The organism is Bacillus sp. SA1-12, assembly GCF_000981385.1.
Classification (GTDB): Bacteria; Bacillota; Bacilli; order Bacillales; family Bacillaceae; genus Metabacillus.
On the sequence record NZ_LATZ01000007.1, the window covers coordinates 57,158 to 113,999 of the forward strand.

General features: G+C 38.2%; 63 protein-coding genes and 2 pseudogenes (2 of these 65 cut by a window edge). 45 read left to right on the top strand and 20 right to left on the bottom strand.

Annotation, left to right across the window (positions count from 1 at the left end; all coding sequences use genetic code 11):
* The 7 genes from WQ54_RS06715 to WQ54_RS06750 form a co-directional block, all read left to right on the top strand.
* Positions 1 to 10 carry the final stretch of an NUDIX domain-containing protein gene (locus tag WQ54_RS06715; RefSeq protein WP_046513899.1) on the top strand. 620 nt of this gene lie to the left of the window's left edge, so 10 of the gene's 630 nt are visible here — the last part of the coding sequence; the start codon falls outside the window, past its left edge; the stop codon is at positions 8 to 10.
* Positions 11 to 367: 357 nt separating this feature from the next.
* Positions 368 to 1,399: a S66 peptidase family protein gene (locus tag WQ54_RS06725; RefSeq protein WP_046513904.1), complete on the top strand. Its 1,032-nt coding sequence runs from the start codon at positions 368 to 370 to the stop codon at positions 1,397 to 1,399.
* A gap of 25 nt (positions 1,400 to 1,424) precedes the next feature.
* A complete protein-coding gene (locus WQ54_RS06730; protein ID WP_046513906.1) occupies positions 1,425 to 2,249 on the top strand; it encodes a DUF4037 domain-containing protein in 825 nt (274 codons plus the stop codon).
* 162 nt (positions 2,250 to 2,411) lie between these two features.
* Entirely contained in the window at positions 2,412 to 2,834 is a 423-nt protein-coding gene (gene fosM, locus WQ54_RS06735) for a FosM family fosfomycin resistance protein (RefSeq protein ID WP_046513911.1), read from the top strand.
* Positions 2,835 to 2,869: 35 nt separating this feature from the next.
* Positions 2,870 to 3,535: a Type 1 glutamine amidotransferase-like domain-containing protein gene (locus tag WQ54_RS06740; RefSeq protein WP_046513914.1), complete on the top strand. Its 666-nt coding sequence runs from the start codon at positions 2,870 to 2,872 to the stop codon at positions 3,533 to 3,535.
* Positions 3,536 to 3,697: 162 nt separating this feature from the next.
* The gene (locus WQ54_RS06745) at positions 3,698 to 4,462 is read left to right on the top strand and encodes a class I SAM-dependent methyltransferase (protein WP_046513916.1); all 765 of its coding nucleotides are present in this window, start codon (positions 3,698 to 3,700) and stop codon (positions 4,460 to 4,462) included.
* 102 nt (positions 4,463 to 4,564) lie between these two features.
* Entirely contained in the window at positions 4,565 to 4,771 is a 207-nt protein-coding gene (locus WQ54_RS06750) for a zinc ribbon domain-containing protein (RefSeq protein ID WP_046513919.1), read from the top strand.
* Positions 4,772 to 4,893: 122 nt separating this feature from the next.
* On the opposite strand, the gene WQ54_RS06755 is transcribed toward WQ54_RS06750, so the two are convergent.
* Complete coding sequence (locus WQ54_RS06755; protein WP_231597461.1) at positions 4,894 to 5,532, bottom strand: TetR/AcrR family transcriptional regulator; 639 nt, start codon at positions 5,530 to 5,532, stop codon at positions 4,894 to 4,896.
* Positions 5,533 to 5,740: 208 nt separating this feature from the next.
* Here WQ54_RS06755 and WQ54_RS06760 point away from each other — a divergent pair, with 208 nt between their 5' ends.
* Positions 5,741 to 7,000: a cytochrome P450 gene (locus WQ54_RS06760; RefSeq protein ID WP_046513921.1), complete on the top strand. Its 1,260-nt coding sequence runs from the start codon at positions 5,741 to 5,743 to the stop codon at positions 6,998 to 7,000.
* A 689-nt stretch (positions 7,001 to 7,689) separates the two neighbouring features.
* On the opposite strand, the gene WQ54_RS06770 is transcribed toward WQ54_RS06760, so the two are convergent.
* Positions 7,690 to 8,142 carry a CBO0543 family protein gene (locus tag WQ54_RS06770; protein ID WP_046513926.1) on the bottom strand — a complete coding sequence of 151 codons (453 nt, stop codon included), beginning with the start codon at positions 8,140 to 8,142 and terminating at the stop codon, positions 7,690 to 7,692.
* A 195-nt stretch (positions 8,143 to 8,337) separates the two neighbouring features.
* On the opposite strand from WQ54_RS06770, the gene WQ54_RS06775 reads away from it, so the two are divergent.
* On the top strand, positions 8,338 to 8,898 hold the full coding sequence (locus WQ54_RS06775; protein ID WP_046513930.1) for a protein distantly related to SAM-dependent methyltransferase: 561 nt from the start codon (positions 8,338 to 8,340) through the stop codon (positions 8,896 to 8,898).
* 205 nt (positions 8,899 to 9,103) lie between these two features.
* Here the strand turns inward: WQ54_RS06775 and WQ54_RS06780 are convergent, their stop codons facing one another.
* Both WQ54_RS06780 and WQ54_RS06785 read right to left on the bottom strand, forming a co-directional pair.
* Positions 9,104 to 9,283 carry a hypothetical protein gene (locus WQ54_RS06780; protein ID WP_046513933.1) on the bottom strand — a complete coding sequence of 60 codons (180 nt, stop codon included), beginning with the start codon at positions 9,281 to 9,283 and terminating at the stop codon, positions 9,104 to 9,106.
* 126 nt (positions 9,284 to 9,409) lie between these two features.
* On the bottom strand, positions 9,410 to 9,889 hold the full coding sequence (locus WQ54_RS06785) for a hypothetical protein (RefSeq protein WP_046513935.1): 480 nt from the start codon (positions 9,887 to 9,889) through the stop codon (positions 9,410 to 9,412).
* A 348-nt stretch (positions 9,890 to 10,237) separates the two neighbouring features.
* On the opposite strand from WQ54_RS06785, the gene WQ54_RS06790 reads away from it, so the two are divergent.
* Positions 10,238 to 10,801, top strand: a complete 564-nt coding sequence (locus WQ54_RS06790; protein ID WP_046513938.1) for a cupin domain-containing protein — start codon at positions 10,238 to 10,240, stop codon at positions 10,799 to 10,801.
* Between the two features lie 146 nt (positions 10,802 to 10,947).
* Here the strand turns inward: WQ54_RS06790 and WQ54_RS06795 are convergent, their stop codons facing one another.
* Both WQ54_RS06795 and WQ54_RS06800 read right to left on the bottom strand, forming a co-directional pair.
* Positions 10,948 to 11,433, bottom strand: coding sequence for a YjfA family protein (locus WQ54_RS06795; RefSeq protein WP_046514154.1), 486 nt, complete (start codon positions 11,431 to 11,433; stop codon positions 10,948 to 10,950).
* 199 nt (positions 11,434 to 11,632) lie between these two features.
* Positions 11,633 to 12,106: a YjfA family protein gene (locus WQ54_RS06800; RefSeq protein ID WP_046513941.1), complete on the bottom strand. Its 474-nt coding sequence runs from the start codon at positions 12,104 to 12,106 to the stop codon at positions 11,633 to 11,635.
* A gap of 213 nt (positions 12,107 to 12,319) precedes the next feature.
* Between WQ54_RS06800 and WQ54_RS06805 the strand changes: the two genes are divergently transcribed.
* Positions 12,320 to 12,880, top strand: a complete 561-nt coding sequence (locus WQ54_RS06805; RefSeq protein ID WP_046513944.1) for an AAA family ATPase — start codon at positions 12,320 to 12,322, stop codon at positions 12,878 to 12,880.
* A gap of 50 nt (positions 12,881 to 12,930) precedes the next feature.
* Here the strand turns inward: WQ54_RS06805 and WQ54_RS34590 are convergent, their stop codons facing one another.
* The 3 genes from WQ54_RS34590 to WQ54_RS06815 are packed head-to-tail and all read right to left on the bottom strand — an operon-like array spanning position 12,931 to position 14,045.
* Positions 12,931 to 13,077, bottom strand: a complete 147-nt coding sequence (locus WQ54_RS34590; RefSeq protein WP_231597462.1) for a hypothetical protein — start codon at positions 13,075 to 13,077, stop codon at positions 12,931 to 12,933.
* Entirely contained in the window at positions 13,058 to 13,378 is a 321-nt protein-coding gene (locus tag WQ54_RS06810) for an NUDIX domain-containing protein (RefSeq protein WP_231597463.1), read from the bottom strand. The genes WQ54_RS34590 and WQ54_RS06810 overlap by 20 nt, the downstream gene beginning before the upstream one ends.
* Before the next feature lie 58 nt (positions 13,379 to 13,436).
* Positions 13,437 to 14,045: a TetR/AcrR family transcriptional regulator gene (locus WQ54_RS06815; protein WP_046513946.1), complete on the bottom strand. Its 609-nt coding sequence runs from the start codon at positions 14,043 to 14,045 to the stop codon at positions 13,437 to 13,439.
* Between the two features lie 192 nt (positions 14,046 to 14,237).
* On the opposite strand from WQ54_RS06815, the gene WQ54_RS06820 reads away from it, so the two are divergent.
* Both WQ54_RS06820 and WQ54_RS06825 read left to right on the top strand, forming a co-directional pair.
* Entirely contained in the window at positions 14,238 to 14,975 is a 738-nt protein-coding gene (locus tag WQ54_RS06820) for an SDR family NAD(P)-dependent oxidoreductase (RefSeq protein ID WP_046513949.1), read from the top strand.
* A gap of 116 nt (positions 14,976 to 15,091) precedes the next feature.
* Positions 15,092 to 15,877 (top strand): glucose 1-dehydrogenase, encoded by a 786-nt coding sequence (locus WQ54_RS06825; RefSeq protein WP_046513951.1) that lies wholly within the window; start codon positions 15,092 to 15,094, stop codon positions 15,875 to 15,877.
* Between the two features lie 397 nt (positions 15,878 to 16,274).
* Here the strand turns inward: WQ54_RS06825 and WQ54_RS06830 are convergent, their stop codons facing one another.
* A complete protein-coding gene (locus tag WQ54_RS06830) occupies positions 16,275 to 16,730 on the bottom strand; it encodes a MarR family winged helix-turn-helix transcriptional regulator (protein WP_231597464.1) in 456 nt (151 codons plus the stop codon).
* 141 nt (positions 16,731 to 16,871) lie between these two features.
* Here WQ54_RS06830 and WQ54_RS06835 point away from each other — a divergent pair, with 141 nt between their 5' ends.
* The 7 genes and pseudogenes from WQ54_RS06835 to WQ54_RS06865 all read left to right on the top strand — a co-directional run bounded on the left by WQ54_RS06835 (position 16,872) and on the right by WQ54_RS06865 (position 21,752).
* Positions 16,872 to 17,366: a CarD family transcriptional regulator gene (locus WQ54_RS06835; protein ID WP_046513954.1), complete on the top strand. Its 495-nt coding sequence runs from the start codon at positions 16,872 to 16,874 to the stop codon at positions 17,364 to 17,366.
* Positions 17,367 to 17,752: 386 nt separating this feature from the next.
* Complete coding sequence (locus tag WQ54_RS06840) at positions 17,753 to 18,097, top strand: metalloregulator ArsR/SmtB family transcription factor (protein ID WP_046513955.1); 345 nt, start codon at positions 17,753 to 17,755, stop codon at positions 18,095 to 18,097.
* Between the two features lie 16 nt (positions 18,098 to 18,113).
* A pseudogene (locus tag WQ54_RS06845) lies at positions 18,114 to 19,405 on the top strand (arsenic transporter).
* Positions 19,406 to 19,429: 24 nt separating this feature from the next.
* Entirely contained in the window at positions 19,430 to 19,849 is a 420-nt protein-coding gene (gene arsC, locus WQ54_RS06850; RefSeq protein ID WP_046513956.1) for an arsenate reductase (thioredoxin), read from the top strand.
* A 77-nt stretch (positions 19,850 to 19,926) separates the two neighbouring features.
* Positions 19,927 to 20,253 carry a YnfA family protein gene (locus WQ54_RS06855; RefSeq protein ID WP_046514156.1) on the top strand — a complete coding sequence of 109 codons (327 nt, stop codon included), beginning with the start codon at positions 19,927 to 19,929 and terminating at the stop codon, positions 20,251 to 20,253.
* Between the two features lie 53 nt (positions 20,254 to 20,306).
* Positions 20,307 to 20,801 (top strand): arsinothricin resistance N-acetyltransferase ArsN1 family A, encoded by a 495-nt coding sequence (locus tag WQ54_RS06860; protein ID WP_046513958.1) that lies wholly within the window; start codon positions 20,307 to 20,309, stop codon positions 20,799 to 20,801.
* A gap of 234 nt (positions 20,802 to 21,035) precedes the next feature.
* Positions 21,036 to 21,752: an AAA family ATPase gene (locus tag WQ54_RS06865; RefSeq protein ID WP_046513961.1), complete on the top strand. Its 717-nt coding sequence runs from the start codon at positions 21,036 to 21,038 to the stop codon at positions 21,750 to 21,752.
* Between the two features lie 63 nt (positions 21,753 to 21,815).
* Here the strand turns inward: WQ54_RS06865 and WQ54_RS06870 are convergent, their stop codons facing one another.
* From WQ54_RS06870 to WQ54_RS06885, 4 genes are all read right to left on the bottom strand, one after another.
* Positions 21,816 to 22,115: an MTH1187 family thiamine-binding protein gene (locus tag WQ54_RS06870; protein ID WP_046513963.1), complete on the bottom strand. Its 300-nt coding sequence runs from the start codon at positions 22,113 to 22,115 to the stop codon at positions 21,816 to 21,818.
* A 25-nt stretch (positions 22,116 to 22,140) separates the two neighbouring features.
* A complete protein-coding gene (locus tag WQ54_RS06875; RefSeq protein WP_046513966.1) occupies positions 22,141 to 22,566 on the bottom strand; it encodes a CBS domain-containing protein in 426 nt (141 codons plus the stop codon).
* Positions 22,567 to 22,690: 124 nt separating this feature from the next.
* The gene (locus tag WQ54_RS06880; protein ID WP_046514159.1) at positions 22,691 to 22,984 is read right to left on the bottom strand and encodes a spore coat protein; all 294 of its coding nucleotides are present in this window, start codon (positions 22,982 to 22,984) and stop codon (positions 22,691 to 22,693) included.
* Positions 22,985 to 23,002: 18 nt separating this feature from the next.
* Positions 23,003 to 23,200 (bottom strand): spore coat protein, encoded by a 198-nt coding sequence (locus WQ54_RS06885; RefSeq protein ID WP_046513969.1) that lies wholly within the window; start codon positions 23,198 to 23,200, stop codon positions 23,003 to 23,005.
* A gap of 183 nt (positions 23,201 to 23,383) precedes the next feature.
* On the opposite strand from WQ54_RS06885, the gene WQ54_RS06890 reads away from it, so the two are divergent.
* Positions 23,384 to 25,090 carry a mechanosensitive ion channel gene (locus WQ54_RS06890; RefSeq protein ID WP_084821866.1) on the top strand — a complete coding sequence of 569 codons (1,707 nt, stop codon included), beginning with the start codon at positions 23,384 to 23,386 and terminating at the stop codon, positions 25,088 to 25,090.
* Between the two features lie 78 nt (positions 25,091 to 25,168).
* Here WQ54_RS06890 and WQ54_RS06895 read toward each other — a convergent pair whose 3' ends face one another.
* Positions 25,169 to 26,173, bottom strand: a complete 1,005-nt coding sequence (locus WQ54_RS06895; protein ID WP_046513972.1) for a DUF3231 family protein — start codon at positions 26,171 to 26,173, stop codon at positions 25,169 to 25,171.
* Positions 26,174 to 26,765: 592 nt separating this feature from the next.
* Between WQ54_RS06895 and WQ54_RS06900 the strand changes: the two genes are divergently transcribed.
* The 16 genes and pseudogenes from WQ54_RS06900 (at position 26,766) to WQ54_RS06970 (ending at position 43,770) form a co-directional block, all read left to right on the top strand.
* On the top strand, positions 26,766 to 27,905 hold the full coding sequence (locus tag WQ54_RS06900; RefSeq protein WP_331435083.1) for a M20 family metallopeptidase: 1,140 nt from the start codon (positions 26,766 to 26,768) through the stop codon (positions 27,903 to 27,905).
* A 301-nt stretch (positions 27,906 to 28,206) separates the two neighbouring features.
* Entirely contained in the window at positions 28,207 to 29,442 is a 1,236-nt protein-coding gene (locus WQ54_RS06905; protein WP_046513975.1) for an ATP-grasp domain-containing protein, read from the top strand.
* 233 nt (positions 29,443 to 29,675) lie between these two features.
* Positions 29,676 to 31,277 (top strand): DcuS/MalK family sensor histidine kinase, encoded by a 1,602-nt coding sequence (gene dcuS, locus WQ54_RS06910; RefSeq protein WP_046513978.1) that lies wholly within the window; start codon positions 29,676 to 29,678, stop codon positions 31,275 to 31,277.
* On the top strand, positions 31,274 to 31,981 hold the full coding sequence (locus WQ54_RS06915) for a response regulator (protein ID WP_046513981.1): 708 nt from the start codon (positions 31,274 to 31,276) through the stop codon (positions 31,979 to 31,981). The genes dcuS and WQ54_RS06915 overlap by 4 nt, the downstream gene beginning before the upstream one ends.
* Before the next feature lie 114 nt (positions 31,982 to 32,095).
* Positions 32,096 to 33,439, top strand: a complete 1,344-nt coding sequence (locus tag WQ54_RS06920) for a 2-hydroxycarboxylate transporter family protein (protein ID WP_046513984.1) — start codon at positions 32,096 to 32,098, stop codon at positions 33,437 to 33,439.
* A 64-nt stretch (positions 33,440 to 33,503) separates the two neighbouring features.
* A complete protein-coding gene (locus tag WQ54_RS06925) occupies positions 33,504 to 34,751 on the top strand; it encodes an NADP-dependent malic enzyme (RefSeq protein WP_046513987.1) in 1,248 nt (415 codons plus the stop codon).
* Positions 34,752 to 34,929: 178 nt separating this feature from the next.
* Positions 34,930 to 35,229, top strand: a complete 300-nt coding sequence (locus tag WQ54_RS06930; RefSeq protein WP_046513990.1) for a restriction endonuclease — start codon at positions 34,930 to 34,932, stop codon at positions 35,227 to 35,229.
* Positions 35,230 to 35,380: 151 nt separating this feature from the next.
* Complete coding sequence (locus tag WQ54_RS06935) at positions 35,381 to 36,469, top strand: glycerophosphodiester phosphodiesterase (protein WP_046513993.1); 1,089 nt, start codon at positions 35,381 to 35,383, stop codon at positions 36,467 to 36,469.
* 541 nt (positions 36,470 to 37,010) lie between these two features.
* Positions 37,011 to 38,393, top strand: coding sequence for an amino acid permease (locus tag WQ54_RS06940; RefSeq protein ID WP_046513996.1), 1,383 nt, complete (start codon positions 37,011 to 37,013; stop codon positions 38,391 to 38,393).
* Between the two features lie 211 nt (positions 38,394 to 38,604).
* Complete coding sequence (locus tag WQ54_RS06945; RefSeq protein ID WP_046513998.1) at positions 38,605 to 39,045, top strand: Rrf2 family transcriptional regulator; 441 nt, start codon at positions 38,605 to 38,607, stop codon at positions 39,043 to 39,045.
* Positions 39,046 to 39,115: 70 nt separating this feature from the next.
* The gene (locus WQ54_RS06950) at positions 39,116 to 40,021 is read left to right on the top strand and encodes an NAD(P)/FAD-dependent oxidoreductase (RefSeq protein ID WP_046514001.1); all 906 of its coding nucleotides are present in this window, start codon (positions 39,116 to 39,118) and stop codon (positions 40,019 to 40,021) included.
* A 388-nt stretch (positions 40,022 to 40,409) separates the two neighbouring features.
* Positions 40,410 to 41,051, top strand: a complete 642-nt coding sequence (locus WQ54_RS06955; RefSeq protein ID WP_046514003.1) for a DUF3885 domain-containing protein — start codon at positions 40,410 to 40,412, stop codon at positions 41,049 to 41,051.
* 54 nt (positions 41,052 to 41,105) lie between these two features.
* Positions 41,106 to 41,591 (top strand): HIT family protein, encoded by a 486-nt coding sequence (locus tag WQ54_RS06960; protein ID WP_046514005.1) that lies wholly within the window; start codon positions 41,106 to 41,108, stop codon positions 41,589 to 41,591.
* 150 nt (positions 41,592 to 41,741) lie between these two features.
* Positions 41,742 to 43,211, top strand: a complete 1,470-nt coding sequence (locus tag WQ54_RS06965; RefSeq protein ID WP_156177785.1) for a YdiU family protein — start codon at positions 41,742 to 41,744, stop codon at positions 43,209 to 43,211.
* A 66-nt stretch (positions 43,212 to 43,277) separates the two neighbouring features.
* A pseudogene (locus tag WQ54_RS35595) lies at positions 43,278 to 43,320 on the top strand (hypothetical protein); the annotation flags it as partial.
* Positions 43,321 to 43,323: 3 nt separating this feature from the next.
* On the top strand, positions 43,324 to 43,770 hold the full coding sequence (locus tag WQ54_RS06970) for an HD-GYP domain-containing protein (RefSeq protein WP_052737692.1): 447 nt from the start codon (positions 43,324 to 43,326) through the stop codon (positions 43,768 to 43,770).
* 150 nt (positions 43,771 to 43,920) lie between these two features.
* Here the strand turns inward: WQ54_RS06970 and WQ54_RS06975 are convergent, their stop codons facing one another.
* From WQ54_RS06975 to WQ54_RS06990, 4 genes are all read right to left on the bottom strand, one after another.
* Positions 43,921 to 46,074: a carbohydrate-binding domain-containing protein gene (locus WQ54_RS06975; protein ID WP_046514008.1), complete on the bottom strand. Its 2,154-nt coding sequence runs from the start codon at positions 46,072 to 46,074 to the stop codon at positions 43,921 to 43,923.
* Between the two features lie 65 nt (positions 46,075 to 46,139).
* Complete coding sequence (locus tag WQ54_RS06980; RefSeq protein WP_046514011.1) at positions 46,140 to 46,823, bottom strand: DUF4956 domain-containing protein; 684 nt, start codon at positions 46,821 to 46,823, stop codon at positions 46,140 to 46,142.
* 183 nt (positions 46,824 to 47,006) lie between these two features.
* Positions 47,007 to 47,708 carry a polyphosphate polymerase domain-containing protein gene (locus WQ54_RS06985; protein WP_046514172.1) on the bottom strand — a complete coding sequence of 234 codons (702 nt, stop codon included), beginning with the start codon at positions 47,706 to 47,708 and terminating at the stop codon, positions 47,007 to 47,009.
* Between the two features lie 211 nt (positions 47,709 to 47,919).
* A complete protein-coding gene (locus tag WQ54_RS06990) occupies positions 47,920 to 48,633 on the bottom strand; it encodes a vanadium-dependent haloperoxidase (protein ID WP_046514014.1) in 714 nt (237 codons plus the stop codon).
* A gap of 203 nt (positions 48,634 to 48,836) precedes the next feature.
* Here WQ54_RS06990 and WQ54_RS06995 point away from each other — a divergent pair, with 203 nt between their 5' ends.
* From WQ54_RS06995 to WQ54_RS07005, 3 genes are all read left to right on the top strand, one after another.
* On the top strand, positions 48,837 to 49,769 hold the full coding sequence (locus WQ54_RS06995; RefSeq protein WP_046514017.1) for a 1,4-dihydroxy-2-naphthoate polyprenyltransferase: 933 nt from the start codon (positions 48,837 to 48,839) through the stop codon (positions 49,767 to 49,769).
* Between the two features lie 36 nt (positions 49,770 to 49,805).
* A complete protein-coding gene (locus WQ54_RS07000) occupies positions 49,806 to 50,156 on the top strand; it encodes a DUF4440 domain-containing protein (RefSeq protein ID WP_046514020.1) in 351 nt (116 codons plus the stop codon).
* A gap of 68 nt (positions 50,157 to 50,224) precedes the next feature.
* The gene (locus tag WQ54_RS07005; RefSeq protein WP_046514022.1) at positions 50,225 to 50,590 is read left to right on the top strand and encodes a VOC family protein; all 366 of its coding nucleotides are present in this window, start codon (positions 50,225 to 50,227) and stop codon (positions 50,588 to 50,590) included.
* 195 nt (positions 50,591 to 50,785) lie between these two features.
* On the opposite strand, the gene WQ54_RS07010 is transcribed toward WQ54_RS07005, so the two are convergent.
* Positions 50,786 to 52,051, bottom strand: a complete 1,266-nt coding sequence (locus WQ54_RS07010) for an erythromycin esterase family protein (RefSeq protein WP_046514025.1) — start codon at positions 52,049 to 52,051, stop codon at positions 50,786 to 50,788.
* A gap of 219 nt (positions 52,052 to 52,270) precedes the next feature.
* On the opposite strand from WQ54_RS07010, the gene WQ54_RS07015 reads away from it, so the two are divergent.
* The 5 genes from WQ54_RS07015 to WQ54_RS07035 all read left to right on the top strand — a co-directional run.
* Positions 52,271 to 53,305 (top strand): ROK family transcriptional regulator, encoded by a 1,035-nt coding sequence (locus WQ54_RS07015; protein WP_046514028.1) that lies wholly within the window; start codon positions 52,271 to 52,273, stop codon positions 53,303 to 53,305.
* Between the two features lie 50 nt (positions 53,306 to 53,355).
* Entirely contained in the window at positions 53,356 to 54,576 is a 1,221-nt protein-coding gene (locus WQ54_RS07020) for a sugar MFS transporter (RefSeq protein WP_046514031.1), read from the top strand.
* A 399-nt stretch (positions 54,577 to 54,975) separates the two neighbouring features.
* Positions 54,976 to 55,539: a GNAT family N-acetyltransferase gene (locus WQ54_RS07025; RefSeq protein ID WP_046514033.1), complete on the top strand. Its 564-nt coding sequence runs from the start codon at positions 54,976 to 54,978 to the stop codon at positions 55,537 to 55,539.
* A 431-nt stretch (positions 55,540 to 55,970) separates the two neighbouring features.
* Complete coding sequence (locus WQ54_RS07030) at positions 55,971 to 56,621, top strand: hypothetical protein (protein ID WP_046514036.1); 651 nt, start codon at positions 55,971 to 55,973, stop codon at positions 56,619 to 56,621.
* Between the two features lie 167 nt (positions 56,622 to 56,788).
* On the top strand, positions 56,789 to 56,842 hold the 5' portion of the coding sequence (locus WQ54_RS07035) for a helix-turn-helix transcriptional regulator (protein ID WP_046514039.1). It continues 162 nt past the right edge of the window; 54 of the gene's 216 nt are visible here — the first part of the coding sequence; its start codon is at positions 56,789 to 56,791; the stop codon falls past the right edge of the window.

A 56,842-nucleotide genomic window follows, 5' to 3' on the forward strand; every position in this document is an offset into this window, starting at 1 on the left:
AAAGAAGTAATCATATAAGATTCGGTCTTGCTTTTTGTGGAGGTGAACGTTTTATCGATGAGCATTTTTATGTACATTAGTATTTACTTCATGCCAATCCTAGCAATTATATTTTGTCTTAATCTTGTAGAGATCATAAAAAAAGTAAAGAAAGATCAACCTACCGCGAGTAATACCTTCTGGTTAACAACCTCTTTTCTATTCATTGTATGGAGTATTGCCGTTACAGCTTATTTAAGTGCATAAAATGAATATTACTCGTATGTAAAAAGCTTGGAAAGAGTCTATTAGAAAGAGAATTCTTATTTAGATCATAGATTTGTATAAGGTATGGGCGAAGGAAAAAACGAAATCAGGTGGTGCTAATATGTTGATTAAACCAAAGGGCTTGCAGCCTGGAGATCTTGTTGCGACAGTCAGTCCGTCGTGGGGAGGAGCGGGTGATCCTGAAATAAGATGGCGTTATGAGCAAGGTGTAAAGAGACTAGAAGAAGTATTTGGCCTTATTGTTGTTCCTATGCCGAATAGCTTGAAGGGGGGAGACTATCTTTATCACAACCCTCAAGCCCGTGCAGAAGATTTAATGACGGCCTTTAAAGATAAGAACATTAAGGGGATTTTTGCAAATATTGGCGGGGATGATAGCATTCGCTTACTTCCGTATATTGATTTTGAGGTGATCCGTGCGAATCCGAAAATTTTTGTAGGTTATTCCGATGTGACCATTTCACATTTATTTTGCCATAAAGCAGGGGTTTCCTCCTTTTATGGACCAGCTGTACTAGTTGATTTTGCTGAAAATGTGGAAATGGATCCGTATACGATTGAAATGGTAAAGCGAACATTATTCTCAAATGAAGTTATTGGTGATATTCAACCGGCTAAAGAATGGACGAGTGAGTACTTGGAATGGGATATAGCCAATAAGCACCAAAGACGTAAGATGAAACAGAATGCTGGTTACGAGGTTCTTCAAGGTACCGGTGTCGTAAAAGGGCGTTTAATTGGCGGCTGTATTGAAGTTCTTGAGTTTGCAAAAGGCACGGACATTTGGCCTGATCCTTCTTATTGGGAGGAGAGTATTCTTTTCTTCGAAACATCTGAGGAAAAGCCGGAGCCTAATCTTGTAAAGTATTGGCTGCGAAATTATGCGGCTCAAGGTATTCTGGAAAAAGCAAATGGCATTGTGTTTGGGAAACCACAAGACGAGAAATATTACGATGAATATAAAGAAGTGATCAAAACGGTAATGAAGGAAAACAAGCTGGAAGAAATGCCAATCCTTTATAACTTGAATTTTGGCCATACCGAACCGAAATGTATGTTGCCGTATGGCGTAATAGCAGAAATAAATTGTGAGAAGGGGACTTTTTCTATTTTAGAGAATGGAGTGGAATAGTCGATAAAGGCAGAGGAGTAATCGAATGAATTTGAAACAAAAAGCAATAGACTTAGCAGCAGTTTATAAACAAAACGTTAAAATCGAAGCCATTTTACTAGCTGGATCAGTATCAAGAAATTTGAATGACGAGCATTCAGATATTGAAATACATATTTTGTGGGAGACACCGCCAGAGGATCAAGACCGCCATCTTCCTATTCAATTGGTTGGAGGGTCGATTTTAACCTATCATCCCTATGAGGAGGAAGAGTGGTCTGAATCCTTTCTAACGAAAGAAGGAATGAAAGTGGAAATAAGTAACTTTTTATCCTTTACTGTTGAACGTTTTATAAGTGATGTAGTGGACAGGTTTGAAACGAACTATGATAAGCAATGTGTGGTTGCTTCAATTCATGATGGTGTCATTCTTTACGGGGAAGAACAAATAAAGGAACTTAAAAAGAGAATTTCTGACTATCCTTTAGCACTTTCTAAACAAATGATTTCTGAAAATCTTTGGTTGGGAAATCGTTGGAATAATCGCAATGCCTTATTAAATCGGAAGGATTGGCTTATGCTCTATGAAGTGTTTTGCGAAGTGCAAAAAAAGTTGTTTGGTGTTTTGTTCGGCCTAAATCAAATGTATGTCCACCATCCTGCATTTAAGTGGATGAATAACAATATTGAACAAATGACGATTAAACCTGAAAAGCTCTATGAGCGCATGAGTACTATTCTAATAGATTCTCCAGAAAACAGTGTAAAGGAATTGGAAGCCTTAATTGAAGAAGTACTTGTACTGGTTGAATCTTATATACCTGACTTAAACTTATGTGAGCAAAAGAATCAAATAAGATTTGCAAAATAGTGAAAGGTCAGCGAGGGATTAATTTGGCGAATTCTGAAGAGGGGATTGCGCTTTTTTGAACCTGATGATAATGGGGTTGGTCCATTTACTTATATAAAACTTTACAAAATTTAATATGTATGAGCAACGTTGAGGAAGAATTTTAAACTTTGGGGTGATAAAGTGTCAATAAACGGACTAAACCATCTATTATTTTCCGTGTCTAATCTAGAGGATTCTATCAAATTTTATAAAAATGTGTTTGAGGCAAAGTTATTAGTGAAGGGGAGAAGCACTGCCTATTTTGATCTAAACGGCATCTGGCTTGCTCTTAATGAAGAGAAGGATATTCCTCGCAATGAAATAACGGAATCATACACACATACTGCCTTTTCAATAGATGAAGCTGATTTTGATCAGATATATGATAAACTAAAGGAATTAAATGTAAATATCCTGTCAGGCCGGCCGAGAGATAAACGAGATAAAAAATCAATTTATTTTACGGACCTGGATGGCCATAAATTTGAATTTCATACAGGTTCGCTGCAAGACAGACTGGATTATTACAAACAGGAAAAGACACATATGGAGTTTTACGATTAAAAAGTAATAACTGGAAGGTGATTTGAGGGGAGAGTATGGAAAAAAGACATCTTTTTTTGCTAGGGGGAAGTCCGCCGTTCGGTCATAAGCTTGGAAGTTTATTTGCAAAATTAGCATTAAATGAACATGGCAAGGTAGCAATCTTATTTTTAGAGAGAGCTGGCTGGGAAGCGTATATGAGTAAATATACTTCTATCCTAAATCAAAAAGGGATAAAGGAATTTGTTTATCTGCCGATCAATACAGAATCAAAGAATAGGCTTCTCAAAGAACTGCGAACATGCACAGGAATGATTATTGGCGGAGGAAATACTGAATTTTATCGTGATTATATTGTTGATACGCCAATTGGTTATTGTATAAAAGAGATGTACAACCAAGGGATCCCGGCAGCCGGCTTTTCAGCTGGTGCATTAATTAGCCCTGAACATTGTGTAATCCCTCCCATTGATAACCATCGAAATAAACATCTTTTTCTAAAAGGGTTAGGTCTCATCAAGGATTGCGTAATAAGTGTTCACTTTTCGCAATGGAACGAAGAAAGAAATCTTAAAACAGCAATAGAAACAGCGAATGTTTCAATTGGTTTTGGGATTGATGATGAAGAAGGGTTATATTTTGAAAATGAGAACCTGACAGAAACAGAAGGTGACAACTTTTTTATTTATAAAAAGGGAAGATTTAGCTACCAAGTTCCTTAACTTCAGCACATAAACATTTCCAAAGGGAGAAATTTTTTATGAAACGAATTAATTACTCGATACAGTTAGTAAATCTGATAGAGCCTGTATCGAGGTTAACCAAGTATCTGTCAGTTAACTGTATCGTTCACTAAGAATAAAACAAGTGGGGGAATAGTTAGTATGAATTCAAATAAATTGAAAAAAGAATGGCTGGAATATGAAAACATTCCATTTAAGGGTTGGGATTTCTCTTATATAAAGGATAGCTGGGAAAATGGACCTCTTCCTTGGAATTATGCAGAAATCGTAAAGAAGTATTTATCTTCCGATTTAGAATTACTCGATATGGGTACTGGCGGAGGAGAATTTCTCCTATCTTTACATCATCCTTATGAAAAAACATCGGTAACAGAAGGCTGGGAACCTAATATTAATCTTTTAAAGAGCAAGTTGGTTCCTCTAGGCGTAAAACTAGCTCCGATCAGCGACGATGATATCATTGATTTTCCAGACAATCATTTTGATCTTGTCATTAATAGGCATGAATCCTTTCATGTTGAAGAAGTAAAAAGAGTCCTTACACCTAATGGTGTGTTCATAACTCAGCAGGCGGGCGGAAAAAATGGAAACCGATTATCAAATATGCTTATTCCAAACTTTGTTCCAAAATACGAAACCTTGAATTTGGAGAATACGTTACGAGAGCTAAAAGAGCATAAATTTGAGATTATGTTGGCTAATGAATCCTTCCCATATCAAAAGTTTTTTAATATGGAAGCACTTATTTATTATGCGAAAGTGATAGAGTGGGAGTTTCCAGGGTTTACTGTAGAAGGTCACTTTAATCAGCTGTTGAATGCGTATGAAGAGTTAATAAGAAATGGTTATGTATTAAACTATGAGCACCGATTTGTAATTGTTGCGGTTAATCATAAAAAAGATTAAGTTCATCCTTTTTCTAAAATCGTTCATTGGAAGACCATCAAATGAAACTTTTTTTAGGAAGATCCCGTATTATGATTTATTAAAAGTAAAAGGATGATGACGATGAATGAAAAAGGCTGTATCAAGTGTGGTCATAATGGAGCTAAAACGAAAGAAATCGCAACATCAGGTACAGGGCTATCAAAATTGATGGATATTCAACATAATCATTTTATTGTTGTATATTGTACAAGTTGCGGATATTCCGAACTGTATAATAAAGAGTCATCAAGATCCAGTAATCTTTTAGATTTATTTTTTGGAGGTTAAAGGGTGTTCCGCACCTGTCATAAAAATAATTTCTTCATTATATAGGTTGCTTGAGATCATAAGAATTGATGCTTAGGTGGCCTTTTTTTATTATCCAGCTTTTTTGGCCACCAAGCAAGATCTCATTTTATTCGTTTGTTTTCTAAAGGCATGGTCAGGAAGCAGTCCAGGTGGTCGTTTAACAAAGAAATCAGGTCACTGTTTTCCTCATTTTCTAACCACTTCTCCACGGAAACGCGAAAAGCTGCCATATAAATAGCCACTAGGAAGCGCATTTCATTTCGGTTTGTTGCAGATTCAAGGTGGGAACAAAGCGCGTCACAAATCACCGGCTCTGATTCCAACAGGGTATTTAGAAACAAAGAAGAGATTGATGGGGTCTGCATTGACACTTGATAACGGATCTGAAGATTGGTCCGCTGCTGCTGATATTGACTGGCTAAGTAGCCAAAAACCACTCGGAGTGCAGCATGTGGTGACGCCTTTGGTGCAACTTGCTGTAACGAGCGGATGCCTTCACTTTGCGCAGTGCGAATGAACCCTAAGAGCACCTCTTCTTTAGACGCAAAATAGCGAAAGAAGGTGCGAGCAGACATCATCACTTCATCAGCAATGTCCTTGATAGAGGTTTGTTCATACCCCTTTTGCTGAAAGAGTCGGAGTGCGGCCTCCTCAATGGCTGCTTGGGCTTGACGTTTCTTACGCTCCCGCAAACTTAATGGCTTCGTTTCCTCATATTGTGAAGATTTCTTGTCATTCATTATAAAATTTCCTCCGTTGACTTTTGTCATTTAATGACATTATACTTTTTATAGACGTACATAACAAGATAAGACATTGTGCATACAGTATTAGTTCCGTACGTTGATGTTTCTTCGGAACTGGCCTTTTCTTACCGTACCTCCGCATCCAGAATATGTGATTTTGGAAGGCTCAGTACCCATTTCATTCTGAGAAAGGAAGGTCGTCATGAATCATTCAGATCAAATCATGCCAGAAAAAGTTTTAAGTTTATTAAGTGGTGACAGAGTTGAAAATCCATTTCCGTTATTTGCTCAGATGCGGGCTATAGGATCTGTTATTCCTATACCGAATCCGATGGGAGGAGCCGATCGAAAAGCCTGGATGGTCACTCGTATGGAAGAGGCGATGCAGATACTCAAAGATCATTCGCGCTTTACTGTAGATCCAAGCTCCATCGACGGTCGCAATGACATTAGGAAGAACGTCGCAGGCAGCATTGATCCATCCGCTCCCGATACTTTTTTTACTGGAAGATCCATGCTCTTTGTCGATCTGCCTGATCATCGACGTTTGCGCGGTCTGGTGTCAAAAGCCTTTACGCCTAGATATATGGAGAGCTTGCGTCCCCGGGTGCAGGAAATTGCTGACGAATTAATCGACAGGGTGCAAGATCATGGTGTGATGGATCTCGTCAAAGACTATGCTTATCCTTTGCCGATCAACGTTATTTCTGAAATGCTTGGAGTCCCTCAATCAGACCGGGCACAGATCCAAGTATGGTCTGCAGCGATTGCCCATGGATTAGGTTGGGGCAGACAAGAGCCAGGGGTCGCAGAGCACTTGAAAGCCTTTGGAGAATATACTGCACAGCTAGTGGCCGATAAACGCAAGCGTCCTAGTGATGACTTGATCAGTCAGTTGATCGCTATTGAAGAAGAAGGGGATCGCCTCAGTGAAGCTGAATTGATCTCGATGATCACATTGTTGATTTTTGCCGGTCATGAGACAACATCTAACCTAATCGCTACGGGTACCATGATGTTGCTGGATCACCCCGATCAGTTGGAGAAACTCAAAGCTGATCTCAGTTTAGTTCCTTCTGCTGTAGAAGAGCTGTTGCGCTTCAATGGGCCCGCCACAAGCGTTGGCCCACGTTTTGCAACCGAAGATTTGGAGCTTGCCGGGCAGCAGATCAAAAAAGGGGATATGGTCCTTGTTGTGGTGAAAGCGGCAAATCGAGATGAAGGCAAGTTTATGCAGTCAGAAGAGCTGGATATTACGCGGAAGATCAACCGCCATCTTGCCTTTGGCCATGGCATCCATATGTGTTTGGGGGCACCGCTGGCCCGCGTGGAAGGAGACATTGCATTTACCACTATGCTTAGACGCATGCCCAATCTTCGGCTTGGCATTCCTCGGGAGAGTGTTAACTGGCAGTTCACGCTTTCCTCACAGGGGTTAGATTCTCTTCCCGTCGCATTTTAATGGAGGGAAGTCTTACCTATATAGTACAGCGGGAGCACGATTTCTGAATTTGGGTTTTCTTACCAATGGACTAATGTGAAAATAAAAACGATAAATGATGCCTTAACTAATTAGGATAGGATAGGGGTGTATGAGTGTGGTTGCTGCGGCAACCATTTTTTTTTGGACTGCTGGGTAAGTAGCGGATTAAAGGAAATAATTAATTCGAGGTGAATATGTAAATGTTGGAAATAATTATTAACGATCCATTCTTTTTGGCAGTGATTATGTTCAAGATTTGTTTTTAAAATGGGCAGCTTTTTAGTTAGAGATAAGAAAGGTGTAAAGAGCTTCATATATCTTTCTACAGATTTTTCATAAAAAGATGGAAGAAAAGTTAGATTCCCACGACAAATGAAAGAAACATCATGATCATCATCAGGATAAAAAGACCCAAGGGTATACCGTTTAATAGGAAACCTAATAGAGCAATGCTTTTCCTTTCCTTCTTTGTTAATTCCCATATACCCAAAATAGTTCCAATTAAGGCTGAGTAAAATGAAAATTCACCAAAAAAAGTATGAAGATCCATTAGAGGCTCCCACGGAATAATCAAGCCTAAAAGTAACAAGGAAAAAGGAGATAAAACTAATGAAAGGATAGAGATTACTGGTTTTTCACTCACAATTTTCACCAATCCTTTATATTGATTAGGAACCAGCAGATTCATTTTGTTTTCGAGAAACAAAACTTATTAGTTTGTAAATAGCACGTACAGTAATAAATGTTATAAAAAGAGACCCAAAACTATGTGGAAACCCCCAAGACTTTTGGTACTTAATCAGTCTTGTTTTTTTCTCAAGTATGTTTTCAAACAATGCCATTGGTAAAGCAAAAGCAAAAGTAATAAAGAATGTTCCAATTATCTTGAAATGATCAGTCAGTTGATTATAGTAAATACAAGATACAGGAAACAATAAATAACTGAAAATAACACTTATATCAAATGATTTAAATAATTTTAATGGATACTTAATGTACCCATTTTTTACAGCAAGATTATCAAGAAAAGTTGAAATATAACTCTTTAGAAGAAAAATGATAATCCAATCTTTCATCGGTGGTTTTCTTATTAAATTAAAAAAGCTAAAAATGCCAATCATTAATAAGACTCTAAGAAAGTTTAATTCTGCTTTTTTTTCATTGAAATACCCTTTCCAATTATTATTTAAGTATTTATAGGGTTTTACGAAATCCCAGTATTTATGTATCTAGGATTTCCTTAAATACAATAAAGAGATGAAAGTGCAATTTCATTATGCTGCTTTAAAAAATAAAAGGAGCTTAGGGGTGAAAAAATGGCTGCAAAAAAAGAAGATCTGAAAGTTGTCATTGGTGCTGGAGAGTACAATAATAATCCAGGCTGGATCCATACACAGGAGGATGAACTTAATCTAATAGATATAACTACTTGGAATGCTCGATTTGAAAAAAATTCTCTAACGGCTATTCTTGCTGAACACGTTTGGGAGCACCTTACTTTTGATGAGGGGATTGAAGCGGCAAACCTTTGTTATCAGTTTTTAAAACATGGGGGTTATATTCGTTGTGCAGTTCCAGATGGGTTCTTTCCAGATAAAGATTACCAAAACATCGTTAAAATAGGTGGACCTGGACCATTTGATCATCCTGCTGCCAGTCATAAAATAGTTCATACTTATCAAACTCTGTCAAACATGTTTCAAACTGCTGGATATAAAGTAACTTTACTAGAATACTTTGATAAAAAAGGTCAATTTCACGTTCATGATTGGGACGGAAAAGATGGCGTTATTTTTAGATCGAAAAAGTTTGATCCTAGAAATCAGGGAGAAAAACTAGTTTTCCCTTCTCTTATAGTAGATGCAATAAAACCTTAAATTGTCCAATATATGCCATTAAGCATTTCAATACATTAACGAATCTGTCTTTGGAAGCCTTAGCAAAAGAAAGGGAAAGGCAATTAAGCATAATAATAATAATAATAATAATAATAATCTTGCAGCAATCTGAATCATATTGGTGCCTTGTCCTTGAATCTGTTGGATAGGCACCAATGTTCTGCATCACATTAGCTTTTTAGTTTTAAGGTTTAGATCGATCAGATTTTTCCCGTGCGAAGGCACCGCCTTCTCGAATGGTTTCAGCCAGTGCTTCCTTTGCCAGGTTCTCCATGCTTATTTCTTCATTAAACCTTTGCTGATTAGAAGAACTTGATTTCAATTTCCCCTGTAAATTAGATCTATTAGTTGATTCCTTTGTCACGTTTATCTCTCCTTTCTATGGTTAGTATGGTTTTATTTAAAAGAAAAAAACAAAAGGGAAGGAAAAATAAACCCTGATACACTATTTGTCCTATTTTAAAACTAGGTGAATGATATCATCCTAAAGTTATTCATTTCTAATGATCTTCATATGAATCGGTAATAGAAAACCGAAAACGATAAGATAAACAATTAATGATATGAACCAATTCCATCCTTTATAGTTCATATACTCAACATAGATTATTCCAAATTCTATGAGAAGGGATATGACAGTGAACATGATTGTTAATTTCCATTTGTTATTCTTTGTTAAGTAATTTAAATGTAAAATAGCAAGTGATGATGGTACAAAGGTATACAAAAGAGTATCGCCAAGTCCAGCCTTATTAGGGTTTCCCAGGTCTATAAGATTGAATTCCCTAGCAATTAAGCCATCACTAAACCAAGTAACAAATCCTACAACACCAAATGTAATATAGATTTCCCGCCAAGAAATGTTTTTCTTAGGGATGAAAAGGACGATAACTGCTAATAAGATACTTACTAAAACTGGAAACCACATTCCTTTGGCCCCTAAGTCTAAATTCTTAATAAATTCCTGCATAATCTTTGCTCCTTATTATTTTGTATTATGTTTTGTTGTTAGTAATGGTTATATACTGTGTGAAATGAATATATACAAAATACAAAACAAACAAGATTATTATTTTTTATCAAAATAAAGGTTAGCGGAGGTAATAAATTCAATGATTTTTATCAGAATTTATTCAAATGAATTTTTTATTATCAAACAGTAAGGAATAATGGTCACAGTTGTAGCTTTTCGAAAGAGAATGGGATGACTAAAGGTGAATAACCGGAACGGTTCATTAAAATAAAGCACCTGCAAAGTACATAAATTGCCCAACATGCATAGGATAATTTGATTAGCTGTGTGAAGGGATTGAATAAAATGTATCGTGTTCCTTTTAAGTATTCAAATCAAGACCCGAACCCTTATTTTGTACATGTGCCAACGTATCATTTTGTTAGGCAGCCGGTTTATAGCACTTTTCTTAACGATGCATATCCAAATGATTTTCTGCAATCATTAAAGGGGAGAAATAGGCTAAACTTAAAAGATTATGGACCAGAACCATTTGTCGTTAATATCAATGAGGCTTCAAAGCAAAACAAAACCTATCGCACCGCTTTATGGACAGGAAATCATTTACAAGTCACTTTGATGAGTCTTAAGATTGGTGAAGATATCGGCTTAGAAATTCACCCGCATCTTGATCAATTTTTCCGTATTGAACAAGGCCAAGGGATGATTAAAATGGGCAAGAGAAAAGATTATTTAAACGTTGTAAGAAGAATCTCTGATGACACTGCGATTATGATACCGGCTGGAACATGGCATAACATAATCAATACAGGTAATATTCCGTTAAGACTTTACTCGATCTATGCTCCTCCTCAGCATCCACACGGTACAGTACACGTAACAAAATCTGATGCCATGGAAGCTGAATAAAATAAAGTGTGAAAAATAAGGACGCGCCGTTCAGAAGGAATTAAATGTGTAGAATCATGCATAGAAGATGAAAACCCCGTTCTAGCTTAGAACGGGGTTTTACAGATTTTAGGTATTAAAATGAACAACCATTATTGTCGCTTTTTCTAGTACCAAATCGTTACTGCTTTATTATAGGCGTCACTATTAGGGATCGCGTGGATTCCCTGAGCTTGTGCTTTGCGTGGATCTAAGTCATATACCATTGGTGTATAACATGACGTTTGCCCCATGTTAACAACCCCGTTTCCTCCAGAGCTATTACACGTATAGGCTTTGCCGTCTGTGCTCCGAACGATTCTAGCGTCGGCTTCATGATTGTATATAGCTGGCCGGGTAACCGTGACTTTTGCCCAGGCAGTTTTACAATTTGTGCTGAATTTTAATTCTACATATGAAACGGAATCAATCCATTTTTTATCCTTTGTTACAGCGGAGCTTGCACAACTATTGTAGTAAGGACTTTTGCCATCATATGAATGAGTTTCTGCAACTGCTTGATGATTCCCTAATCCAAAAGTAATGATCAAGGACGATAAAATCAGCATCATAGATTGACCAATGAGTTTAAGCTTTTTATTCAAAAGGTTCATTCCTTTCTTATTTATATAGAAGGATGAAAGGCATTTATTTAGGTTAATAAGGATACATAAAGATAAGTACTTCAACATCCAGCTACAGCGCCTGATCCCTCTAGGGTCCAGCCAATTTGGAATTGAAGGCAAAGAACACCTTCTATTCTAAATCGTCTGATTTGCCCAGATTGATCTAGGCGCCCTGTGCTTTTGTTTTTTAATACCAGTCCGTTTCCCCTGCTGTATATGGCCAGAATCCAACTGCCTTTGCTTTACGGGGATCTAGATCATATACCATTGGTGTGTAACATGAAGTTTGACCTATATTTATTTCACCATTGCCTCCAGGAGAAGCACAGCTATATTGCTTATTGTCTGTGTTTCGGACAACTAATGCAGTTGCCTCTCCATCCATTTTAGCGGGTCGGCTTAGAGTGATTTTTGCCCAAGCCGTTTTGCATACTGTACTAAATTTCAACTCTAATTTCGCTGAAGCACCGTCTCTGTAAATGGTCACACTCTTTTTTGTAACTCCGCTCGCAGCACAGCTGTTATAATAAGGACTTTTTCCATCATAGGTATGGGTTTCTGCAGATGCCTTGTTGTTAAAGAAACCAGATGTACCAATAAGGACAAAAAATGCTAGAAAAGTTATGGAAATACACGACAAGACTCTTTTCAATGGTCTCACTAAAAAATCACCCCATTACAAAATTTTTAAATACCACGTAATCTTACACTTCCTGGTATTTTATGGTAAGGGGATTTTATCTCATATTTACTTTACAGTTTATAATTCGATATACCTCCAATTTGTAACATTAACTGGTAATTTAATGAAAGAAGGAATTACTGATAATAAAGGGAATTAGATAATAATCAATATTTATATTAAGGAGGATGTATGAAATTTGTCTTGATATTTGGACCGCAAGCAGTTGGGAAAATGACTGTTGGTCAGGAATTAGCTAAGATTACGGGTTTGAAGCTTTTTCATAATCACATGACGATTGACTTAGTAAGTAAATTTTTTGATTACGGCACAAAAGAAGGGAAGAGATTAGTAAACTTGTTTCGCAAGGAGATATTTGAAGAAGTATCAAAAAGTAATTTGGATGGATTGATTTTTACATATGTCTGGGCATTTGATCTGCAAGCTGATTGGAATTATGTCAATCAAGTTTGCAGAATATTTGAGTCCAGAGGAGGGACTGTTTACTACGTAGAACTTGAGGCTGATTTTGAAGAAAGACTTGAACGAAATAGAAGTCCTCATAGACTTGAACATAAACCGACAAAACGAAACATTGAATGGTCTGAAAATGAGATAAAAGAGACCATGAAAAAATACAGATTGAACTCATTTGTGGGGGAAATCCAAAAGGAAGAATATATAAAAATAAACAATACTGGCTTGAGTGCAGAGGAAGTAGCAAAAATCATTAAAGACAGATTTCGTTTATAAATGGGTCCATAAGGATAAAAGACAGGCCTTGTTTTCTTTAGCTAATAAGGCTAGACAGTTATATCAAGCTGACCATTTTTGTAATGAAACGAGTAGTTTCCTTCTTCCTTTAAAAGAGCTGGTAAGTATTGAGAGACCATTTCCGCAATGCCAAGATTTAAAGGGTTTAATATCCAATCAATAGATTTCCAATCCAAGATACCTTCTCGTGTTTTTTTTATGAGGTTCATCGGTTAAAACATGATGAACCTCATAAAGATAAACATATATACCATCCAGTTCACCATTAGAAGTTTCCCAACATATAGTTCCTTTAGAAAAGTATTCATCTACTCTTATATTTGTTTCCTCAAATACTTCACGAAGAGCAGCCTCATCAGGCATTTCACCTTTCTCAATCTTGCCGCCTACTCCATTCCACATAATTGGAGTTTTTTCACGGTTCAGCATTAATATTTTATTTTCCTTTTTTACAAAACAAACTGTGTACTTAAACATGATATGAAATTGGCACCTCTTTCATTTAAGGTATCTTTCATGAGTAGGCTCATGTCCATTATTCCTGATTGCCAATATATTCAAATGAGTAAATATGTGTTTTCGTTAGATTAATGACTTCGTGGATAAACTCCTCTTGGGTTTCTTTAAAGCCATTTTGAATCCAGTTCTGAAGGAGGCCGTAAAAGCCATATGCTGTATAACGTTTAAAATAGTCCATATTTACGGGGATATTGTTAATTGTTTTGAAAATAAATTGTTCCTTATAGATTTTTAATATCGTTTGTGGAAACCGTGTATGTAATCCTGGTAACGTGTCATCGTAGTTAATCAACTCAAAAAATTCCCGGTTTTTATAAATATAAGAAACGATATTAAAAGATGATGCCTTTAGTTTAGAAGTGTAAACCTTGTGACCAGGTACATATGGCTGGCCCACAGAAGCTTCTAATCCCTGAAGCATGGCAGCAAGTAAATCTTCCGCTAATTCAAGTTTATCTGTGTAGTGGATATAAAAGGTACTTCGATTATAAGCGGCATAATCGACAATATCTTTTACCGTAACGGAATGGTACCCTTTTTCTTTAATGAGTTCTATAAATGCTTGCTTTAAATGAGCTTCTGTACGATTTTGTCGTTTAGATGTCGTATTCTGTTCGTTATTCATGAAAAAACCTCCATCAAAATAGACAGATCCATAAAAAGTGTCTAACTAGTAGATACTTAATGAAATCTTAATGATTGTTAATTGTGAACAGAGGAGTAGAATGAAAGTGTAAGGAAAATAGTACTGATAGTAGGGTTTATCTAGTACTATTCTCTGCCATAAGAAAGAAATTTTACACTAGGAGGATGTATAATGGGTAAATTACAAGACAAAGTAGCTGTAATTACCGGTGGAGCATCTGGTATTGGAGCAGCAACTGCACGTTTATTTGTATCAGAAGGAGCCAAAGTGGTTCTTGTTGATTTAAATGAAGAAAAAGGAAAAGCATTTGAAGCAGAGTTGAAAGCGCTTAATGCGGAAGCTCTTTTTATTAAAGCAAATATTACGAGTGAAGAAGAAGTCGCAAATATCTTTAAACAAACGGTTGAAACATTCGGCAAGGTAGATGTTGTTTTCAACAATGCGGGAATCGGCCGCGTTCATCCTTCACATGAATTAGAGTACTCAGAATGGCGCAATACTGTCAATGTTGACTTAGATGGTGTCTTCTTAGTAGCACGTGAATCGATCCGTGAAATGCTGAAAACAGCCGGCGGTACCATTGTTAATACGGCATCAATGTACGGTTTGGTTGGATCGCCTGGTTCGGCAGCCTATAACGCAGCAAAAGGCGGCGTGGTTAATTTAACTCGTTCACTTGCACTTGAATACGCAGAAAAAAATATTCGAATGAACGCATTATGCCCTGGTTTTATTGATACACCAATTATTCCGGAAGAAAGCAAGCAAGCTTTAGCAGCAGTCACTCCTTTAAAACGTCTTGGCCAAGCAGAGGAGATGGCAAAAGCAGTGTTATTCTTAGCGTCAGATGATTCTTCCTTTATGACCGGCAGCTTCTTAACGGTTGACGGCGGATATACTGCACAATAATTAATGATTGGCTTTTACGAATAAGTTGCTTTAATGTGAGTTTTTATAATTAAACATAGTCTGAGGGATATTCTCATTTTTCCCCCTCAGACTTAGAACAAAAGGAGGAATACCAAATGAGCAATCGTTTTGATGGAAAAGTAGTATTAATTACTGGTGCAGGATCTGGTTTAGGCCAAGCCTCTGCCCTGCAAATAGCAAAAGAAGGTGCAAAGCTAGCATTGGTAGATTTAAATGCTGCATCGTTAGAGGAAACGAAGAGTAAAGTGCTAGAGGTTGCACCAAACGCAGAAATGCTTCTGATCACAGCAAATGTGGCTGATGAAAAAGCAGTTGAAAACTATGTAAATGAAACCGTTGAGAAATTTGGAAAAATCGATAGTTTCTTCAATAACGCTGGAATCGAAGGAAAACAAAACTTAACTGAAGATTTCGGCATTGAGGAATTCAATAAAGTAGTTAATGTTAACTTAAATGGTGTGTTTTATGGAATGAAACATGTATTAAAAGTCATGAGAGAACAAGGCTTTGGTTCTATTGTCAACACGGCCTCTGTCGGCGGTATTCGCGGAGTAGGAAATCAATCTGGTTATGCAGCAAGTAAACACGGTGTAGTCGGACTAACTAGAAACTCTGGAATTGAGTATGGTCAATACGGCATCAGCATCAATGCCATTGCACCAGGTGCAATCATGACACCAATGGTTGAAGGTTCACTAAAACAAATTGATCCAGACAATTGGGAAGAGGTAGGTAAACAATTTGTAGATCCAAACCCAATGAAACGTTTCGGTAAACCAGAGGAAGTGGGATATTTAGTGGCATTCCTGCTATCTGACCAAGCTAACTTTATCAACGCAGCTGTTATTCCAATCGACGGCGGACAATCTTATAAATATTAAGAGGTGTGAAAGTCTGTGGACTGTCCCCGCAATGTTTAAAAATCATCGGAATTAAGGATACAAAGAGTGTGTTTTGATTCATCCATTTCTCAAAACACGCTCTTTTTCTTTTAACAACTCTCTCTTTTGACCTCAACTTTGTTATTAAAATTTCACAAAAATTCTAGGATTCGGTGGGATTGTTTATGGATTTAGTGCAGGATGGGAGCACGACGGTTGGACAAGCCCAATTGTTATTGGATCGATCATCATTGGAATGGTAGCACTTATTTATTTTGTCTTTATTTAGAAAAAACCAAAGTCAAGATAAAGTAAATGAGCACAATTCATATGGGAGAAGAGATTATACGGTGACGAGAAAACGTCATTTAATATTTAAGAAGAAAAGAACTCATTTTTAGGAAATGAGTTCTTTTTCTAGGTCTTGCAAGCCCCAGTCAGATTTAAGGATCTCTTTGAATACTGTCAATTGATCAGTTCCAATTTTTTCAGCAATTTTTTTTTCAAGCTTTTCCTTTAAGGCTTCATTTTTTTCATAACATTCATTGCCTAAGTCAGTTAAGCTTATGCATTTATGTTTTTTGTTATATTCGACGTTTTTCACTTCAACTAACCCTTTTGCCTCAAGTCTTTTTATGAACTTATGAACGGCCTGCCTCGAGATGTCTACATGTTTCGTCACATACGAAATGGTTGGCTGTTTCTTATAGATTTTTGCCATGATAAACCATTCAGAATTTGAAATATATATGTCACTTTGATCATTCCATGCTTTCTCAGAAATACTGCGAAGCAGCAGATGACGCTCACCTAACAAATCGATTAAATCTAAGTTTTGTAATTCAGGCATCAACCATTTCACCCCAATAGTATTAATCGTATTTAATATAAGAAAATTATTTGGTAATGTCAACCTAGTTGACGAAATTAAAGGGAAATGTTAAACTGAATTTAGTCAACTAAGTTGACAATAATGAATAGAGGAGCAAATGCGATGTTTAATATAGGAGATTTGATTATCTATTCAACCCACGGTATTTGCCATATTGATGACATATGTGAAAAAACATATTTCGGCGAAACTAAAATGTATTACGTTTTACACCCACTTGAAAACACAAATTTAACCATCCAAACCCCGATAAATAATGACAAGGTTGTCATGCAAGAAATCGTTCATGAAAAAGAAGCAATAGAAATTCTAGAATCCTTCAAAGAGCCAGGCTTCCCATGGGAAGAAAATCATCACCGTCGCCCCAAAGTGTATTCCGACACAGTCAAGAATGGAAATCTCAAGGACATTTCCAAGATCATCAAAACATTAATGACGAAGAAATATGAAGCTGAAATGCAAGAAAAGAAGCTTCCGTATGAAGACAGTAAATTATTAAATTTCCTTCAAGATATACTTTTTAATGAACTTGCAATGGCTTTAACTACTACTTATGAAGAAATAGAACAGAGAGTTAATAAATTGGTAAGGAATTAATTGGTGGGTCTAAGGTTCACCAATTAATTTGTTTTTACAGATTAGGTATTTGACATAAAGACTATCAGTGGTGCTAACTAGTTTATCAGCGCTTATCTAAGTAAATCAGCGTCTTTGACGATTATATCAGCGCCCATTCGAAGTTTATCAGAGGTTCTAGCTATTATATCAGCGGATTAAGTAGTTATCAGCGTTAATCGGAAAATTTCAGCGACTTAACAAGTTATCAGCGCTGACCCCAAACTATCAGCGCTTCATATCTATACCAAGACCTCACCCACATTCCACCTCCACCTATCCAAAATACCAAGAACATTCAAAATCGCATTGAACATATAAGTAAATTATTATATATTAATATACGGCAAAGTGATGGAGGTGTTTAGATGAGTAAATCATTGATTGAAATGGATAAGGCTGCCGCCATTTTGAAGCTTTTTGGTGATAAAACTAGATTGACAATGGTGAAAATGCTAAATTCAAATGATTGTTGTGTTTGTGAGTTTGTTGAGATTTTTAAGGCTAGCCAGCCTGCTATTAGTCAGCACCTTCGTAAGCTAAAAGATGCGGGAGTTGTAAAGGAATCAAGGAGAGGGCAATGGATTTTTTATTCTTTAAATAAAAGCAGCGAATACTATCCGCTTGTTCAAAACATCCTTGAGCACCTGCCTGATCAGGATGACCGTTTTAAAGAATTAGAAGCACAGGGCTTGCGAATTTCGTGTGACTAGATGGAGGATTTAAAAAATGACATCAATTATTTTGGCATCAATGATCTTTTTACTCACACTTACGCTGGTTATTTGGCAGCCAAAAGGATTATCGATCGGATGGTCTGCTTGTGGAGGAGCGATATTAGCTCTCATAGTAGGTGTTATAAAGATGTTATGGATGTGACATCGATTGTTTGGAATGCAACGTTAACGTTTATTGCAATTATCATTATTTCACTTATTTTAGATGAAATTGGCTTTTTTGAATGGTCCGCTTTGCATATGGCAAGAACTGCGCAAGGAAATGGCATAAAAATGTTTGTCTATGTCAGTATTCTTGGAGCGATTGTCTCTTCGTTTTTCGCTAATGACGGAGCTGCTTTAATTCTTACACCAATAGTTCTTGCGATGGTTAGAAATTTAAAGTTTAGCGAAAAAATGGTTTTTCCATTTATTATGGTGAGTGGATTTATCGCAGATACCACTTCACTGCCGTTAGTAGTTAGTAACTTAGTGAATATTGTATCGGCTGACTTTTTCGGAATTGGGTTTGTCGAGTTCGCATCTCGCATGATTATACCTAACTTTTTCTCTCTAGCAGCAAGCATCTTGATTTTATTTCTCTTTTTCCGTAATAGCATTCCAAGAAACTACGATCTATCTCAATTAAAGAAACCTGTTGAAGCTATTCGAGATGAAAAGATGTTTAAATTGTCTTGGTTTGTTCTGGGGATATTACTAGTTGGATATTTTGCATCTGAGTTCATTGGAATACCTGTTTCCATCATTGCGGGAATTGTTGCTATCTTCTTTTTATTCATGGCAAAAAGAAGTCCTGCGGTTAATACAAGAACTGTAATCAAAGGGGCACCTTGGGCTATTGTCTTTTTTTCAATCGGAATGTATGTAGTGGTTTATAGTTTGCGAAACGTTGGCTTAACAAATGTGTTAGCTGATTTAATCCAAGTAACTGCTGATCAGGGCTTATTTGCTGCAACAGTTGGTATGGGCTTTATCGCAGCTATTTTATCTTCAATCATGAATAATATGCCAACCGTTATGATCGATGCATTGGCTATTTCTGATACCAATACAACAGGTGTAATCAGAGAAGCTCTTATTTATGCAAATGTAATTGGTTCGGATTTAGGACCTAAAATTACACCGATCGGTTCTTTAGCAACTTTATTGTGGCTCCATGTATTGTCATTAAAAAGTGTAAAAATTTCTTGGGGAACTTATTTTAAAACAGGAATTATTTTGACCATTCCAACATTGTTTATTACGCTTGTGGGTCTTTATATTTGGTTACTTATCATTCACTAATCTATCTTAAAAGGAGCAATGAACATGTCGAAAAAAACAATTTATTTCTTATGTACTGGAAATTCATGCAGAAGTCAAATGGCAGAAGGCTGGGCAAAAAAGCATTTAGGTGATGAGTGGGAAGTAAAAAGTGCTGGGCTTGAAGCACATGGACTAAACCCGAATGCAGTGAAAGCAATGAAGGAAGCGGGTATAGATATTTCAAATCAAACATCTGATGTGATTGATTCTGAAATCTTAAACAATGCAGACTTAATTGTGACACTTTGCGGCCATGCGGCAGACCATTGCCCGGTAACACCTCCGCATATCAAACGTGTACACTGGGGTTTTGATGATCCGGCAAAAGCTGAGGGTACAGAAGAAGAAAAATGGGCGTTTTTTGCGCGTGTTCGTGACGAAATTGGCGAGAGAATTGAACGCTTTGCAAAAACTGGAGAATAATATGTGAGAGTAAAAGCCTTGGGATATTCTCTTGGCTTTTACTTTTTCACAGGATTAAAGGAAAAGGAGTGATTGCTATCATTTACGCAACAGTACTTTTTATCCTTGCAGGACTTGCTGAAATAGGCGGGGGATATCTAATTTGGTTATGGTTAAGAGAGGGCAAACCATATTATTGGGGGATTATTGGCGGACTTATACTGGCTTTATATGGTGTGATTGCCACCTTTCAAGCCTTTCCATCGTTTGGAAGAGTTTATGCTGCCTATGGAGGGGTATTTATTGTTCTTTCTATCTTATGGGGCTGGGGCATTGATAAAAAAACACCTGATTTTTATGATTGGCTAGGGGCAGGTATATGCTTAGTTGGGGTATCGGTGATGTTATTGGCACCGCGTCAATAGGTTGGTTAAAGGTGAAAATACATAAAAAAATGAGTATTCATGGGGGTATGATCATGCAAAATGGAAGGATTCGGAAGGCGTACGCTGATGATTTAGGAGCAATTTTGCGGATATACAATCAAGGGATTGAGGACAGAATTGCAACCCTAGAAACAGAGATTAAAGACAGGGCTTATATGGAATCTTGGTTTCAAGAACATCAAGGACGCTATGTCGTACTTGTAGCAGAAATGGAAGAAGAAATCGTCGGTTGGGCATCCTTAAACCGCTATTCTCATCGTTGTGCTTATAATGGGGTCGCTGATCTTTCCATCTATATTGATCGAGCATTTCGCGGAAAGGGGATCGGCAGCATCCTTCTTAAGGAATTGGAGAAGGAGGCGAAAGCAAATCAGTTTCACAAAATTGTCTTGTTTACGTTTCCTTTTAACCACATGGGTCAAGGTTTATATGGAAAAATGGGCTACCGGGAAGTAGGAATCTTTAAGAATCAAGGGATCCTGGATGAAAAGCTCGTTGATGTGGCTGCGATGGAAAAATTGTTATAGCTCTTATGAATGGCTTATATAAAATCCTAAAGTATGAGAGACGATTTTTCGTTGTGGCAGCATGAATTTCGTCTATTATCCAACGTAAAAAGGGCAATTCCACGCTGGGTAGCATTTGCCTGACTTTCATCGTGAGTTTATCCTCCTTTGATTTATAGAATCGAGTATTGTGTTATCCGTCTGTTTTTGAAATAATTGGTCTAACGAAGAAAAATAGAAATCCAGGTGATCCACATGTTTCTTAAGAGAGTTGAACTTTTGAAAGAAAAGATTTCGCACCCTACTCACTATCCTTTTTCGATACCTTCAATAAAAAATCTTCATCAATTACATATCAACAACAATGTTACTTTTTTTGTTGGAGAAAATGGTTCAGGTAAGTCCACCTTGTTAGAGGCAATAGCTGACAAGTGTGAATTTCATACAGCTGGCGGCGGCAGAAATAACTATTATGATGTCCATGCTTCTGAATCAGCGCTTGCCGATTTTATACGGCTTTCATGGCTGCCTAAAGTGACGAACGGGTTCTTCCTGAGGGCAGAGTCATTTTATCATTTTGCGTCACATCTTGACGTGCTGGGTGAATACGATGCTTATGGCGGTCGCTCATTACACCAGCAATCACACGGTGAATCATTTTTATCGCTCTTTTTAAACCGATTTCATGGGAAGGCCATCTATTTATTGGATGAGCCCGAGGCGGCATTATCACCGCAAAGGCAGCTTACATTTTTAAGAATTTTACATGATTTAGTCTCATCAGGTGATACTCAATTCATTATCGCTACCCATTCTCCGATTCTGTTGGGCTATCCACATGCCTCAATCTTAAGTTTTGATGACGGTGAAATCAAGGAGATTGAATATGAACAGACAGACCATTATCAAATAACCAGTTATTTTTTACAAAATCGAGAACGGTTTTTACGGGAGCTTTTAGGTAATGAATAGAGGCGGACAAAGCCCCCCCCCTCATACTTCAACATGTATGAGGGGGGGGCTTTGTCCTATAAACTAATCTAATTTTTTCTCAACCGTGTCTACTTGATGCTCCATATCCATTGGTTTATCTGTACGATGGTCGATGCTTATATCGGTAACAATTCGTTCAGGGCCTTCTGACAAAGCTTCGTGGTGTATGACCTTAGCAATGTCCCATAATTGGTCAATATCTCCTTCAATGACGGTTGAGGTAGGAGTCAATTGATAGGTTAATCCTTTTTCCTCAATTTTACTTACCACATTAGTAACCTCTGAACTGAAGCTGGGAGAATCAGTCCCTATGGGAATGATGCGAATTTCCAATAATGGCATTTTTTATCACTCCTTTCTGTTTTGATTACTGATTAGGTTCGGCAGGAACGGAAATATCTTCAAGGGCTTTTCCGGCTTTTTTTGTTGATTCATGATGGACGGCTAAATCACCAAGCGAGACCATCCCAACTAATTTATCATCCTCTACAATAGGAAGTCGGCGAATTTGATATTGTGACATGATTTGTGCTGCTTGCTCTACAGACATGTCTGGAGTTCCTTTTATGACATCTTCAGTCATTAGCTTCGAAATGGATGTTTCACCTGAAAGATTGTTTGCTATCCCTTTTATCACAATATCGCGATCGGTCACGATCCCTACTAATCTTTCATCATCACAGATTGGCATTGAGCCTACTTCAAGCTCCTTCATTTTCATCGCTACATCGCTGCAAGAGCTTTTAAGCGTACAGCTTTCAACATTGGTTGTCATGACTTCGGTAATATTCATGTTTATTCCTCCTTCATGATTTTTACTTCCTCGTTTTCTTGCATACCCTTCCTCTTTTTTTGTAAACACATTGTCCATTTTTTTATATAAAAAAAGGCTGACTTTTGGTCAGCCTTTTAGTCATCTATGCTTTTATTAACTCTAGTGCCTTATCAGCCTTTTTTAGGTCATGCTTGACTTGATCTTGTATATTATAGGCATGGTACATTTCTTGATCTATCATATATTGAGCTATTTTTCCATGCAGATCGATAGCTTGATCCAATTGCTTTTTTAACGTTTTTCTAATTTCAGGGGTAGCCGTTTCAGTAATCGCAACCGCATAGCTGCGAACCGCAGCTTTTGCTGATAACAGCAGGTCAGTGGCAATGGCAAGATCATCTAATGTACTGTTAATTTTCGCTTTTTTCGTTGTCATATCCATTTCTCCTCCCATTTATTGATCTTCTTTTAGTATCTCTTTTAATTCTTCAATCGCAGTCGCTGATAATTGAGCGTCCTCTTTTAAAATCTCTTTTAATTTCTCATCGTCAGCAAGTTCCAGCATGGCCGTCGATTTTGTCACACATACCGTTTTTAAGGTTAATAGTTCGTGTATTTCCAGTTTTTCATGTGGTGCTAGTTCTTTTGCCATTTTTCTGTCACTCCTTAAAGTAGTTTGTTTCATGGATTTCATACCCTATTGAAAAATCTTTTAATCCTATTTCTCAAGATTTGATACAAAAATAATTTGTTGTTTAGCAAGCAGATTCATAGGGAAAGGAGACTGTGAAACGAACAGAACACTTAATCGCAGTTTTAAAGGAGGAAGAAAATAATGGATTTCAATGTAGTAACAGAATCTTGGATGGCTTATTTTAGCAGATTACCAGATTTAGTGCTTGCTTTTCTCGTCCTATTAATAGGCTGGATCGTTGCAGCACTTATTGCAAAGGCGGTAAAAGCTGCATTGCGTCGTACAGACTTTGATAACAAAATGGCAAGATGGATGAGACCAAATTCTGATGGAGAGAGGGGTACTTCACAGCCGGTTAAGTATTCATCAGAAGGTATTATTAGTAAGATTGTCTTTTGGATTATTATGGCTGTAGCATTTGTGATGTTTTTAAACATGTTAAGCCTGCCATATGTTGCGCAGCCGATCTCACAGGCACTAGGCGTCATTGCTGCTGCGATACCAAATTTATTAAAAGCGGCGCTTATTGCCATTGTAGCTTGGTTAATCGCGTCAGGATTAGCATTCTTAGTTAAAAAGGCAGGGGGAAATAATCGTTTACAAGGCTTTTTATCCCGCTGGAAGCTGACAGGTAACAGTAATCAAACAAATCATGCGGTAGGCTCTGCTTCTAAAGCAGTCTTTTATTTAACACTGCTTCTTTTCTTGCCCGCTGTTCTAGCTGCATTGGGAATTGAAGCAATATCAGAGCCTCTTGAAGGCATGCTGAATGGCTTCTTTGCCTTTATCCCTAACGTTATTGGTGCTGCAGTCATTTTATTTGTTGGATGGTTAGTAGCGAAGATTGTAAAAGAAATTCTCGTAAATTTCTTGCAAAGTATTGGAACAGATCGTTTAGCAACAAAATTAGGTGCTGAGAAAGCATTTGATAAAACGTCACTTTCTCAAATAATCGGGACAATTGTGTATGTCTTTATACTAATCCCGGTAATCATCTCGGCTCTTGAAACATTAGACATTGATGGAATTTCAGCTCCAGCAGTAGGAATGCTTGGGCAAATCATGGATATGATTCCAAATATTATAGTGGCAATTCTACTTGTTGCCGTTGGTATATGGGTTGGAAAATGGGTTAAAACTGCCATTACATCAGTATTAGAACGTGTTGGATTTAATAGCATTCTTTCAAAAATGGGATTAGGGTCTCTGCAAAAGAGTGCACAAACGTTAACCATTTCAGAACTAGTCGGTCTGGCTGCACAAATTGTTGTGGTGCTGCTATTTACCATTGAAGCTTTACAACTTGTCAATTTAGAAAGTCTAGTTTCTATCTTAACGGTTGTCTTAGCTTATATTCCAATGGTGTTAACTGCTGTTCTCATTCTTGGGATTGGATTTTATTTGGGTGACCTTGTCAAACGTGTAGTTAAGAGCATGGTGAGACAAAAAACAGAAGGGAAGCTGCTTGGCAATATAGCTAAATATACGATTATTACATTAGCTTTCTTTATGGCACTTAACCAATTAGGTGTAGCTAGTACGATTGTAAATGCTGCGTTTATCTTAATCTTAGGAGGATTCACACTTGCATTTGGGTTGGCTTTCGGTTTAGGCGGAAGAGAAGCTGCTGGCCGCACACTGGACAAATTAAGCAATAAAATGGAGCAAACGACCATTCAAAGCCCTGATCCGGGAGAATGGAAAGATCAACCTAAATTGCCTAGCCGTCCGGAACAAACGAACTTAAGTACGAGTAATACGAGCGATACTAATTTATTTCAAAACAGAAACATGAATGATTTGAATAACCCAATAAATACTCGAAACAAACCAAGACGAAGTAAATAGGTTAAAAAAGGAATAATGGACCTAAAAAAGAGGTCCGTTTTTCCTTTTTTTGGTATTGTCCTAAACAAATGAAGACAATTACTTTTTTATTATTTCAGAACGATCTTCCATTTGCGGCGGTTCTTCAAACCATCCGTGTTTAATCTTAATTTTAACTCCATCTTGTCCGTAGAAATAGATATCTTTGGCAAGTAAAGTTAATTTTAATGATATATCATTTCTTAAACAAAAAAATGTCCCAAAACTACTTCCGACAATTCCAAATCCATTGAGAAGGTAAATGCAATGCATCATGAGCCTGTCAGAAAATGGAGCGATTGTTGAAGTAGTCACCGTGCTTCCGGAAGTAGCAGAAAATTGAACATCACTTTCTAGAAGAATATCTTCCATTATTTTAATCTGTTTCTTCGCAAGTTCTTTTCCTTTTTGAAAATATTGTTTAACCTCTTTGTGCTCGGCACACTGTGCAAAACCGGTAATCAGCTGCATTCCAATATTATTTGTCTCAATACCATGATGAAGAAAACCAAGTTCTATGTCATTTAAAGCCCTTTTATCACCAACAAATTTAAATCCTTTCATATAGGCTTTACTTTTAATAAATTCAGTTGTTTTTGGCATTGTCACTTTTGGCGGAAGAGTGAGAATCCCTCTTTCAAGTAGATATAGGGTTGCTAACTTATATATTTTTTGGGTAACAGTTGTCAGCCCCTCAAAGATCTGCATAACTTTATCATTATAGGCCATGTTCATATTAATGGTGTACATCCCCATACTAACTTCCTTAAGAATACGGACAAACATAATATCGAATCCATTGTCGTATAACTTAGGGGCTTCTAAGTTAACATCTTCACTTGTGAATCCAACAGGTTTCACTATTCCTTGATCTTCAAATAGCTGTTCTATCTGTAATACAAAAAAATTTAACTCTTGCCATAAACCGCCTAAAATATTTTTGGCCTGTTGATCATCCGTTTTTTCTATAAAATATTCTAACATTCTCATGATAAGAGTCTTTTCTTCGTATGTAAGCCACAATGTTCCGACTTCTGACGCACTTATAGGATTTGTTAGGATCAAGATAGATTACCTCCGAGTGTTGTTATTTGAAGTATGTGACTTTTGATAGTGACTTATTCAAAAGGTTAAAAAGGATAAAACTTAGAATGTTAAAGGACAAAACTTGGCAAGGAAAACGAAGAAAGGTCCCATAGAGAGCGTCTCAAGGACAAAACTTGGCAAGGAAAACGAAGTAAAGTCCCATAGAGAGCGTCTCAAGGACAAAACCCTGTAAGGAAAACAAAGAAAAGTCCCATAGAGAGCGCCACAAGGACAAAACTTGGCAAGGAAAACGAAGAAAAGTCCAATAGAGAGGTTCTCAAGGACAAAACCCTGTAAGGAAAACCGAGAAAAGTCCCGTAGAGAGGTTCTCAAGGACAAAGCCGGATAAAAAAAAAGAAAGAAAGTCCCATAGAACTTAAACGATAGAAGAAAGCTTAATCCCTGCACCCTTTTTATCAAAATGATGAGAAATGCTATCAACTTTAGTTAGTGTATCGTCAATACCAAATAAGTTAATAGAATCAATCATTTCCTAATCGTTTTTTCGTGTTTATTTCGGTAAATGTGACGGGTAATGTATCTACAAACTAGAAAAAATGAGGAGAGGAATATGATCGAAACGTATTTGGAAAATAAAAAAGATGAAATGATTGAGTTATTAGAGCTGCTCGTGAATACAGATAGCGGAACATACAATAAAGATGGTGTCGATGCTGTAGGGGAAATTTTAGAAAAGAAATTTGAAGAGATAGGAATGGATGTAAAAGTACATCCTGAACATAAGCTTGGTAACCATTTGGAGATTAAAGCATCAAGTGACAGTGAACCAAAGATTATCATCATTGCCCATATGGACACAGTTTTTCCTAAGGGGGAAGCAGGGAAACGCCCGTTTAAGATAATTGGAGATAAAGCCTTTGGTCCTGGTGTTAATGATGAAAAAGCGAGTCATGTCCAGGTTTTATATGCGTTAAAGGCGTTGAAAGCAGCCGGATCTGACGCTTATAAAAATGTGCACATTATTTTTAACAGTGACGAAGAAATCGGTTCGCCTACCTCAAAGCCTTTAATTAAACAGGCAGCTGAAGACAAACTGTATTCATTAGTAGTTGAATGCTCCCGCCCAAATGGAGGGATTGTGACCGAGCGAAAAGGGGTTGGCCTCTTTACACTTGATGTGAAGGGGAAGAGTGCGCATGCAGGTGTAGAGCCGAAACGGGGAAGAAGTGCGATTGAGGAAATTTCTCATAAGATTCTCAAGCTCCAGGAATTAAATGATTATGATGAAGGGATTTCCGTAAATGTAGGGTTGGTTCAAGGCGGTACCTCGACAAATACTGTACCCCCAGCTGCAAAGGCTAAAATTGATGTGCGCTTTGAGGAAGAACATCAGGCTGCCGAGATTGTCAGGAAGATTACTGAAATTGCTCAAGAGGAGCATGTATCAGGAACCAGTACCAAATTAAAGGGGGATATTAATCGACCGCCTATGCAGAAAACAAACGGGACGGAGCAGCTAATTAATGTCATTCAGGAAGCAGCTGCTGAGCTTGATATATCGATACGAGAGGTAAAATCAGGAGGAGGGTCTGACGCCTCCTTTACGGCAATTGAAGGGATCCCGACGGTTGATGGAATAGGGCCGATGGGAGAGTTCTCACATGATGAGAAAGACGAATATACCGACTTAAAGACATTCCCTCAATTTACAGCATTACTTGCCAAAACGATAGAAAAATTAAGTGTGTAGTTTTTCCTCTTAGAAGGGGCTGTCAGAACAAGAAGTCATCCTTTGTTTGACTTCCTCTTCTCCCATTCTTTTTTAATACATACATGCTCATAAATGCCACGTTTTAACTAGTTTAATAGAACAATAATAAGAATAATAATAAAATTAGGTTTAAGGTTTGGCTTTTCAGTGAATAAAAAAGATAATACCAATTACGAAAGGTAATAAAGAATACTAGAATCCTGACTTTCAATTTTTAAATCTATTTAATAGATAAAATACTATTTTACTAAAATCAAGATGAATATAGGGAGGTTTTATTATGGGAGAAGCAGCAAAGCGTTTAACATCTATGGAAGGTCAACGAATGATGAATTTCCGTCCATCTTATTCAATGCAAGACATTTACGGAGAAGGAATCATCTATAATCCAAAATTGTATGCTGAAGATTATCAGCATTATTCAGGAGATTTGCTAAGCTTAGACGCTCTCACAGGGAGAGAACTAAGCGTCGTTGGAAACACACCTGTTGTCTGTCATGCTGCCTGTACAACAAAACCAGCCTTAAGATTATTAAAAAAAGCAGGTCTCAAGGTGCCTCCAGTCCTTTATACGTATCAAAATGAAGATGAATATATTGAAGCTCTTAAGCTTCTGTCAAGCCAAAATAAAAAAATGATTTTTCAATATCCGCATCCTGAAGGAAGGGTTTCAACTGAGCTATATCGGGTTGACCCTAAAGTGCTAGCCTATTTATGCGATAAACGGAATATACCTGAGCTCGTTCCTGCACAGCATATACCAAAGCGGAGAATGATGAGTCTTGAGCAAATTTTAGAGGAAAAACCGCAGCTGCCCTTTGTTTTAAAAACTGGTGATGGCCGTCCTACCTCTGGAGGGTACGGTGTCCTGCTTATTAAAGACGAAAAGCAACTGGAAGAAATTAATGACAGCTTCGGTGATTTAACATCGATCATTGTTGAGGAGCTTATCCCTTACGAGAAAAATGTTTCTGTTCACTACATGGTCAATAAAGAGGGAGAAATAGAATTCTTAGGAAAATCAGAGCAGCTTGTAACAAAAGAGGGTAATTTCTGCGGCAGCTGGATTACAACCGAATATGATCACAACATAGCAGATATTATTGAAACAGGCTATGAGGTCATGAAAAATATAGCCGATAAGGGATATGTCGGAGTAGCCGGCTTTGATGTTCTGGTCTATGAAGGCAACTACTATTTTATTGATTTAAATGTCCGCTTTAATGCTTCGACATGCGGGCTCCTTCTCTATAACGATATTAAAAAAAGATTTGGAACAAAATTCATGCGGCTCTGCAACTTTAATTGGACGGAGAATTTTGACCAAGTCATTCCATTAGTCGAAGAATTTGTAGATAAGCAACAAATTATTCCGTTAAGTATATTAGATCCAAGGTATTTTCCTGATGAAGAACAGGTAACAAAAATAATTGGACTTGTAATTGGACAGTCATCAGAAGAGGTCGAGGATTTCCTTAAAGATATGGTCAAGGCCGGTTTTATTTTGAAGGAGTAAACAGAGAAAAGATACAATAATAAGTATGCCATGTTGAAATGCACCTTTACTTGTTTGCGCAAGTGAAGGTGTATTTTTTTGACTTTATAATGAAAAGAGAAAATGGCCAAACCAAAACTTCTACCAGTTAGGCATCATGAGTTATGATAAGAGGTAATAATTAGATGGTTATAATTTTTCAATGGAAGAATCAATTTAATAGAAAAAGAGTGCGGAAACATTGAGGTGAAGAGATGAAAAAAGGAAAATGGAGTTTACAGACAACAATCACGATTTTTGTCTGTGCTGTCGTAGCTCTTTCATTGTTAATGACTGATTTGCTAATTAGCCAAACTGTTGCCGAGAGCATTGAAGACAGTCAGGCTGAAAAAGCGGGAAATGCAGCCAGAATGGTGGCACATTCCCCGCTTGTAATAGAAGCATTGAGCGGCAGAAGAGATGAACGGGAGATCCAAAAATTTGCGAGCAATATACAATCTGTTACAAATGTTGAATTTGTTGTCGTAATGGACATGGAAGGGATCCGTAAATCACATCCTGATCCCAATAAGGTTGGAAAAAAGTTTGTTGGAGGAGATGAGAAAGCAGCCTTAGCAGGAAAAGAGCATGTCTCAATTTCCAAAGGTACACTAGGCCATTCCTTGCGCTCCTTTACGCCGGTATTTGATGAGGATGGGCAGCAAGTTGGGGCAGTTGCAGTGGGAATTTCTTTGGAAAAGGTGAATGAAGCAGTTGAGAGGAGCCGCAGAGATATTTATGTAGGGACGATTTTTGGAATTATAACGGGAATTGCCGGAGCTGTCATTTTGGCTAAATATATTAAAAAAATATTATTTGGGCTAGAGCCAATCGCGATTGCGAAGCTGCTTGAGGAGCGCAGCGCTATGTTACATTCAGTACGCGAAGGGATTATTGCGGTTGATCAGGACTCAAAAATTACCTTAATTAACAAAGCTGCATTAGTGCTTTTAAAAAAGGCGGGCTTAGATGAAAATCCGATGGGGAAGAAGATCGATGCTTATATGGTTCCCTCAAGACTAAGCAGAGTTTTACAAACGGGGCAAGCAGAGTTCGATGAAGAACAACATATTAAAGGTGTAACTTTGCTGGTTAATCGTGTTCCAGTGCTTGTCGAGAACAATATTGTTGGCGCTGTAGCTACATTTCGGGATAAAACAGAAATTAGCCAGCTAGCTGAACAGCTAACAGGTGTACAATTATATGCGGAGGCTCTAAGGGCACAGTCACATGAATTTATGAATAAACTTCATGTTATTCTTGGGATGGTGCATATGCGCCATTATGATCTGCTGGCCGATTATATAAGTGAAATTGCCGATCACAGCAAAAACGAGATTGGTTTTATTGCAAGGAAAATCAAAGACCCTGTACTGGCAGGCTTTTTAGTTGGTAAGCTAAGTTATGCAAGAGAAGTAGGTGCAAAGCTTATCTTATCATCAGAATATCAATTGCCCGAACCGGAAAATGCAAGCATTACCCATGAATTGATTACGATTATTGGAAATCTGATCGATAATGCCCTCGAGGCAGTTGAAAAAAGTCCTTCTAAGCAAATTGAAGTGGAGTTTGACTTTGGGGATGAAATCTTGACAGTTGAGGTTAAGGACACTGGAATCGGAATAGCTGAGGAGATACAAAATCATATCCTTGAGAAAGGTTTTTCTACTAAGGGAGATGATCGTGGTTTTGGACTATACTTAGTAAATGAGAGTTTGAAAAAACTAGGGGGAGAACTGGACATATCGTCTAAAAAGGGCAGGGGAACGACGTTTGCCGTTTATATTCCATATAAAAGCAAAGGTGATGCAAAGTGATTCGTGTAATGATTGTTGAAGACGACCCAATGGTTGCAGAGTTTAATAAACGTTACTTGGAACAGGTGGGTGGCTTTAAACTAGCATCTATTTGTTCTTCAGTGGAGCATGCAATAAATGAATTGGAGAAGGAAAGCGTTGATTTAATGTTATTGGATATTTTTATGCCAGGTAAACATGGACTGGATTTGCTTTCTTATATACGAGAGAGTGAAAAGAAAATTGACGTGATTGTTATCTCCGCTGCTTCTGATATAGAAAGAATTCAAAAGGCCTTAAGGCTGGGGGCAGTCGATTATTTAATCAAGCCGTTTGAATTTGATCGTTTTCGTGAGGCGTTAGCTGCATATCAGGAAAAGGCAGCTTTTATACAAAACCAGCAAATCCTTAATCAATCGGAATTGGACCAGCAGCTTTTGCGAAAAGAAGAAAAACGGCCTCCTGAAGAATTACCGAAAGGGTTGACAAAAGATACATTAACGATCATATGGAATGAGATCTTGAACATTAAAACAAGCCCTTTCTCAACGGAAGATGTTGTGAGTCGAACGGGGATTTCAAGGGTATCTGTTCGGAAATACTTAAAATTCTTAAAAGATATTGACGTACTCGACGTTAAAGTCATTTATGGAAGCATCGGGAGACCCGTTTATCAGCATGAATATAATGAGGATAAAAGCAATGTCATCAAACAATATTTGTAAGCAGCCGATCGGCTGCTTTTTTTAATTACAAAAATACTTACATAAGTTACAAAAACTATTTATATTTCGACAAAACTACTAACATAAGGGTACAAGGAAAAAGGAGGCCATGATATGGAATCAGCGAGAAAGTTGGAAACGCTTCACATAATAGAGAAAAAAGAAAAAAGAAAAGGGTTTGTATCCCGCTTTAAACAACTCAAGGTAGGAGTTATACCGTTGCCTCTTTATTTAGTATTAGCGGCTATTATTTACGCTGCTTCTGTCTATAATCAGCTGCCGCCGGATATGATCGGAGGGTTTGCAGTCATCATGGTGATGGGAATTTTACTTGGAGATCTTGGCATGAAAATTCCTATTTTAAAAGACATTGGAGGGCCTGCCATTTTATCTCTGCTGCTTCCTTCTATTCTAGTTTTTTATAACCTGTTAAATCCGGCTGCAATGGAAGCGGTCACAACGTTAATGAAAACGTCTAATTTTCTTTATCTCTATATTTCGTGTTTAGTAGCAGGAAGTATTCTTGGGATGAACCGCAGTGTCTTAATCCAAGGATTTACAAGAATGTTTATTCCACTAATTCTTGGAACCCTTGCCTCTGTAATTGCAGGAGTGTCGGTAGGATCCTTGTTCGGATATGACATGAAGCATACGTTTTTTTATATCATTGTACCGATTATCGGCGGAGGAATTGGTGAAGGGATTTTACCGCTATCACTTGCTTACTCGCAAATTTTAGGCGAGCCTGCAGAAGCGTTTGTCTCCCAGATGATACCTGCAGCTGTAATCGGAAATATCGTTGCGATCATTTGTGCAGGATTAATGAAAAACTTAGGCGAACGAAAACCTGAGCTTTCTGGAAATGGCGTGCTAGTTAAAACGAAAGGCGGAGATGGCATAAAAGAAGAAACGACGAGCAAAATGTCCATCGACTTTTCGTTAATGGGAGCGGGATTGCTCATTGCTTGCAGCTTTTTTATATTCGGCGCACTTGCCCATAAATTCTTAGGGATTCCTGGTCCTGTTTTGATGATAGTGGCTGCAACATTAGTAAAATGCCTTCAACTAATGCCTTCCAAAATGGAGCAGGGTGCTTTTCATTTGTATAAATTTGTATCAACAAGCTTAACGTGGCCGCTTATGGTCGGTTTGGGTATCCTTTACATTCCTTTAGAGGATGTTGTAAAAATTGTAACACCTGCTTATGTCGTGGTTTGTACGGCTGTCGTGGTCGCCATGGTTGGTACGGGTTATATTGTCGGAAAATTCATGAAAATGTACCCGGTAGATTCAGCGATTGTAACAGGATGCCATAGCGGCTTAGGCGGAACAGGAGATGTAGCGATTTTATCTGCATCCAACCGCATGTCATTAATGCCGTTTGCCCAGGTCGCAACAAGGCTTGGCGGAGCATCAACGGTTATCATAGCTACGATATTAATGAAGTTATTAAGCTAATAAAATATGAAAGTGTAATAGGTTGATAAAGTTATTTTTAATATGAACAAAGGAGAAACATGATATGCCAACTTTAAGAGAAGAAACCATCAAGATGCATAAGGAAAATCAAGGAAAGCTAGGTGTTCATTCAAAAGTTCCTGTACGGAATGCAAAAGATTTAAGTCTTGCATATTCTCCAGGTGTAGCGGAACCATGCTTGGACATTCATAAAGATGAAAGCAAAGCATACGAGTATACCATGAAGGGAAATTTGGTTGCCGTTGTCTCAAATGGAACGGCCGTACTTGGTCTCGGCAATATCGGCCCAAAAGCAGCCATGCCTGTCATGGAGGGGAAAGCATTGCTATTCAAATCATTTGCTGATGTGGACGCTTTTCCGATTTGTTTGAATACAACCGATCCGGATAAAATTGTAGAGGTTGTGAAACTTTTAGAACCGACGTTTGGCGGAGTTAATTTAGAGGATATTGCAGCACCGCAATGCTTTGACATTGAGGAACGATTACGGAAGGAATGCAATATTCCAATTTTTCACGATGACCAGCACGGAACAGCAATTGTAACGGCTGCTGGATTAATTAACGCGTTGAAATTAGCAAATAAAAAAATTGACGATATCCGGGTTGTTGTAAACGGTGCGGGTGCTGCAGGAGTGGCGATTGTAAAGCTGCTTCTTCATATGGGTGTAAAAGATGTTATTCTATGTGACACAAAAGGAATCATTTATGAAGGACGTCCAGTGGGCATGAACCCATTTAAAGATGAAATGGCACAGATTACTAATAAAAGGAAAATGCAGGGTCAACTGGCAGATGCACTTGCAGGTGCTGATGTATTTGTTGGAGTATCAGTCGCAGGTGCTGTGACAAAAGAAATGATTCAATCGATGAATCAAAATTCCATCATATTTGCCATGGCCAATCCAGTACCGGAAATTATGCCGGAGGATGCAAAAGAAGCAGGAGCACTTGTCATAGGAACTGGTCGCTCTGATTTTCCAAACCAGGTTAATAATGTACTTGCATTCCCTGGAATTTTTCGAGGAGCTTTAGATGTTCAAGCAAAAGAAATTAATGAAGAAATGAAGCTAGCCGCGGTTTATGCGATCGCCGGACTCATTGAAGAGAAAGACCTAAATCCCGATTATGTCATACCTGATCCATTTGACAATAGAGTTGCCCCAAGTGTAGCAGCTTCTGTTGCTTACGCTGCAACGGAAACAGGAGTTTCACAAAAGCAAGTAAATATCGAAGAAATCAAGGGTCGTCAAGAAAGAACAACAGAAAAACAACAAGCTTTATATATTTAATAATTATAGAAAGCAATATCTCTAAGTAGATCGTTAAATGTTCTTAACGGTCTACTTTTTATTTACCCAGCTGAAACGTCACTACGTACCTGAATAGTTATGTTCATAGCGGCTCATGTATATTCATTTAGGATAGTAACCAAACTGATAGGTAAAGAAAAAGAAGGGACTGTTTTTGATGGGGAAGAAAAATCCAACAGTCTGTGAACTATGTAAACGTGAAGGAGTTGAAACAACACTGCATCATTTAATCCCAAAGGAAGAAGGAGGGACATTTCTGCCGACTGCTTACCTGTGCATTCCATGTCATAAGCAGGTTCATTCCCTTTTTACAAATAAAGAGCTTGTCGAATTAGGCATAACCAATATAGAAGCACTTCAGCAAAATGAAAGAATGAGCAAATTTTTGAAGTGGATCAAAAAACAACCAGGCTCTAAAATACCGCGAACTCGAAAATCGAATGAAAGGAAAAAATAGAAGGACCTTTTACAGCGGGGAATGCTGTAAAGCTTCAATACCTTATCTACCTTTTCTTTATCCTATCTTAACATCTACGTAAATAAGAATTTACACTTCCTCTTTAATCTTAATCATGTACTAGATTATTAGATTATTAGGAGTGAATGAGATGAAGAGGAAGAAGATTTTAGCAGGAGCGCTTGCTGCATTTATGTTATGTTCGGCACAGCCTGCATTGGCTTCGGCAAATGAGGCGGACCGCCCAATCGACAGCTTTGGTCCGAAGACATTTGATCTGCAAGCACATCGCGGAGGAATGGGACTGAACGTAGAATCTAGCATTGCGTCATTTTCTCATGCGCTTGAAATGGGAGTGAGTACACTTGAGCTTGACGTGCAAATCACAGAGGATAACCAGGCAGTTGTCACTCATGATCGTAAAATTTCAGAAAGAACGTGCAGGGATACGAGTCCGGCATTTACTGGCGATCCGGAGTTTCCTTATGTTGGAAAGTACATAAAGGATCTGACTCTTGCCCAGATCCGCACGATGGATTGCGGCACTAATACAAAGTCCGAGTATCCAGAGCAGCAGCCGAGCCCAGGTGCTAAGATGCTGTTGCTTAGCGAGGTTATTGATCTTGTCAAGCAATATAAAGCAAAGAAGGTTTGGTTGAACATTGAGACAAAGGTTGAGGCTGGTGCACCATGGGAAACAGCCCCGCGTGAAGAGTTCGTGCAAATTGTTGCTCGCCATGTTCGTGAAGCGGGAATGCTTGATCGCGTATCCATTCAAAGCTTCGACTGGGGTGCACTCATGCGCATGAAAGAGGTAGAACCTCGTTTACCTGTCATTGCACTGACTAATGGTCCGCAATTTTTACAGCCAGGCCAACCGGGAGCTTCACCATGGTTAGGCGGAATAGATATTGATGACTTTGGCGGAGATCTTGTGGCGGCAGCCAAATCGTTTGGCGCAGATGCCATTTCTCCTGTACATGGCTTTCCGCAAAACGGCAAAATCACAGATGAGAACTATGTACCTTATGTTACAAAAGAAATGGTAGAGGATGCGCATCATGCTGGTATGAAGGTCATTCCATGGACGATTGACGATATCCCAACAATGAATAAACTAATTGACGACGGTGTTGACGGAATCATCACTGATTATCCAGACCGTCTGCGCAGCGTCATGGAAGAGCGCGGTTTCAAGCTGCCAAAGGGCTATAATGCGCCAAAAGGGGAGCAGCTTTAAAATCTCCCAATCTATAAAATGAATACTTGTTTTACTAGATAAAAGAAACTGTATCAGAAAGAATGGTATAGTTTCTTTTTTATTTTTGTATAGCGGATGCATCTCATACTGCAGGTATACCAAAATTAAAGATTGGAAGACAAAATTTTGACGATAAGTGAGTTTTATGTTGTAAACACTCACTATGCAGATCATTCAATTATTTACTAACCATCCAAAAGATAACGCTCCAGGATAAAAAGTTCTGAGAGCGTTTTTTATGTTATGCTTTTGGATTATACGTACTCCTTTATATAAAAAGAAGGCAATTACTATCTTCTATGGAGCTAATGAAGAGGAAAGGGAAAGTAATCAAGTCTTTTTCTTTATGAATTGTTGTAATAAAAAGAGTGTAAAAAGATTCATTTTTTATTACCAGTTTTCTAGATTACGCAATTTTGTTATTATTTTAGTAATAAAGTTTTTTAAGGGATTATTGTTATTTAGCTATAACAGTAATCAGTATAGTTGTCGAATGCCATTAGGGGAAAGGGGAAATTGTATGCAAGAACAAAAATTGGCAAGAGGTCTTAAAAATAGGCATGTACAACTCATCGCAATTGGCGGGGCAATTGGAACAGGATTATTCCTTGGATCAGGGAAATCAATCCATTTGGCCGGACCTTCGATTTTATTTGCTTATTTGATTACAGGGGTCATTTGCTTTTTAATTATGCGTTCACTTGGGGAACTGCTCTTAAGCAATTTGGATTATCATTCCTTTGTTGACTTTGTAAGGGACTATTTAGGGAATATGGCAGCGTTTATTACAGGCTGGACCTATTGGTTTTGCTGGATTTCAATTGCTATGGCTGATTTAACGGCTGTTGGTCTATATACACAGTATTGGTTCCCTGATGTACCACAATGGGTACCAGGATTAATTGCCCTTGTTGTTTTGCTCGTTATGAATCTAGCAACTGTCAAACTGTTTGGCGAAATGGAATTCTGGTTTGCCTTAATTAAAGTAATTGCGATTCTGGCACTAATTGTAGTTGGGATTTTCATGATTATAAAAGGAGTTTCTACAAATTCTGGTACTTCCAGCTTTACGAATCTGTGGAGCCACGGAGGTATGTTCCCTAATGGCATGAATGGGTTTATCCTCTCATTCCAAATGGTCGTGTTTGCGTTTGTAGGTATTGAACTCGTAGGACTTACAGCAGGAGAAACGAAAGATCCGGAAAAAGTAATCCCAAAAGCGATCAATAATATTCCGATTCGAGTTCTAATTTTCTACATCGGTGCCCTTTTTGTCATTATGAGTATTTATCCTTGGAACGCCATAAATCCGGCAGAAAGCCCATTTGTTCAAGTTTTCATGGCGATTGGCATCGTTGCAGCTGCAGGTATCGTCAATTTTGTCGTTCTAACATCCGCGGCTTCTGCGTGTAATAGTGCTATATTTAGTACAAGCAGAATGGTTTATTCACTTGCCAAGGATAAGAATGCACCTGTTTCATTAGCGAAGCTTACTTCCCGTAAAGTACCTTCCAATGCATTGTTCTTTTCAATTGTCGTCATTCTTATTGGCGTTGTTTTGAACTATGTGATGCCTGAGGGAGTATTTACGCTGATTACAAGTATCTCTACCGTATGTTTTATTTATATTTGGGGAATTACTGTTATTTGCCATTTAAAATACCGTAAAACAAGACCAGATCTAGCGAAGAAGAATAAATTTAAATTGCCGCTTTATCCATTTTCCAATTACTTAATCCTAGCATTCCTAGCATTTGTTTTAGTCGTGCTGGCACTTGCGGAAGATACCCGTGTTGCCTTATTCGTTACACCTGTTTGGTTTATTTTATTGATTGCGATTTATAAGATGCGAAAACCAGAAGAGAATTATGCTGATCAGGTGAAAAAGGGAAAAGCAGTGTAAAATTAAGCGGTCATGCAACCAGATTAGAACCAATTAATTGCTAAAGTAAAGGACAGAGAAGGGTAGATGAAATCAGGAATCTACTCTTCTCTGTCCTTTTTGTTTGAAGCAGGAGCTACCTTTGTTTATAAAACAAGAACTTACTTCTTGACTAAAGAATATATTTAAAGATATTATAGATACATTAAATCTCTAACTAGAAGGTGGGAATATGAAGTACTCTAAAGCTACGAATTATGCACTCCACACAATTGTGTATTTGGCTCTTTTACCGACTGGAAAAACAATAGGTGTAAAGTCGTTGGCGGAAGTTCAAAAAGTGTCACCTACGTATCTTTCTAAAGTATTAACCAAATTAGTTAAATCCGGTTTTATTGAGTCAGGCACAGGGGTTAATGGAGGATATAAATTAATCAAAGATCCAAAGAATATTACATTTTTAGATGTCATACATGCAATAGAGGGAACAACGTCATTGTTCCATTGCAGTTTAGATAATAGTGTACATGATAGAGAAAATTGTCTTATTGAGAAAGAAATGAATGAAGCCGAGCAAAAGATGGAAGATTATCTAAGACTTAAAACGATTGAACATGTAATACAAAAGATTGGTAAAGAGATGGTAGATCATTTACATTCTGTAGTTAATTAATTTTTTTTAACCTAATTACAGACTCTAAATATCTTTAATATCTTTAATTAAATGAAATGAGTTGGGAAAAATGATTATCGATTGTGCAATAATAGGAGGCGGCCCCGCAGGATTGAATGCGGCTCTTGTATTAGGGAGAGCGAGAAGAAGCATTATTCTCTTTGACAATGACCAACCAAGAAATGCTGTTACACATGAGTCGCACGGATTTATTACTAGAGATGGCGTTTCACCAAGGGAATTCAGAGACTTAGCTCATCATGATATTAGGAAATATCCGTCAGTAAACATAAAAAAATCAAACGTTTTAGAGATAAACAGGGAAAGTCATTCTTTGTTTAAACTAATAACTGATGATGGCGAGTCGTACTTAAGCAGAAAAATAATGTTAGCCATTGGCCTGAAAGAAAAGTTACCTGATGTCAATGGAATTAGGGATTATTATGGGAGAAGCCTATTCAGTTGTCCTTATTGTGATGGTTGGGAATTAAAAGACCAACCTCTCGTATTAATTGGGGTAAATAACAATGCTCCCCATCTGGCAAAGATGATTTATCAATGGAGCAAAGACTTGGTTATTTGTACGAATGGCAATAGCATCCTTTCAGATACAGAGATGCTGTTATTTAAGAGTAAAGGGATTGGAATTAGGGAAGAACGAATAGCTCACTTAAGTGGTACAGATGGGAAATTAAAAAAAGTTGTCTTCGAGGACGGTAGAGAATTGAACCGAACAGGAGGTTTCGTAACACCGGAACTAGAGAAGCCTAATGATCTGGCAGATTTATTAGGGTGCGAAATGAATAAAATAGGCGGAATTATTATAGACGCTCTAGGAAGAACGAATGTAGAAGGGGTATATGCAGCAGGAGATATATCTGCAGGCGGCCCTACACAATTAATCATCGCTGCTTCCCAAGGAAGTCGTGCTGCAATGGGGATAAATAGTGATTTAACAATGGAAGAGTTTGAATGAAAGCTGGACTTTTCATATATGGTTAGTTCAGATGGCAAGCGCTGATTTAGCTTGCATTTTTGTGGAACGGATGCTTATCTTTATTAAAGGCTGTTTTCGCAAACTTTGTTTAATAGTAGTCTGGAACGGTTGATTGCAGCGAGAAAAGGGCGATTTTCGCTGGGCTGGCGGTGAGTCTACTAGGTAAACGCCTGGGGGTTCCCACCTGTCCCGCTGATCCCGCAAAAGTCTAACAACCAGCTCCACTCAAACCTAACCAGTTTTCGTCCAGAACCTATATAAAAAATGGCGCTTTCCTAAAAACAAGGATTAGCGCTTTTTGCTGTTTAAGGAATAATTATATGAAGAAAAAAATGGTAAAATGAAAGAAACCACATGAGGTGCAGATATGCTTTTAAATGATTATCTAGATAAGAAATTCCCTAACTTAAAACTTAGCCCGCCATTGTTCTATAACTGGGAAATTGGTATTCGGTTCGAATTAGGGACAGAGATGGAGAGCGGGAATGATGATGAAGATCGTTCTTACATACAAGGGGTTTATACTAGAGCCATCACTTTATTTAAGTCATTACATTCCCAAGGTGAGGAAATTTATATTGTAGTGGATGTGAATGATTTTGGAGATCAACGAAGCTTTAAACATAAAGCTGGGGTTTTTTCTAAATATGTCCACGAAAAATTTGTCTTGTATGCTTTAAAGCATGCGGAAATACCCTATGTTTTTCCAGAAGAAAATGAAGAGGGAAAATATAAAACACATAGATTTATTCTTAAATGTATAACATCTGATATGAAATACATTCCCTTGTTAAAAGCGATATGCAATCAAGATTTGGGAATTCAGCCAAGTATTATTCATAGGGTTTATTTCTTAAATATCAAGAGAGAAACCATTTTTCATGTGTACGATGATCGAGGTTGTGATTTGCTTGCAACGACGCCTGATTCAATACGAGAGATTTATAACAAATATAACGATTGGATATTAGATTATGACAGGGATCAAATAAACAAGGTATTTAAATAAGTTATGTTTGTTTAGTAAGGACCTTCACTAATAGCAAAGAAAGGAAGGTGTCATATGCGAAAAATAACCTTATCAAATGGAAAAACGATAGAGGTCACTTGTTTAAGCTGTGCGTTAACAAGTGGTGTAATTGAACCGGATGGCGGGGTGGTCATGGAAACGGACTATTTTCATGCTCATCAAGATGTTGCCTATCCAATAAAAGGATTAATTATTTTAGCTTCAAAGCGTCATTTTACTTGTTTTGATGAATTAACCGAAGCGGAAAAATTGGATTACATAAATACTTTATCGAGAATTCGGCATGCACAAAGAAAAGTCTTAAGGATTGATTATGTATACTATTTTTATAACGAGGACACAACACATCATTTTCACACTTGGATGGTTCCCCGTTATGAATGGATGGAGAAGTTTGGGCGTTCGGTTGAATCAGTCAGACCAGTTTTACTGCACGCTAGAAATGAAATGAATACCGAAGAAAATAGCAGAGAGGTTATGAATGCACTTAATGCGTTAAGAGAGGAACTAAGTAAATGATTTTGTTTTTATAATGAATGTTGCTTCGTGTACTTCTATCCATAATGAACAAAGGGACGAGCTTTATACAAGATTGGGTATAATAAAAACATAGAAACAGACACTAAAATATATTAATAATGAAGAAAACAAAGAAAAAGAGGAGATATGATGACGATAGAAAAAAATGAAGCAGGATGGAACCTAGACAATAGCTATGCCCGGCTGCCGAAATTATTTTTTACGGGCCACAATCCAACCGCAGTAGACTCACCCAAGCTGGTCAAATTCAATGAACCGTTGGCAGCAACCCTGGGATTGAACGTTAAAGACTTGCAAAGTGAGGAGGGGGTGGAGGTATTTGCCGGCAACAGGCTTCCTGAAGGTGCTTCACCTCTTGCACAAGCTTATGCAGGGCATCAATTTGGGCATTTTAATATGCTTGGAGACGGACGTGCGCTGCTGCTTGGTGAACAGATCACTCCAGAAGGTGAACGGGTTGATATACAGCTAAAGGGCCCAGGGAGAACACCATATTCCAGAGGCGGAGATGGACGGGCAGCACTTGGGCCGATGCTGCGTGAGTACATCATTAGCGAAGCGATGCATGCTCTTGGAATTCCGACCACGCGAAGCCTTGCAGTGGTTACGACTGGTGAGCCCATCTACCGGGAAACGGAATTGCCTGGTGCCATCCTCACCCGTGTGGCTGCTAGTCATCTGCGTGTCGGCACCTTTCAATTTGCTGCGCAATGGGGCACTGTTGAGGATATCAGGAAGTTGGCTGACTATACATTGAAACGGCATTATCCTGACATACCAGCTGATGAGAATCGCTATCTTCGATTCCTTCGGGAAGTGATTGAGCGTCAAACTGCTCTAATCACAAAATGGCAGTTAGTAGGCTTTATTCATGGTGTGATGAATACCGATAATATGACGATTAGCGGAGAGACGATTGATTATGGTCCATGTGCCTTTATGGATACCTATGACCCGGCAACCGTCTTCAGTTCAATTGACACGCAAGGCCGCTATGCTTATGGGAATCAGTCATACATTTGCGGATGGAATCTTGCACGGTTTGCTGAAACACTATTGCCGCTGCTGCATGACGATGAGGAAAAGGCTCTTGAATTGGCTCAGACTGAGATTTCTCATTTTTCAAAGTTGTATCAGTCAAATTGGCTGGAGGGAATGAGAGCTAAGCTAGGAATCTTTAATGAAGAGGAAGAGGATGAGGCCCTGATTGAAGATCTTCTTAAACTGATGCATAAGCATCATGCGGATTTTACAAATACCTTCCGTGCTCTAACGATTGAACGGCATGAGGGTTCAGACCTGTTTGGAACCCAGGAATTTTCTCAATGGATGGGACGTTGGCAGGAGAGACTAGGTAAGCAGCTGCAAACGAAGGAATCTTCACTAGAATTGATGCGGAACTCTAATCCATCGGTTATTCCTCGTAACCATCGGGTTGAAGAAGCTCTTGCTGCTGCAGTGGAGCAAGGAGACTATAGTGTGATGGAACGGCTTCTCGATGTTTTATCAAAACCATACGAGCATTCGCCTGAACAAGCTGAATACTGTACAACTCCTGCACCTTCATCTCTGCCATATCGAACATTTTGCGGCACATAATAAAGAACAATCGCTACCCTCAATTATGGGTAGCTTTTTTTGCATTATTGGATAGGGATATAATGACTGGATGATGGTTCATGCAGTGAGCTTTACAAAGGGGCCTTGCTGCATGACATTGGGAAAATTCGCATTCCCGATCAAGATTCTCCTAAAACCAGATCGACTAACAGAAGAGGAGTTCACCATCATTAAACAGCATCCAATGATCGGGGCAGCGATTCTATCGAATTTAGAGCCGAGAGGATCAATGGTTTATACGATCCAAACAGTCAGATCTCATCATGAAAGAATGAATGGAACAGGGTATCCGGATAGGTTAAAGGGGGAAGATATTCCGCTTTTCGCAAGAATTGTCGCGGTGGCTGATTCGTTTGATGCGATGACAAGCTCCCGTTCCTACAGCCCTGAATTATCCTATCAAGGAGCCGCTGCGGAGCTCATTCGCTGTAAACATACCTTGTTTGACGCATCAGTTGTTGACACGTTTACAGAAATACTTGAAGAATGTGAGTATCGTGTTGAAAATTGTGAAATAGGGGTTGGCGGGGCAATATAATAATAAGGGGATCAGACCCCTCAAACACAATATAGTAGTAAAATAAATTCCTATATTGGCGTTTGTTTGTGGGGCCAGACCCTTGTGAGACAGGCTCATTTTTAGATCTAGGTAATACATTGAGCAATTTGTTCTGAAGTGCATTTGTTCCTATTCAGTTTGTGTATCAGTATTTTGCTCTGTTTCAAAAAGATTTCGTCCTCCCATGCCTCTTGGACCGCCGCCATTACCGCCAAATCCGCCGGAGGGTGCTTCTGTTACACCAGATTCATCAAGGTATGTGATCATACTTGATAGCGTAAATTTTAACGGTTGTGAGCCTTCTTTATAGTGTGCTGTTTCATACAAGCCATCTTTCTGTTCCCCGCTTAATGTGCCGCCTGAACTAATTGTATAGGATTGGCCACTATGGAGGTCTGGTGTACTGATTAGAATGGTTTGATATTGCTTTTCTGGAGCAATCGCAAAGACTTGTTCACCATTCTCATCAGCTACATAGACGGATGTTCCGGCTTCTTGAAACTCAGAGAAAGTCATCATTACCGCGTTTTGCGATGAATCTTCTGAAATACCCTGGGCCATACCGCTGCTGCCTGCAGCAACTAGAATGCCTCCCTCCATTAAATAGGATTCGTTATAATCAAGCGAACCATTTCCAGATGAGGTTGGTCCGTATACAAGTACTGTTCCGCCCGTCTGTTTAATCGCAGTATTCGAATCGAGGCCATCGCCATTTGCATCCACATATAGGTAGCCGCCTTCAATGACTAATTGACTATCTTCCGTTGTTTCCGTTGTCTCTACTTCAGCTGCGTCTGTTTCTTCTTCTGTTGAACTATTCATACCCATTCGAGGCATTTCCGCATCACTGCTGCCGCCATTTACATTTACGCCATCATCTTCTGAATGAACATAAATGCTGCCATCAGTAACTGTGATATTTATGCCTTCAATACCTTCTAAGCTCTTTTCGACTTTGACGGTTCCTCCGGTAATAGCTACATCTGCACCGCCGTGAATACCGTCATCTCCAGTTGAAACCTTGATTTTACCGCCAGAAATGGTTAGGTTTTTATCACTATGAAGTGAATCTTCAAGAGAGTCGATGGTAAATGTTCCTCCCGCAATCACGATCTCAGTGCCTGCTTTTATCCCTTTTGTGCTAATTGTATCCTCTGATTCTGCTTCTTCCGTTGTTTCTTCAGCCGCCATTTGCGGCGGCTCACCACCCGCCGGCATTTCACGGGATGCTTGCAGTTGTTCCTGAATATCGGGATAGTTCTGTAAAATGGTTTGAATCTCTTCAAAGCTTTTTGCATTTTGCAGTTGTTCTTTTACTTCATCGGAAACTTCTACACCTTCCAACATACGATCGATCATTATTGACATATCCTCAGTATTTCCCATAGGACGGTCCATAGGCTGTTCAGTACTTTTAATCGTTTCAGGGCTTCCTCCGCCGGCAATAATCGAATATTCTCCGTCTATAACAGTAACAGCCTTTTCAGCTTGTACGCCATCACCTTTTGCTTGAACCGCTACTGAACCGCTCTCCAAAACAATGTTTCCTTTTGATTCATCCTCATCATTCGAGGCTTTCAAACCATCTCCGTTTGCTGTTACCGAGACCACAGCGTCCTTTACAGCCAATAAGTCCCGGCCAACAATTCCATCATCAGCAGATGTAACATCAATCGTACCGCCTGTAATTTTTAAATCGTCACGACTTGTAATGCCATCCTTAAATTGACCCGATACCTTTAACATACCAGAGCCATTAATCGTTAAATCGTCTTTACTAAAGATGGCAGCTTCTGGCTCATCTGTTTCACCATCTTTATATACATATTCTTTTCCATCAGTAAGAGTATTTTCAGTATCTTTTTCGAGTGAAACCACGGTTTTATCCGCCTGTTTTATATAAATAGGTGCACTTGTTGAAGAGTGAATCTCCGCGCCATTTAAAATGAGTCGTACCGTGCCGGCATCCTCTGCATCGACCACGATCTGACCATCCTTTAGTGTACCCTCTACAACATAGGTTCCGGTTGTACGAATCATTATTTGAGAATCCTCAACAATGACTCCATCATTCTCCTCAACCGTTGCTGTCGTGTTCTCTAATTGAATATAAGTTACCTCTGTATCTTGCCAGCTTGTATACGAATCATCGCTGTTATACGTGACAAGATTATTAGCAAGCTCTGCAGCATTTGTACTGCTGCTCGGATTGCTGCTGCAACCGCTGGCGAGAATGGAAAGACAAACGAATAGAGATAAAAACCTAGTCATCCTTTTCTTCATTCTGCTAACCTCCTTTGTTAAAACTTTGCGTTTGATGGGAAAAAGAAGGGGCTATTGTCCCCTTCTTATGCTGTAAAGTTGCCATCATAGCTAAGCATGACGGCAGAACGCACGCCTTGAATGGCTGAAAGTTCGGATGCAATCTCGGCATCGTTTTCTTTTACACGAATTTCGTATGTGACTTCAACTTCATGATCTTGAATAATGGATTTTGATTTTAACGAGAATTTTTTTGTTTTTTCTTTCATGATACGTTCAATTTGTTCCCCGACAGCATGTTGATCAAATTTCACAACCAAAAGGTAAGGGTTGTCCACTTTAATTTTGTTTGCGAATAAAAGAATAACTAGTCCTATAAGAACGGAACCGACAACTGCTAATAAAATGAATCCTGCACCGCTCAAAATACCGGCAATGACAGACCAGAATAAGTAAACTAAATCCATTGGATCTTTAATAGGTGTACGGAAACGAACAATTGATAACGCCCCAACCATACCGAGTGATAATAACACGTTCTGGCTGATTCCCATGATGACTAATGCAGTTGCCATTGTCATAATGATTAGTGAAATATTGAAGGAATGTGAGTAAATCACACCGTTAAAGGTTTTTTTATAGATGGCGTAAATAAATAATCCGACTAAAAACGCTACGCCAATCCCAAGCAGGGAATCGATAATTGAAAATGAAGTTGTTTTCTCTATAAAACTTGATTTGAAAATATCTGAAAAATTAGTTGTATCCATTTTTTACTCTCCTTAATTATATTGTTATCCCATTCTTAACGGGCAGTAAGTCCCCAGAAGCGAAAGTGGGAGAAACTTGTGTCCGTAAAGTTTCCGACAAAGGGCAGGAAGCCCAAGTCAGGTGCAGGGTTTCGCTGCAATTCAATACAGGCTGAAAAAAACATCCCTTATTGAAGTTTGACTTTATCCATACATGCGACTTAATTGGTATTTTGAATAGGCTTCTTGTCTTGTGTCTGACAGCTGAAGTAAAAGTTTAATAGCATCTGGCAAGTATTCATCATATTTTACTTCTAAGATGACCAAGCTGGGTTCTAACACATCTACCATTGGTAAGTGTTTATTGAACATATCTGTATTTTGTAAGCTTGATTGAACCTTTGTATCAAAGGTGACTCGAACGTTTCCATATGGGTACATCAATGCTTCACGTTCATAATCAACCACTGTCTTTGGTTTGATTTGATGATTTTGCATCTCAAAAAATAAATCACGTATAAGGGCTCTTTCGTCTTGTTTCATCCAGAGAATGTCAGTGGTCCGCATTTTTTCAAATTCTGCTCTTGTTATTTGGCATTTTGATTTGTATGTCAAATTATTCCTCTTGCTTTTCCGCTCAAGATTAATGACATGATCGTCCTTCTCATAAATTCGAACACGGTATTTATCCCGATTTAAGAATCCCTCTTTTTTCTCGTTCAAAATTTTATTATCAAAATTATCGAAGTATGTTGAACGAATCAAATATTTCCCATTTGCTCCTGCATTAGCATCTCTTTTCATAAAATGCAGCAGTTTACGGCGGAGCACGTGATATTCTGAAACTGAAATCGCATGTTTCAGTTCTTGACGACCTTTCGGATTAAATGAGGTCTGAATCGGCATTTTCCTTTCCTCCTTTTCCATCACATTTATAAACCTCCTTTGTTTGGAGATATATAATCAATGATTGACTAGTACATTAGCTAGTCTAAAAGGGGTATGTGTCAGGAAGATGTCAAGTAAAGTTTTTGTAAATTAAATTTGGAGAGTGTAAACGTTCATTGGATGGAAAAAAGAGAGAAAAGGAAATGGATGCCCCATTTCCTCGTTATTTTTAGTGCACATTGACGTTTTGTTCTTTCAATACGCGTACAACGATTTGCCCGATTTGCTTGCCTAATCTTAACCCTTCATCATTGTCTGCTTTAAAATGGACACCAGCGTACAAACGTGAGAGGGCACAACTTTCCATTTTCTTTTTAATATTTGCTGCTTCTTGTGGAAAAAAATAACTTAGGACCGATTCAGCACATCCTGCAACAGTGGCGTGTGCTGAAGGGTAGGCCGGAAAACGCGGTGTTGTCAGTACAGGTGATAGATTCCTCCCATATTGATTCGGTCTTGCCATATCCCAGAGATATTTAAAATGCCACGACATCACAAAGGCATCATTAACAGCAGCGTGAAAATATCCAAGTATTCTGGCAATATAAGGTGAGCTTAACCGGTATTTTTTCGCAAGGCTGAAAATCATCGGTGTCATGTTTTCCGTTGCTTCCTCCATTCCCCAGTATTGTGCGAGGCGTATTTGCTGAGGTGTTAACGATGATAAGGTTTGTTCAACAATTGATAATTCCATTCCCCAATTTATTTCAAGAGGATGTTTAATTTGCCAAGTAATTTGTTGCCGAAAAGGATCAAGGAATGCATTGTTTCCATGTCTTCTAATAAAAAACATTGGATAATAAGCGGGTGCCGGATAAGGCTTTGGCGGGGTTTGCTCACCTTGATAAGGATATTCTGACCATCTTCGATAATTTGTCCTCATAATAACCAGCCCCTTCAGTTTTGCTCCTTATTCCTTATGAAAAGGGGGAGGATAATATAACATAAACAATCATGTTCATTCCCCATGTTTTACAAATCCCCAAGTTTTGCTATCCCAAGCTTTGCGGCAATATCTTCTTTTTTAATGAACATACAGTTATAATGAAGTCAGCTAGATTTTTACTAATAGAAAGGAAAAGATTGATGAGTCAAGATAAATTAAAAAATCATAAACATACAGGAGAATCAAGTACAGGAAAAGTATTATGGCAGTTAACCCGTCCTCATACATTAACAGCTTCATTTGTACCAGTCTTAATAGGGACTGTCTTAGCGATGTTTTATGCGGAGATAGATATTTTGCTTTTTATGGCGATGCTTTTTTCTTGTCTTTTTATTCAAATTGCTACGAATTTATTTAATGAGTATTATGACTTTAAACGCGGGCTTGATACGGAAGACTCAGTCGGAATTGGGGGAGCTATCGTCCGTCACGGAATGCAGCCAAAGACCGTGTTGCAATTAGCGTTAGCTTCATATGGTATTGCATTATTGCTCGGCATCTATATTTGCAGCAATAGCAGCTGGTGGTTAGCTCTGATTGGACTTGGAGGTATGGCGATAGGATACCTGTACACAGGTGGGCCATATCCGATTGCCTATACACCATTTGGAGAACTATTTGCAGGGATTTGCATGGGTTCATTTTTCGTATTGATTTCTTTCTTTATTCAAACAGGTATGATTAATACACAAAGTATTTTAATATCCATTCCGATTGCGATTCTTGTAGGTGCCATCAATCTCTCGAACAACATTCGTGATATAGAAGAAGATATAAAAGGCGGACGCAAGACTTTAGCTATTTTAATGGGGCAGAAAAGAGCGATTTATTTCTTGGCATTTTTATTTGTGCTGGCGTATGTATGGATCACAGGATTAGTAATTACTACCGGTATAAGCCCATGGCTGTTTCTTATTTTCCTGAGTATTCCAAAACCGATTCAAGCCATAAAGGGGTTTGTACGCAGAGATAATCCTTTAAATATGGTGATGGCGATGAAAGCAACTGGCCAAACAAACACCATTTTCGGCTTTCTGCTTTCAATAGGTTTATTTATTAGTTATCTTTTTTAATGTTATCCATTCAACCTAAATGATAGGGGAAATCAGATGGAAACTAGCTTAAAACAACATCTGCTTGAACTTGAAGAAAAGTTGTTGATGCCTGAAATACGTTCGTCAAGGGATGAACTAAAAAAATTGCTCGGCGAAACCTTTTTTGAAATTGGGAGCTCTGGCAGAGTTTTGTACAAAAATGAGGAGATTCATGCAGAGGGAATAGGCCTGGTTAAGATGAGGTTGAGTGATTTTGAAATCCATCCATTATCTGAAGAGATCGTGTTAACCACCTATCGAATCTTTAATGAAGAAACCAAACACCATACATTGCGCAGTTCAATCTGGAAATGGATAAATGGCAGCTGGCAAATGGTTTTTCATCAAGGGACAAAAACCGAATAGCCGCTATGACACTCCTGTGAATTCTAAATGGGTTATAATGGAATTGACTAAAAAGGGGGGAGCTGCAAATGATCATTGGATTGCATCACGCACAGATTACGATTCCAAAGGGTGCAGAGGCAGAAGGGAAGCATTTTTATTGTCAAATACTAGGATTAAAAGAAGTTGAAAAACCTGACTCTCTTAAAGGAAGAGGAGGTTTTTGGCTGCAAGTCGGAAATCTGGAGGTCCATGTAGGAACAGAGGAAGGCTTTGATCGCTTCTCAACAAAAGCTCATTTAGCCTACGAAGTAGAAAATGTGTCCTATTGGAGAAGAGTATTAGAGAAACATCAAATAGAAATAATAGAATCTGTCCCGATCCCTGATTATGAACGATTTGAGTTTAGAGACCCTTTTGGTAACCGAGTAGAGATGATAAAAAATATAAAGTGAAATAGTCAAAAAGAGCGCCGAACATCTTTCGGCGCTCTTTTCCTATTTTCTGCTAATTGTTATTTCCTTAAATAAGGAAGAGGAATTGTAAATGCTGTTCCTTCACCAGCCAGTCTGTTGATCAAACGCAAAGCGTAGGTGGGTCTACCCGAGACAGTTCGCTGTGAACAGAAGGAGCGGAAAGCAGTTTAACATTTAAAGCAAAACGCGTTCCACCTTAAGCGGATGAAGTGCTTTTGTCTGATTCAGATAAATAAAAGCATCATACCGTTTCGACATAACTGAAGGTACGTAATTTCCAAAATGTTCGTGGGCTGGGTGATAAACAACGCCTATGGCACGATGACCGATTTGATGTTGAAAGCAGCGGCGATTTTCATCATTAAAAATGAGTAGTTTATCGTCCGGGCCTGCCTTGTGCATCATATCTTCCCAGCTTCCAGTTTTAGCGGGAGGAACAATCATTCTTTCAAAGTTTACTCCCCATTCATCTGCTGCAATGACCGTTCCGCGATGAGTACCGAAACCAACAATGAATAACTTGTCATGTCCGTATTGTTCTCTTAATAATTGGCCGACGTTCACAATGCCTTCTTCCTTCATATCGGTTGCTCTTGCATCACCGACATGTGTATTATGCTCCCAGATGATTCCTTTAGCTCCCTTGCCGTAAAAATCAGCTATTTTCTGAATCACCTCGACCATGTGACGATCCCTGATATTCCAAGACTCATTATCATTTACAACCATCGTACGATAATAATTTTCGGCATTTGCGGTAATGAGCCCATTTACTTCCAGACTAAGATCCCTTTCATCATGACTAGAGCTAGTATTTTTTGTTAAACAAATATCGGTTAGCAGTTTAATTACCTCGTCATGACATCCCTCACCATAAAAAGCTGCAGATACCGCGTACTTTTCAGACTGTCGATGATATGGTTCAAAACAGGCGAAGGCTTCCTTTGCTTGTTTAATCAGAGGGGAGTTCGTTTTTTCTAAATAGATAATGATCTCATCCATAGACTCCCATAAAGAATAGATATCAATGCCATAAAAGCCGACCATTTTATCCTGGGGCTTATTTTTATTGTATTCTTTTAGCCATTCAATAAGCTTAATCATTTCTTCATTTGCCCACATCCATGTTGGCCAACGATTAAAGGAGTGTAAAACATCCTTGGCATTGGTTGAGGTTTGATCATACCCTTTTATGTAGCGATTCACTTGTTCACAGGCAGGCCAATCCCCTTCGACAGCCAAAAAGTTAAATTCGTTTTCTACAATAAGTTTTTTGGAAAGCTCAGCACGAATTTTATAAAATTCTGAAGTGCCATGTGATGCTTCCCCTAATAAGACATATGTTTGTTCTTGTATTTCTTCCAGTAACGGATTAAAATCATTGGGCTCATGTAATGGTATTGCGTAGTCTTTAATGGCTTCAATTATGGTTTTGTTCATAGTAGATCCCTCTATTTAAGTAATGGTTTAATGTTTAATCATATTGTTTCCTAAAGATCATTGTTTATCAGATGATAAACACTATCGATTTCTTTAAATATGGTTATGCAAATTAATTCAATTTGAAATTTCCATTGTTTTCAAAAAAAGGATATGATATAGTATCATCGTAACTTATTAAAGAAGTTTAATAAGTTCTTATTTAAGGTGGTGAACGTCATGAGTGAGTTATTTGCTACTCCAAAATCGATGAAGAAGGTTATTCTTCGTGGTATTCGTACCACTCTTTTAGAGCTTGGAAGTGCAACAAAGGTTGAACTTAGTGAAAAATTAGGGATTAGTTTCCCGACAATAAGCAAGTTTCTGTCTCAGATGGAAAAGGATGGAGAACTTACTTTAGTTGGTCTCGATGATTCCAGCGGCGGCAGAAGAGCAAAACGATACGCTTACAATCCGGAGTATATGTTAGGTTTGGCGATATTCCTAGAGAGAAAGGAAACAAATTACACAATTTTTAATTGTTTAGGCAAAGTGAAAGAGCAGGGACAAACAAAAAGTGTATTACTTGATGATATTCAAAAATTAACAAGTCATATTGAGGACTTGCTAAAAACATATCCAAAGATCGGTTCAATTGCCATTGGTGTTCCAGGTTCGGTTGATCATGATGGTCGGATTTTTTTCATTCCCGGTTACGAGCAATTTCAAAATGTTGATTTAAAAAAGTACTATGAAGATCATTTTTCGATCCCAGTGGTAGTGGAGAACGATATGAATGCGGCCGTTCTTGGCTATCACAATCGGATGGAAATTGAAAATAATCAATCCCTTATCTATTTATATTTTGGTCAAAATGGACCAGGTGCTGGGATTATGATAAATGGTGACGTGGTGCGAGGAAGCACATTTTTCTCAGGAGAGGTTTCATTCGTTCCTCAATATGACAATCAAAATTTCCTGCAAGCCATGCAAAGAGAAAGTGGATCTAAGCAAGTAACCTTCCTTGAGCAAAAGGAGATTGATGCAATTAGCAGATTAGTCGCTTCATTTGTTGCGATCATTAACCCTCATACCATCATTTTTTGTAAGGATGAGGTGAATCAGGTAATCATCGATCAAATTGCAGCCGGAAGCTCAACTTACATTCCAGTTGAACATCTTCCCGGACTAGCAATGAGTGATTGGAAACAAGACTATCTATTTGGTTTACAAAGTCTTGGGCTGGATCTTCTGATCGCGGGAACAAGCAGATAAACAAGAAGAGAAGTACATCAGAACTCGAAAAAAGAAAGGGGTTTACATATATGGCTACATTCTTTTTAGTCATCATTTATTTGGCGTTCATCAGCTTAGGTTTGCCTGATTCATTGCTGGGAGTCGCTTGGCCTGTGATGCAGCCGGAATTAGGTGTACCACTTGAGACGGCTGGTTTGCTGTTTATGACAATAGCGGGCGGTACGATTATTTCAAGTTTATTAAGCGGTGCAGTACTTAAACGGTTCGGCACAGGCAATGTCACATTTGTCAGCTGTCTCATGACTGCGGTCGCCCTTTTGGGATTTACGCTTGCACCATCCCTTTTTTGGCTAATTGTATGTGCGATACCACTTGGACTGGGGGCAGGCTCGGTTGATGCTGGGTTAAACAATTATGTTGCCACTCATTATAAAGCACATCATATGAGTTGGCTTCATTGTTTCTGGGGAGTAGGAGCAACTCTTGGTCCAATAATAATGGCCCAGTTTATCTCAGGGCAAAATGCTTGGAGAAATGGCTATCTTACTATTGCGTGTATTCAGTTTGCATTAGTTGTCATTCTTCTTTTCACTTTGCCTTTATGGAAAAAAGTCGCAAGCAAAAGCGGTGCTACATTAAATGAAGAGAAAGTGGATCCAAACAGTGATTATGTTAAAACCGTTAAACCTTTGCAAATAAATGGAGTTAAGCTGGCTCTTATTTCCTTCTTGTTTTATTGTGGAGTTGAATCCACAATGGGCCTATGGGGAAGCAGCTTTCTTGTGAATGTAAAGGGATTACACGCAGAAGCAGCAGCACAATGGGTTTCCCTTTATTATGGAGGAATCACGATCGGGCGGTTAATAACAGGCTTTATTACGTTAAAGGTTAGCAATCGAACGCTCATTCGTTTAGGGCAAATATTGGCTTTAAGCGGATCAGCACTTTTGGTTTTACCATTGCCATCAAGCTTTTCGCTTGTAGGCTTTATTATGATTGGATTAGGCTTAGCCCCAATCTTCCCGTGCATGTTGCATGAAACACCAGCGCGTTTTGGAAAAGAGCATTCTCAAACCATTATGGGGTACCAAATGGCTGTTGCCTATACAGGCAGTACATTCCTGCCTCCTCTGCTTGGATACATGGCATCGCACGTAACAATAGGAATCTTCCCGTTCTTTATTGTTATTTCTGTCGCAATGATGCTGTTTGTCTCGGAAAGATTGAATGTTCTTATGAGCAAAAGAAGTTTTGTCGGGGAGAATCATAAAAAATCTATTGGACTATGAATCAATTTATTAATTTTACTTTAACGAAATTATTTTAGTAGGAGTTATTTAGATAACATACAAAATTGAATGAAAGTTAATTGCCAATTTGTTCCTTAATAAATGTATACTAGAACAAAGTAACCTCAAGTAAAGGAAAGATAACTGTTTTTTTAAATATAGCTCAGCTTTCAATACACCACTGCAGTTTGTTTAGCAGGGGGATCACGATTTCAATGATATCGCTTGGGATGCTATTTTTGGTCCAATTTCAGATATGTTAAGAATAGCATGGTTTCTTTTGGACAGGATTACTGATTATCGTCCTATCGGTAGAGGCAGGGTCTTACTTAAAACTGGAAAGCCTGTATTGAAGGAGCACCAATTAGACAGTAAATGAAATGAAGGGGTGACCTCAGATTGAATCCATTGTTTATTGATGTCCCGGAAAAAATTGAAACAGAACGATTACTCATTCGGATGCCAAGGCCTGGGGACGGTCCTGCGGTATATCGCGCGATTCAAGCGTCTTTGAATGAATTAAAGCCTTGGATGCCATTTGCCCATTACGAACAGACGGAAAAGGATGTAGAACTTAATATTAGAGAAGCATATATTAATTTTTTAAAAAGAGACGATTTGCGACTGCTTGTCTTCTTAAAAGAATCAGGAGCATTTGTGGCTTCATCTGGATTACATCGAATCAATTGGTCCATTCCTAAATTTGAAATCGGATACTGGATTGATACTCGATATAGCGGAAAGGGCTATATGACCGAGGCGGTTCAGGGAATTACTGATCTGGCATTTCATCAATTACAGGCAAGAAGGCTAGAAATACGCTGTGATTCAAATAACGTAAAAAGCAGAGCGATACCAGAAAAATTAGGTTTTTCATTAGAAGGAATATTAAAAAACGACGGAATATCACCCGCAACGAAGGAATTAAGAGATACTTGTGTTTTTGCGAAATATAAGGGATAGATTAAGAGGCTTTTAACAGAAAAGAACAGCTTTAATGGGTCTTCTAAAGAAGATCCTTTTTTAATAGATTCATTCACTTTATAGAAATTGAAAAAAATAGATAGGAAGGAGGATGGTGCAATATGGTAAAATAGAAGGAATAATAAAGGAGGAATGAAATGTTGACTCTTTTGAAAATAGCACTGGGCGGGAGTTAATGTAGGGGATGTTCTCTTTCAATTAGCAATTTTTTATAATGATTGGGATTCCTTTCGTTCTTAAAGTTATGGTTATTATATTAAATAAACGAAAAAAACGTTTAATCTGCATAGAGGAAAAATTAGATCAATTACAAGAGGAAAAGAAAAATTCATAGCTTTTCCTTTAAATTTTACTTGTTTTTATTTTAAAATAGTAATGTAGCCAAAGGAATTCAGAGGGGAAGTTCAAACGTGAAAAAAGGTATTCTTGGAGTTTTTTGTGGTGCCATCATTATTGGAATTTTATTTCTTATTAATATAAATACGCCTTCTCAAGAAACAGAAGGCCCCAATACATTGGAGGAAAGTGCTCCAGCAGAAGTTGAAACAATTGCTGAACCTGAAGTTGAAGAAATCGACAGCGAAAATGACAAAGAGGAACGAGAAACGGATTTAAAAGAATTGGTAGAAAATCAATTTGAATATTTTGATTCGCATGTAAATGGCAATTATTTTCGAAATGCGAGAAGAAACGGTCCTGACGGAAATTACTCTGACGGCTGGGTGACAGCGAAAGTTGCAGATGAGCTTCAACAACGTGCTGCTGAGATTGATAAATTTTTACCAGAAGAGATTTCATCAACCGATTCCACCTCTCAGGATTTGTTAAATGTGTTAATAAGAATCAATCAAGCTGCTAGTCTAACAGAAAGCCAAAAAAATGTATATCATATTTATAGAACCCTATACAATCTGCATGTTTCGCTAAATGGTTATGAACTGGAGGAAGGAAAATTTGATCCAGAGGAAGATTGGGGACAGGTTTTTGATGAGGACATTGATCAAACGGTGAAAACGGAAGCCGAATTGAGAATGGAAACGGCAGAAGAAGAAACGGAATAAACTGTATGAGGCAGTAAAAAAGAACGTCAGGAATGGCGTTCTTTTATTTTTACAAAGGTGGTTTATGAAAATATGTAAATGAAAGTAAAAATGTAATGTTTACATTACATTTGAAATCTCATATAATGGAAATGTAAGGTGTACATTACATTTGAAGGTGGGAAGAGATGAAGCATGGTGTTCGAAACAGTGTGAAAGATTACAGACAGTTACGAGGATTT

Bases quoted from the DNA above. Each gene is read 5' to 3' on its own strand.
- dcuS (WP_046513978.1), top strand. From the start codon at position 29,676: ATGAAAAAAGGAAAATGGAGTTTACAGACAACAATCACGATTTTTGTC.
- WQ54_RS07005 (WP_046514022.1), top strand. From the start codon at position 50,225: ATGATCATTGGATTGCATCACGCACAGATTACGATTCCAAAGGGTGCA.
- WQ54_RS06880 (WP_046514159.1), bottom strand. From the start codon at position 22,984: ATGACAACGAAAAAAGCGAAAATTAACAGTACATTAGATGATCTTGCC.
- WQ54_RS06865 (WP_046513961.1), top strand. From the start codon at position 21,036: ATGTTTCTTAAGAGAGTTGAACTTTTGAAAGAAAAGATTTCGCACCCT.
- WQ54_RS06745 (WP_046513916.1), top strand. From the start codon at position 3,698: ATGAATTCAAATAAATTGAAAAAAGAATGGCTGGAATATGAAAACATT.
- WQ54_RS06995 (WP_046514017.1), top strand. From the start codon at position 48,837: ATGAGTCAAGATAAATTAAAAAATCATAAACATACAGGAGAATCAAGT.
- arsC (WP_046513956.1), top strand. From the start codon at position 19,430: ATGTCGAAAAAAACAATTTATTTCTTATGTACTGGAAATTCATGCAGA.
- WQ54_RS06725 (WP_046513904.1), top strand. From the start codon at position 368: ATGTTGATTAAACCAAAGGGCTTGCAGCCTGGAGATCTTGTTGCGACA.
- WQ54_RS06930 (WP_046513990.1), top strand. From the start codon at position 34,930: ATGGGGAAGAAAAATCCAACAGTCTGTGAACTATGTAAACGTGAAGGA.
- WQ54_RS06815 (WP_046513946.1), bottom strand. From the start codon at position 14,045: ATGAATAACGAACAGAATACGACATCTAAACGACAAAATCGTACAGAA.
- WQ54_RS07020 (WP_046514031.1), top strand. From the start codon at position 53,356: ATGGCTACATTCTTTTTAGTCATCATTTATTTGGCGTTCATCAGCTTA.
- WQ54_RS06770 (WP_046513926.1), bottom strand. From the start codon at position 8,142: ATGATTGGCATTTTTAGCTTTTTTAATTTAATAAGAAAACCACCGATG.
- WQ54_RS06825 (WP_046513951.1), top strand. From the start codon at position 15,092: ATGAGCAATCGTTTTGATGGAAAAGTAGTATTAATTACTGGTGCAGGA.
- WQ54_RS06755 (WP_231597461.1), bottom strand. From the start codon at position 5,532: ATGAATGACAAGAAATCTTCACAATATGAGGAAACGAAGCCATTAAGT.
- WQ54_RS06965 (WP_156177785.1), top strand. From the start codon at position 41,742: ATGACGATAGAAAAAAATGAAGCAGGATGGAACCTAGACAATAGCTAT.
- WQ54_RS06750 (WP_046513919.1), top strand. From the start codon at position 4,565: ATGAATGAAAAAGGCTGTATCAAGTGTGGTCATAATGGAGCTAAAACG.
- WQ54_RS07015 (WP_046514028.1), top strand. From the start codon at position 52,271: ATGAGTGAGTTATTTGCTACTCCAAAATCGATGAAGAAGGTTATTCTT.
- WQ54_RS06890 (WP_084821866.1), top strand. From the start codon at position 23,384: ATGGATTTCAATGTAGTAACAGAATCTTGGATGGCTTATTTTAGCAGA.
- WQ54_RS06805 (WP_046513944.1), top strand. From the start codon at position 12,320: ATGAAATTTGTCTTGATATTTGGACCGCAAGCAGTTGGGAAAATGACT.
- WQ54_RS06975 (WP_046514008.1), bottom strand. From the start codon at position 46,074: ATGAAGAAAAGGATGACTAGGTTTTTATCTCTATTCGTTTGTCTTTCC.
- WQ54_RS06870 (WP_046513963.1), bottom strand. From the start codon at position 22,115: ATGCCATTATTGGAAATTCGCATCATTCCCATAGGGACTGATTCTCCC.
- WQ54_RS06810 (WP_231597463.1), bottom strand. From the start codon at position 13,378: ATGTTTAAGTACACAGTTTGTTTTGTAAAAAAGGAAAATAAAATATTA.
- WQ54_RS06840 (WP_046513955.1), top strand. From the start codon at position 17,753: ATGAGTAAATCATTGATTGAAATGGATAAGGCTGCCGCCATTTTGAAG.
- WQ54_RS06790 (WP_046513938.1), top strand. From the start codon at position 10,238: ATGTATCGTGTTCCTTTTAAGTATTCAAATCAAGACCCGAACCCTTAT.
- WQ54_RS06730 (WP_046513906.1), top strand. From the start codon at position 1,425: ATGAATTTGAAACAAAAAGCAATAGACTTAGCAGCAGTTTATAAACAA.
- WQ54_RS06775 (WP_046513930.1), top strand. From the start codon at position 8,338: ATGGCTGCAAAAAAAGAAGATCTGAAAGTTGTCATTGGTGCTGGAGAG.
- WQ54_RS06905 (WP_046513975.1), top strand. From the start codon at position 28,207: ATGGGAGAAGCAGCAAAGCGTTTAACATCTATGGAAGGTCAACGAATG.
- WQ54_RS06945 (WP_046513998.1), top strand. From the start codon at position 38,605: ATGAAGTACTCTAAAGCTACGAATTATGCACTCCACACAATTGTGTAT.
- WQ54_RS06900 (WP_331435083.1), top strand. From the start codon at position 26,766: ATGATCGAAACGTATTTGGAAAATAAAAAAGATGAAATGATTGAGTTA.
- WQ54_RS06795 (WP_046514154.1), bottom strand. From the start codon at position 11,433: ATGAACCTTTTGAATAAAAAGCTTAAACTCATTGGTCAATCTATGATG.
- WQ54_RS06935 (WP_046513993.1), top strand. From the start codon at position 35,381: ATGAAGAGGAAGAAGATTTTAGCAGGAGCGCTTGCTGCATTTATGTTA.
- WQ54_RS06925 (WP_046513987.1), top strand. From the start codon at position 33,504: ATGCCAACTTTAAGAGAAGAAACCATCAAGATGCATAAGGAAAATCAA.
- WQ54_RS07000 (WP_046514020.1), top strand. From the start codon at position 49,806: ATGGAAACTAGCTTAAAACAACATCTGCTTGAACTTGAAGAAAAGTTG.
- WQ54_RS06860 (WP_046513958.1), top strand. From the start codon at position 20,307: ATGCAAAATGGAAGGATTCGGAAGGCGTACGCTGATGATTTAGGAGCA.
- WQ54_RS07010 (WP_046514025.1), bottom strand. From the start codon at position 52,051: ATGAACAAAACCATAATTGAAGCCATTAAAGACTACGCAATACCATTA.
- WQ54_RS06760 (WP_046513921.1), top strand. From the start codon at position 5,741: ATGAATCATTCAGATCAAATCATGCCAGAAAAAGTTTTAAGTTTATTA.
- WQ54_RS06960 (WP_046514005.1), top strand. From the start codon at position 41,106: ATGCGAAAAATAACCTTATCAAATGGAAAAACGATAGAGGTCACTTGT.
- WQ54_RS06980 (WP_046514011.1), bottom strand. From the start codon at position 46,823: ATGGATACAACTAATTTTTCAGATATTTTCAAATCAAGTTTTATAGAG.
- WQ54_RS06820 (WP_046513949.1), top strand. From the start codon at position 14,238: ATGGGTAAATTACAAGACAAAGTAGCTGTAATTACCGGTGGAGCATCT.
- WQ54_RS06940 (WP_046513996.1), top strand. From the start codon at position 37,011: ATGCAAGAACAAAAATTGGCAAGAGGTCTTAAAAATAGGCATGTACAA.
- WQ54_RS06835 (WP_046513954.1), top strand. From the start codon at position 16,872: ATGTTTAATATAGGAGATTTGATTATCTATTCAACCCACGGTATTTGC.
- WQ54_RS06875 (WP_046513966.1), bottom strand. From the start codon at position 22,566: ATGAATATTACCGAAGTCATGACAACCAATGTTGAAAGCTGTACGCTT.
- WQ54_RS06970 (WP_052737692.1), top strand. From the start codon at position 43,324: ATGACATTGGGAAAATTCGCATTCCCGATCAAGATTCTCCTAAAACCA.
- WQ54_RS06985 (WP_046514172.1), bottom strand. From the start codon at position 47,708: ATGCCGATTCAGACCTCATTTAATCCGAAAGGTCGTCAAGAACTGAAA.
- WQ54_RS06950 (WP_046514001.1), top strand. From the start codon at position 39,116: ATGATTATCGATTGTGCAATAATAGGAGGCGGCCCCGCAGGATTGAAT.
- WQ54_RS06785 (WP_046513935.1), bottom strand. From the start codon at position 9,889: ATGCAGGAATTTATTAAGAATTTAGACTTAGGGGCCAAAGGAATGTGG.
- WQ54_RS06920 (WP_046513984.1), top strand. From the start codon at position 32,096: ATGGAATCAGCGAGAAAGTTGGAAACGCTTCACATAATAGAGAAAAAA.
- WQ54_RS06955 (WP_046514003.1), top strand. From the start codon at position 40,410: ATGCTTTTAAATGATTATCTAGATAAGAAATTCCCTAACTTAAAACTT.
- WQ54_RS06885 (WP_046513969.1), bottom strand. From the start codon at position 23,200: ATGGCAAAAGAACTAGCACCACATGAAAAACTGGAAATACACGAACTA.
- WQ54_RS06740 (WP_046513914.1), top strand. From the start codon at position 2,870: ATGGAAAAAAGACATCTTTTTTTGCTAGGGGGAAGTCCGCCGTTCGGT.
- WQ54_RS06990 (WP_046514014.1), bottom strand. From the start codon at position 48,633: ATGAGGACAAATTATCGAAGATGGTCAGAATATCCTTATCAAGGTGAG.